Origin of the sequence: Curtobacterium phyllosphaerae, from assembly GCF_049341865.1 — a bacterium.
Lineage (GTDB): Bacteria > Actinomycetota > Actinomycetes > Actinomycetales > Microbacteriaceae > Curtobacterium > Curtobacterium phyllosphaerae.
This window is the reverse complement of record NZ_JBMPIU010000005.1, coordinates 230686-288356: the sequence shown is the minus strand read 5'-3', so window position 1 is coordinate 288356 and position 57671 is coordinate 230686. Positions and strand designations below refer to the sequence as shown.

The following is a 57671-nucleotide window of genomic DNA, read 5'->3' as shown; positions in this document are numbered from 1 at the left end:
GGCGTCGACGACGACCGCACCGTGCTCCGCCCATCGGGCCGAGACGGTGGACTTCCCCGCGGCGATGCCGCCCGTCAGACCGATGATGTGCACGCGGACAGACTACCGACCAACGCCGGGCGAGCCGGAAGCCCGGGCATGCCGGAAGGCCGGGCATGCCGGAAGCCCGGGCATGCCGGAAGCCCGGCCCTCCGCAGAGGACCGGGCTTCCGGTGTGTGCCGAGCGGGATCACTCCCGCGCGGCTCAGTTCTGGCTGAGCTTCTCGCGGAGCGCCGCGAGCGAGGCGTCGTCGGCGAGGGTACCCGCACCGGCGGTCTCACTCGAGAACGACGAACCAGCCGACGACGCGGCCGGAGCCTCGAACGCGGTGACGTCCTCCACGAGGGAAGCAGCGACCTGCTTCTTGTGGGCCTCCCAGCGAGCCTGGGCCGCCGCGTACTCCTTCTCCCAGGCGTCGCGCTGGGTGTCGTAGCCGTCGAGCCACTCGTTGGTCTCCGGGTCGAAGCCGTCCGGGTACTTGTAGTTGCCCTGGTCGTCGTACTCGGTCGGCATGCCGTAGAGCGCCGGGTCGAACTCGTCGCCTTCGGGGTCGACGCCTTCGTTGGCCTGCTTGAGGCTCAGCGAGATGCGACGACGGTCGAGGTCGATGTCGATGATCTTGACGAAGACCTCGTCACCGACGGAGACGACCTGCTCGGCGAGCTCGACGTGCTTGTTCGAGAGCTCCGAGATGTGCACGAGACCCTCGATTCCGTCGGCCACGCGGACGAACGCACCGAACGGCACGAGCTTCGTGACCTTGCCCGGGGCGACCTGACCGATCGCGTGGGTCCGGGCGAAGACCTGCCACGGGTCCTCCTGCGTCGCCTTGAGCGACAGCGAGACGCGCTCGCGGTCGAGGTCGACCTCGAGGATCTCGACGGTGACCTCCTGGCCCACCTCGACGACCTCCGACGCGTGCTCGATGTGCTTCCAGGACAGCTCGGAGACGTGGACGAGACCGTCGACGCCGCCGAGGTCGACGAACGCACCGAAGTTGACGATCGACGAGACGATGCCCTTGCGGACCTGACCCTTGTGCAGGTTGTTGAGGAACGTGGTCCGGGACTCGGACTGCGTCTGCTCGAGGAGCGCGCGGCGCGACAGGACCACGTTGTTGCGGTTCTTGTCGAGCTCGAGGATCTTCGCCTCGATCTCCTGGCCGAGGTACGGCGTGAGGTCGCGGACACGGCGGAGCTCGATGAGCGAGGCCGGGAGGAAGCCGCGGAGACCGATGTCGACGATCAGGCCACCCTTGACGACCTCGATCACGGTGCCGGTGACGACGCCGTCCGACTCCTTGATCTTCTCGACGTCGCCCCAGGCGCGCTCGTACTGTGCGCGCTTCTTGGAGAGGATCAGACGGCCTTCCTTGTCCTCCTTCTGGAGGACGAGGGCCTCGACGCTGTCGCCGACCTCGACGACGTCGTTGGGGTCGACGTCGTGCTTGATGGAGAGTTCGCGGGAGGGGATCACACCTTCCGTCTTGTACCCGACGTCGAGGAGGACCTCGTCGCGGTCGATCTTCACGACGGTGCCGGAGATGAGGTCTCCGTCGTTGAAGAACTTCAGGGTCTTCTCGACCTCGGCCAGGAAGTCATCAGCCGAACCGATGTCGTTGATGGCGACCTGCTTGGGTGCCTTGGTCGTGGTGGTTGTCATGTAGGAATTACTCCGATGGGCAGGAATCGGGCCGACGCGGTCGTGCGGGAGCCCTTGCCCCTGCACACGTGTGACCGTCGTGGCGGAATTGGATGTTCGACGCGGATTGCGCCGCACTAGTCTAGCGGCTTCGCTCGGGGGGTCACAAGGCGGACGGGCCACCCCCGCCGCTCAGCCGAGCACGGCCTTCCGGAGGGTGTCGAGCCCGATCGAGCCGAGCGCGAGCGTGTCGGCGTGGAACTGCTTGAGGTCGAACGAGCCGCCGGCACGCGCGGCGGCTTCGTCGCGGATGGACTCCCAGACCCGTTGGCCGACCTTGTACGACGGCGCCTGGCCCGGCCACCCGAAGTACCGGTCCACCTCGAAGCGGATGAAGGCGTCGTCCATGTTGACGTTCTCGCGCATGAACCCGAGCGCGTACTCGTGCGTCCAGCCACCCCCGTCCGGGTTCGTCTTCTGCAGGTGCACGCCGATGTCGAGGACGACACGCGCCGCACGCATCCGCTGTCCGTCGAGCATCCCGAGGCGGTCGCCGTCGTCGTCCAGGTACCCGAGCTGCTCCATCAACCGCTCGGCGTAGAGCGCCCACCCCTCGACGTGCCCGGAACTGCCGGACAGCTGCCGACGCCAGGTGTTCAGCTCGCCGCGGTTGTGGACCCCCTGGCTGATCTGCAGGTGGTGTCCGGCACGCCCTCGTGGAACACGGTGGTCTTCTCGCGCCAGGTGGAGAACTCGGTGACGCCCTCCGGCACCGACCACCACATCCGGCCCGGTCGCGAGAAGTCGTCGCTCGGCCCGGTGTAGTAGATCCCGCCGTCCTTCGTCGGGGCGATCCGGCACTCGAGTCGGCGGATCGGCTCCGCGATGTCGAAGTACGTGTCCGCGAGCCCGGCGACCGACGCGTCCGAGGTCTCCTGCATCCACGCCTGGAGCGCGTCCGCGCCGTGCAGCTTGCGTGCCGGGTCCGCGTCGAGCACCTCGATCGCCCGGGCGACGGACGCGCCGGACTCGATCCGGTCGGCGATGCGCTCCTGTTCCTCGCGCATCCGGGCCAGCTCGGCGAGACCCCACTCGTAGGTCTCGTCGAGGTCGACGACCGCACCGAGGAACCGACGGGAGTGCAGCTCGTACGCGTCGCGACCGACGGCGTCGACCGGCGTCGCGAGCGGGAGCAGTTCGTGGCGGAGGAACGCACCGAGCGACCGGTACGCCGCGGCGGCCTGTTCGGCGCCGCGGGACAGATCGGCGCGGAGGGCGTCCGGCAGCGCGGAGCCGTCCTCGAGCGTCGCGTCGGCCGCGAGCTCGGAGAAGAACCCGCCGTCGGCGGCGTTCCGGACGCACTGCTCGGCGACCGCCTCGACCTGACGGATCGCGGGCACCACGCCCTCGCGGGTGCCCTGCAGGAGCGTCTCGCGGTAGCCCTCGAGCGCGTCGCCCATGGTGGACAGCCGGGACGCGATGTCGGCCCAGTCGTCGACCGTCGCGGTCGGCATGAGGTCGAGCGTCATCCGGAGGTCCTGCGACGGACTCGCGATGACGTTGAGGTCACGGAGGTGGAGTCGACGCTCGTGCGAGAGGACGATGAGCTCGAGGTCGGCATCGAGGTCGGTCTTGGTGACCTCGTCCACCGCGTCCGCGGCCGGGGTCTCGGCCAGGGACGCCCTGGTGCGACGGGCGGCCTCGGCGAGGGCGTCGGCACCCGCGGGCGAGGTGTCCCCCCACTCGCCGGTCCGGCCCGGCACGCCGATGTAGGTGGCGATCGTCGGGTCGAGGTCGACGAGGGTGGCGACCCAGCCCTCGGCGATCGCGTCGACGGCGGACGGGGTGCGGTCTGGTCGTGCGTCGGTCATGGACCGACCCTACCCACTGGCACCGTGCCTCCAGTCCGGAAGCGGTCACCCTGTGGACGGACGGGAGGCGCGGAGCGGGTCCCGAGCATCGGGTCCCGGCCGGGCCGTGCCACGTCAGTGCGCAGCGACCTCCCAGTTCGGGCCGGTGCCGACGGAGACGTCCAGCGGGACCGTCAGCTCCGCCGCCGTGCCCATCCGGCGTCGGACGAGCTCCTCGACGGCGGACTCCTCGCCCGGGGCGACCTCGAGGATCAGTTCGTCGTGCACCTGCAGGAGCAGGTGCGACTCGTGCCCGCCCGCACGGAGGTCATCGGTCACGCCGAGCATCGCGATCTTGATGATGTCCGCGGCCGAGCCCTGGATCGGGGCGTTCAACGCGGCGCGTTCGGCGTTCTCGCGGAGGACGCGGTTCGGGCTCTTGAGGTCCCCGAACGGTCGGCGACGGCCGAAGATCGTCTCGGTGTAGCCGTCCTCACGGGCCTGCTCGACGACGTTCCGGAGGTAGTCGCGGACCGCCCCGAAGCGCTCGAAGTACCCCGTCATGAGGCCCCGGGCCTCGCTCTGGTCGATCCGGAGTTGCTTCGACAGCCCGAACGCACTGAGCCCGTACGCGAGGCCGTACGACATCGCCTTGACCTTCGTCCGCATCTCCGGGCTGACCTCGGCCGGCTCGACGCCGAAGACCCGCGCGCCGACGAACCGGTGCAGGTCCTCGCCCGCATTGAACGCCTCGATGAGCCCCGGGTCACCGGAGAGGTGGGCCATGATCCGCATCTCGATCTGCGAGTAGTCCGCGGTGAGCAGGGTCGTGTACGGAGCCTGGATGGTGAAGGCGCTCCGGACCCGGCGGCCGACGGCGGTCTTGACCGGGATGTTCTGCAGGTTCGGGTCGGTCGACGAGATCCGGCCGGTGCTCGACCCGGTCTGCTCGTAGGTGGTGTGCACGCGGCCGTCGACGACCGCGGTGTCGAGCGTGTCGACGATCTGCCGGAGCTTCGTGGCGTCGCGGTGCTGCAGGAGCAGGCCGAGGAACGGGTGCGGGTGCTGGTCCTGCAGGTCGGCGAGGCTCGCGGCGTCGGTGGAGAAGCCGGTCTTGGTCTTGCGGGTCTTCGGCATCGCGAGCTCGGTGAACAGGACTTCCTGCAGCTGCTTCGGGGAGCCGAGGTTGACCTCGTGGCCGATCTCGGTGAACGCCTGCTGGGCGAGGTCGGCCGCGCGGTCGCCGAGCTCGTGCGACAGGTCGGCGAGGACCTCGTGGTCCATCGTCACCCCGAGGTGCTCCATCCCCGCGAGCACCGGGACGAGCGGGAGCTCGATGTCGTCGAGGACCCGCAGCGAGCTCTCGTCGATCCGCGCGCGGAGGGCCGTGGTCACACGGAGGACGTACCAGGCCTGCGTGGCGATGGTCGTCGGCTCGGACTCCGGCACGAGCTGGTTCGGGTCGGCCGTCGGCATGGACTCGCCGAGCTCCTGGTAGACGAGGTCGTCGAGCGGCTGCCCCTGCTTGCCCGGGTTCGCGAGCCAGCCCATGATCCGGGCGTCGCCGGCGATCCCGCCGACGGTGAACCCGGCGCTGCCGAGCGCGTGGATGGCCGCCTTGGCGTCGTGGAAGTGCTTCGGGGCATCGGAGGCGAGCCACGCCTGCAGCTGCTCGTAGTCCTTCATCCCGCTGCCGCCCGGCACCATGACGGTGTCGTCGTGGGTGGCGATGCCGATCGCGCTGAGCCGTCCGTCGACGGTCTCGATCGCGACGCCGAAGGCGCCGTCGTCCGCGGTCTTGCGGTCGAGCCAGTAGCCGAGTTCCTCGTCGATGAGGGTCCGGACACCCGGTGCCGCGGGGCCGGTCGACTCGGCCGGTGCGCCGGTCACCTCGGACGACTCCCCCGGGCCGGCGATCTTGAACACGCGGTCGAGGAGGGTCCGGAACTGCAGCTTGGCGAAGAGCTCGCGGACCGCGTCCTCGTCGACCGGTCGGCGGGCGAGGTCGGCCGGACCGACGGGCAGCTCGACGTCGCGCACCAGGCGGTTCAGCCGGCGGTTGAGGACGGCCCGGTCCTTCTGCTCGCGGAGGTTGTTGCCGACGACGCCCTTGATCTCGTCGGCGTGCTCGAGGACGGCGTCGAGCGACCCGAACTGGTTGATCCACTTGACGGCGGTCTTCTCGCCGACCTTGTCGATGCCGATGAGGTTGTCGCTGGTCTCCCCGACCAGCGCGGCGACGTCGGGGTACTGGTGCGGCTCGATGCCGTAGCGCTCGAACACCTTGTCCCGGTCGTACCGGGTCAGCTCGGAGACACCGCGCACCGATGGGTAGAGGAGGGTCACGCGGTCGTCGACGAGCTGGATCGCGTCGCGGTCGCCGGAGACCACGAAGACCTGGAACCCCTGCTCGGCGCCCTGGAGTGAGAGCGTCGCGAGGATGTCGTCGGCCTCGTAGTCCTCCTTCGTCACGGTCGTGATGCCCATCGCGTGCAGGGCTTCCTGCAGGAGCGGGATCTGGCCCTTGAACTCCGGCGGGGTCTCGTTCCGGGTGCCCTTGTACGCCTCGTACTCGCGGGTGCGGAACGAGAACCGGGAGATGTCGAACGCGACGGCGAGGTGCGTCGGCTTCTCGCGCTGGAGGAGCATGAGCAGCATCGAGATGAAGCCGTGGATGGCGTTCGTGTGCTGCCCCTCGCGGTTCACGAAGCTGTCGACCGGGAGCGCGTAGAACGCACGGAACGCCAGCGAGTGTCCGTCGATGACCAGGAGGGTAGGCTTTTCAGGATCCGACACCCCGCCACACTACAAGCGCCCGGTGACAACGCCCGACCGCCGAGGAGCCTCGTGACCGACACCCAGCCGACCGCCGCGACGACCGGTGCCGAGTCCCTGAGCGGCGCCGAACGGCTCGAGCTCCGTGGGGTCGGACCGCTCGCCGAGAAGATGGGCATCGTCGTCACCGAGATGAGTGCCGAACGCGCCGTCGGGACCATGCCCGTCGAGGGCAACACCCAGCCGGTCGGCATCCTGCACGGGGGCGCGTACGTGGTCCTGGCGGAGAGCCTCGGCTCGATGGCTGCGACGGTGCACGCGGGGCCGGGCCGGATCGCGGTCGGCATCGAGTTGAACGCGTCGCACTCGCGGAGTGCCACCACGGGGACCGTCACGGGGACCTGCACGGCGCTGCACCTCGGCCGGACCCTCGCCACGCACGAGATCGTCCTCACGGACGACCGTGGCCGACGACTGTCCACGGTGCGGATCACGAACTTCCTCCGCGACGCCTAGGCGGTGGGCGCCGGGCGTCACCGCCCGTCGGACGGGAGGCGCGGGGCGGGCCTGCACCGCGCCTCCCGTCCGACCGTGGTCGCGTCCGGATCGCGGAACGTCCTGCGTGCGTGCGTGCGTGCGGCCCGGATCGCAGGACACGCCGCATGCGTGCCGTCGGGATCGCAGAACACGCCGGCACCCTCACTGGGCACACGGCGCGTCCTGCGATCTCGCTTCGGTCAGACGGGCGCGCCGGGCGACACCGTCAGACGGACGGGTGAGTCGGGCGGGCCCGGGGCGCTACTTCTTGGCGCTGAGCTGCTCGATGATCGCCTTCGCGACGTCGTGCATCGTCAGTCGGCGGTCCATGCTCGCCTTCTGGATCCAGCGGAATGCCTCGGGCTCGGTGAGGCCCATCTTCTCGTTGAGGAGGCCCTTGGCGCGGTCGACGAGCTTCCGGGTCTCGAACCGCTCCACCAGGTCGGCGACCTCGGACTCGAGGGTGATGATCTGCTGGTACCGGGAGAGGGCGATCTCGATCGCGGGGAGCAAGTCGTTCGGCGTGAACGGCTTGACGACGTAGGCGAGGGCACCGGCCTCGGTCGCCCGTTCGACGAGCTCCTTCTGGCTGAACGCGGTGAGGAGCACGACGGGTGCGATGTGGTTCTTGGAGAGGCGCTCCGCGGCGGAGATGCCGTCGAGCTGGGGCATCTTGACGTCCATGATGACGAGGTCCGGGCGGAGGTCCGTGGCCAGGGCGACCGCGGTCTCGCCATCTCCGGCTTCCCCCACGACGTCGAAGCCGTTGTCCCGGAGGATCTCGACGATGTCGAGGCGGATGAGCGACTCGTCCTCCGCGACGACGACTCGGCGGGGGGCGGTGGCTGTTGCGTCTGTGTCACTCACACTGGAACCCTACTATGCGTCGGCCTGGTGGCTGCCGGGTGGGCTGGTGGATGCTGCCGGGCCGGACTGCCCCGCATGCCGCGCAGGTTCGGCACGACTGCAGTACGAGTGGCGGGACTCGAACCCGCATGCCGTGAGGCAGAGCATTTTGAGTGCCCCGTGTCTGCCGATTCCACCACACTCGCGCGGCTGCCAGAGTACCGCACCTCCTCCCGGCCGCTCTCCGGCTCCTTCCCCGCCGAGGATGCAGTAATTCGGAGTGGGTCGGCATCGGCACCCGGGGATCCTGCATTCTCGTCGGGACCGGGACGGGCGCCGGCGGGCCCGGGGCCGGTCAGTCCCGGTGGTGGTCGTCGGTGTCGTCGACGAGCAGCTCGTCCGCCCGGTAGTCGCCGTCGCGGACGCCCGCCCTGGCGATCATGTGCGTCGACACCGGCACGAGGAACAGCTGGAACGCCATGACCGGGACGACCACCCAGAACGCCGTCCAGGTCCCCACCGCCACGACGATCGCCGCGAGCGCACATGCGAGCCCGAGCACCTGCGGCTTCGCCATCGCGTGCAGGCGCGCGAGCGGGTCGAGGAACCGGACGATCCCGATCCCGGCGGACAGCGACAGCAGTGCCGCGACGAGGAGCAGCCCGAGGGCGATCCACGCACGCACGCCGATCGCGTCGAGATGTGCGGTCAGGTCGGTCACTGGTCCTCGCTCCCCTCGGGGTCGGACGTCGGGGTGATGACCCGGGCGACGGCCACGGTCGCGAACACGCTCGTCGCGCTGATCACGACGAGCACCGGGATGACCGTCAGCTCGCCGCGGACCACCTCGACCGCGGCGAGCACGACGAGCACCGTGGTGAGCACGATGTCGGACCCGATCATCCGGTCGATCAGGGTCGGGCCGCGGAGGATGCGGAACACCGCCAGGGCGAGTGCCGCCGTCAGGAGCACCCCGACGGTCACGAGCAGCGCGGTCATCGGATCGCCTCCAGGTCCTCCGTCGAGCCGAGCGCGCGGATCACTCGCGCCTCGAGTGCGAGCGCGGACCGCCGGGCCGCAGTCACCGCGGCTTCGTCCGGGGTGTCCAGCACGTGCAGCAGGATCCGGCGGCGGGCGAGGTCGACCTCGACCACGTACGACCCGGGCACCAGCGAGATCGCCAGCACCGAGATGGTGAACGTCATGTCGGAGTGCGTCCGGAGCGGCACGAGCACCATCGAGCTCCGCGGGGCCCCTCGGCGTCGAACGGCGATCCACGACACCTGGAACGACGCGACCACGACCTGCACGACGAACACCGCGAGGAGCACGACCAGCCGGAACGGGTCGAGTCTGGACGACAACGGGATGGGTGGCAGCGGCAGGAGCTGCGTCACGAGCACGGCCAGCACGACCCCGGTCAGCAGGGTCAGGGGTGTCCACGATCCCCAGAGCATCGCCCAGAGGACGACGAGCCCGAGGACGAGCGGCACCTCGTAGCGCCACGAGAACGCGGGACGTCGTCGGCCAGTCCCGGAGGTGCGGTCCGTGTCGGGGCGGTCCGTGTCGGGGCGGTCCGTCATCGCGCACCCCCGTCCGTCCCGAGCACCGCGGTGACGTACGCGACCGGCGACTCGAGACCCTCCGCCGCCCGGGTCGCGTACCCCATCAGCGGCCCGGCGAAGACCGTCAGCGCGAGTGTCGCGCCGACCATGGTGACCGTCACACCGACGAGCATCCGCGGCAGCCGGACGTGCTCCGGCGCCGCCAGTCCCTCCGACGCCGTGGTCGTGGCGGCCGTCGCGGTCGCGACCGACGTCGCACCGACGTCGCCCACCGACTCCGGACTGGAGGCCCGCCCCGAGTCCGCCCCGCCGCGCTCGGCCGCGAACGCGGCGGTGTCCGGCACCAGGTCGGCGTGCGGCGCGGACGGCAGCGCCGACCGACGAGGCCGCCAGAACGCTGCGTCCCACACCCGCATGAGCGCGTACAGCGTCAGGAGCGAGGTGAGCGACCCGACGCCGATCAGCACGGAGGCCAGCACGCCGCCCTGCTCGGCCGCGGCCCGGAACAGCGCGACCTTCCCGATGAACCCGGAGAACGGCGGGATCCCACCGAGGTTGAGCGCCGGGATGAAGTACAGGAAGCCGAGGAGCGGAGACGCCTTGAGGAGTCCGGCGAGCCGCCGGGTGGAGGTCGACCCGCCGGTGCGCTCGATGAGCCCCGAGGCGAGGAACAGCGTGGTCTGGACGAGGATGTGGTGCACCGTGTAGAACACCGCGGCAGCCGTCCCCGCGACGGTCCCGAGGCCGATGCCCATGATCATGTAGCCGATGTGGCTGACGAGCGTGAACGACAGCAGTCGCTTGACGTCTGTCTGGGACACCGCCCCGAGCACCCCGACGAACATCGTCAGCGCCGCGACGACCATGAGCACCGGGTTCAGCGTGTCCGACGGGAACACGACAGTCTCGAGCCGGATGATCGCGTACACGCCCACCTTGGTGAGGAGGCCCGCGAAGACCGCGGTGACCGGTGCCGGCGCGGTCGGGTACGAGTCCGGGAGCCAGAACGCGAGCGGGAACACCGCCGCCTTGATCCCGAACCCGATCAGGAGCATCGAGTGCAGGAGGAGCTGCGTGCCGAGCGGGAGCTCCGCGACGCGCTGGCTGATCTGCGCGAGGTTCACCGTCCCGGTGGCGCCGTAGACGAGCCCGATCGCGGTGAGGAAGATCGCGGAGGACACCAGGCTCGTGATGATGTACGTGGTCCCGGCGCGGACCCGTGTCGCGCTCCCGCCGACCGTGATCAGCACGAAGCTCGCGACCAGGAGCATCTCGAACCCGACGTACAGGTTGAAGAGGTCGCCCGCGATGAAGCTGTTCAGCACCCCGGCCGCGAGCACGAGGTAGGTCGGGTAGTAGATCGTCACCGGGGCATCGGCGTCGTCGTCCGCGAGGCCCTGCCCGACGGAGTACAGCAGGACTGCGAGGAGCACCGCGGCCGACACCAGCAGGAGCAGGGCGCTCAGTCGGTCGACGACGAGCGAGATGCCGTACGGGGCCGCCCACCCGCCGACCTGCATGACGAGCGTCCCGTCGCGGTCGACGACCACGAGCAGCACGGCGGCGATCACCACGACGAGTGCGAGCACCGACACGGTGACGACACGCTGGACGCCGCGGTGTCGGACGAGCCCGAGGGCGACCGCAGCGCCGAGCAGCGGCAGGAGGACGAGCAGCGGGACGAGGACGGTCATCGAGCGGCTCCGTTCGTCGCGTCGGCCTCGTCGACCCCGTCGGCCTCGTCCAGGTCGTCCACCTCGTCGGGGCGGAGTCGCCCGATCGCGACGTCCTCCTCGTCGAGGTCGACCTCGTCACGGCGGGACAGGCTCCACGACCGGTAGATGAGCGCGAGGAGGAACGCGCTCACCGCGAAGGTGATGACGATCGCGGTGAGCCCGAACGCCTGCGGCAGCGGGTCGGTCATGCCGTCCGGGCCGTCGCCGATCGGCGGACCGCCGGCGGCACCGGTCATGACGAGGAGCAGGAGGTTCACGGCGTTCCCGAGGAGCAGGAACCCGAGCAGCATGCGCGTCAGACTCCGCTCGAGGAGCAGGTAGACGCCGCACGAGAACAGCACGGCCATCGCGATGACGAGGATCAGGCTGATGGTCACGGTGCGCTCCGTTCCGTCGCCGGAGCCCCGGCGCCGCGGCGCTCCGCACGACCCTGCCGGTCGACCTCGGCGCCGAGGCTCCGCAGCACGTCGAGCACGAGGCCGACCACGATGAGGTACACGCCGACGTCGAAGAACGTCGCCGTCACGAACTCGACGTGTCCGAGGACCGGCACCGTGGCCTCGAGGAAGGTGCTCTCGAGCGCGTCCTGTCCGGCGAACAGCGGCACGACCGCGGTCGTCGCCGCCGTGGCGAGCCCGAGTCCGAGCAGCCGACCCGCGCGGACCGGCGCCGCGGCCCCGAGCTCCGCCGCGCCACCGGCGAGGTACCGGCCGACGAGGGCGATCCCCGCGACGAGCCCGCCGGCGAACCCGCCCCCGATCAGGTTGTGCCCCGCGAACAGCAGGTACACCGACAGGACGACCATCCCGTGGAACAGGAGCCGCACCACGACGTCGAGGAGCGCCGACCGTCCGGTCGGGAGCGCGTCGGACGTCGGCAGCCACACCCTCGGGCCGCCGCCGTCCCGGTCCCGCTCGCCGGCGGCGGTCGCACCGGCCTGGTCGCCGACCCGGGACCGGTTCCCGCGGAGCCGGGGCAGCGTGTCCTCACGCGACTTGACGAACACCAGGCTCGCGACGCCCGTGGCTGCAGCGACGACGACGCTCAGCTCTCCCATGGTGTCCCAGCCGCGGAGGTCGACGAGTGCGACGTTCACGACGTTCTGGCCGTGGCCGAACGAACTCGTCAGGGCCGGTATCTCCGTCCAGATCGGGTCAGCGGTCCGACTCGAGGCCACGACCACCACGACGACCGCCAGGACCAGACCGCACGCAGCCGCGAACAGCGCCCGACCGACCCGGAACCGCGACGGGTTGGCCTCCGCGATCCGCGGCGGCAGGCGCCGGAGCACGAGGACGAACGCGACGAGGGTCACCGTCTCCACCACGAGCTGCGTCAGCGCGAGGTCGTAGGCGCCCTGGACGACGAACAGCACGGACATGCCGTACCCGGTCACGCCGACCAGGAGCGCCGCGGCGAACCGGGTCCGGGCGGTGAGCACACCGATCGCCGCGACCGCCATCACGACGACGGTCGGGAGCTGTGCCCACGAGTCCTGGAACCGCAGGTGGACCGCCCACGGGCCGCCGAGCACGAGGTTGGCGACGGCCGCCGCCACCATCACGGACAGGATCACGGTCAGGTAGTACGGCAGCGATCCGCGCTGGACGTTGGCGGTGACGAGGGCGGCGCCCCGGTCAAGCCCGCGCATCGCCGCGCGGTAGGTGCCGGACGCGGTCGGCAGGCTCGGACGCGACGGGGCCGTCGCACGACCGGACATGACCGGGAGGCGCGGTACGACCCCGACGGTCGCCGCGCGGGTGCGCAGACGGGCGAGTCCGGCGACCAGCGCGGCCCCGCCGACGAGGGTCACCGCCGACAGGGCGAGCGCCGGTTCGAGTCCGTGCCAGAGCGCGAGGTGCGCGACCTCGCCGTCGGCCGACAGACCGTGTCCGACCGGCTCGAGGAACTGGCCGACGGCGGCGATCGCGGCGCCCAGCACGAGGCCCGCGACCGCGAGGAGCCCGGGCACGGGCAGCAGTGGGCGGAGGTCGTGCGGGTGGGTCGCGGGGACACCGGGCCGCGACCAGAACGCGCCCCAGAAGAACCGGACGCTGTAGGCGACGGTCAGCACGGAACCGATGACGACCCCGACCAGCGCGACCCAGGCCCAGGCCGACGACGGTCCGGCGGTGGCGTCGAGCAGTCCGGTGAGCAGGGCTTCCTTGCCGACGAACCCGATGGTCGGCGGGAGTCCGGACATCGAGGCGAGTGCCAGCAGCGCGATGACCGCGAGGACCGGGGCGCGTCGGCCGAGACCGCTCAGCCTCCGGAGGTCGCGTGTCCCGGTGGCGTGGTCGATCGCGCCCACCGTGAGGAACAGCGTCGCCTTGAAGCACGCATGGCCGAGGAGCAGCACGATCGCACCGATCGCGACGGCCTCGCTCCCCCACCCCGCGGCGGTGACCAGGAACCCGAGCTGCGCGACCGTCCCGTAGGCGAGGAGCAGCTTGAGGTCGGTCTGCCGGAGCGCGAGGACGCCACCGACGAGCATGCCGGTGATGCCGAGCACGACGATCGTGCCGCGCCACCCGGGGACCTCGGCGAACCCCGGCGCCAGCCGTGCGACGAGGTAGATCCCGGCCTTCACCATCGCCGCGGCGTGCAGGTACGCGCTCACCGGGGTGGGTGCCGCCATCGCGGACGGCAACCAGAAGTGGAACGGGACGATGGCGGACTTCGACAGCGCGCCGGCGAGGACGAGCAGCACCGCGACGGTCACGAGCGCTCCCGACAGGTGTCCGTCCTCCGCGGCGGCGACGATGCCGGAGAGCCGACCGGTCCCGGCCCGGACGGAGAGCAGGACGAGGCCGGCGAGCATCGCCAGGCCGCCGAAGGTCGTCACGACGAGCGCCTGCATCGCCGCGACGCGGGCTGCCCGTCGTGCGGGGTCGTGACCGATGAGCAGGTACGAGAAGACCGTCGTGCCCTCCCAGAACACGAACAGCAGGAAGACGTCGTCGGCCACGACCAGCCCGTACATCGACCCGGCGAACGCGACGAAGACCCCGGCGAACCGGGCGAGTGCCGGCTCGCCGTCGGCGAAGTACCGGACGCAGTAGAGCAGGACGAGGGCACCGACGCCGGTGACGACGAGGGTCAGCACCCACGACAACGGGTCGAGCCGGAACGCGAGGTCGATGCCGAGCTCGGGGATCCACGGCACGACGGTCGACACCCCGCCCGCGAACACGCGCGGGGTCTGCACCAGCGCGAGCACGAACGCCGCGGCCGGCACCAGGGCTGCGACGGCGAAGGCACGCGTCCCGAGCACGTGGACGAGCGTCGGCACGACGACGGCCGCCACGGCGAAGGACGCGAGGACGACGAGCAGGGGTGACCTCCGGGGGATCGGGTCGACGGGGTCGGCGAGAGCACGGGATCGTGGCTGAGCACACGGTGCGTGACGTGTGTGCCGGTTCTCAGGATACCGAACGGGCGTCGGCGCGTCCTGCGTGAACCTGGGAGCCGGAGCCCGGACCGACCTCAGGCGCCGTCCGCGAGCCGGTAGCCGGCGTCGTGCAGCGCGTGCTCGGTCACCAGCAGGCCCTCGTCCGGGAGCGCGCCGGTGATGTCGACCGTCCGGGCCGCGTAGACGTCCTCGCGCGCGGCACGGCCGTCCGCCAGCAGTCGTTCGACGACGATGACGGCGTCGCACTCGTTGCGGTAGGTCCCGAGTTCGAGCATGCGGTCACGTCCTCTCCGTCTGGTCGTCGTGGTCGTCGTCCGCCCATTCGTCGCGGAGCACGATCGCGCTTGGTACGTCTCCGGCGTCCGCGCGGAACCCGCCGGCCGGTCAGGACCCAGTGTGGGTCACGAGCGGTCCGTCGCCTCGTAGTGACGCGCACCCCCGCGGACACCCGCGAACCGGAACGGGCCCGTCGTCACGCGAGGCCGCTCGACGTCGCCGCTCCCGGTCCAGGTCGTCTCGTGCAGCTGGCGGTACGTCTCGACGTCGACTGCGACCCGCGCATCGAGCATCCGCGCGGTCCGTTCCCGCTCCGGGGCCCGCAGCGCGCGGTAGCCGGGTCGGACGACCCCGGTGAAGAACTCGCCGACGCTCCCGGAGCCGTAGCTGAACAGCCCGATGCGTCGGTCGGCGAGGTCGTCGTCGAGGTCGAGCAGGGCGGCCAGCGCGAAGTACAGCGACGCCGTGTAGGTGTTGCCCGCACGGCGGTTGTACGTGAACCCCGTCGCGAGGTCGGCGTCGGCGAACGACGACCCGGTGTGCTGCCCGAGCTTCCGGTGCGCCTTGAGCGCCATCTTCGTGAAGGGCTGGTGGTGCACGAACCGGTCGATGTCGCCGATCGCCGGGCCGCCACGCTGCTGCAGGTCCTCCCACGCGCCGAGGAACGCGTTGAGGTAGGCGCTCACCGAGAGCCGGCCGTCGACGAGCGCGGTGGTCCGGTCGTTCGGGCGCCAGAAGTCGTCGACGTCGCTCGAGAACAGGCCCGAGGTCGGTTCGATGACGACGAGCGACGGGTCCGCCGTGACGAGCATCGCGACCGCGCCGGCGCCCTGCGTGGCCTCGGCCGCCGTGTCGAGGTCGTACCGGGCGACGTCGGACGCGATCACGAGCACCCGCTCGCGTGGGTCGCGTGCCACCATGCCGAGCGCGGCCTGGAGCGCGGCCGTCCCCGAGTAGCAGGCTTGCTTGAGCTCGACGACGCGCGACGACTGCGGGAGACCGAGCAGCCCGTGCACGAACATCCCGGCGCTCTTCGACTGGTCGATCCCGGACTCCGTGGCGAGGAACACCGTCCGGATGCCCTCCGTGCCGGTCCGCGCGAGGAGCGCCCGCGCCGCCGCAGCCGCGAGCGTCACGACGTCCTCGTCCGCGGCCGGCAGGCTGAACGTGTCCTGCCCGAGCCCGACGTGGTACTTCGCCGGGTCGACGCCGCCGTGCCGCGCGAGGTCGTCGAGGTCGACCACGTGGTGCCCCGTCGCGATCGCCAGGTCGTCGATGCCGACGGTCAGCGACGCGACCGTCTGCGTGCCGGATCCGGTCTGCGTGCTCATGCGCGCCTCCCGTCCGCCCGTCGCTCGAGCCGGACGTGGGCCGCCATCAGCTCGCCGGGGTTCGTCTGCGCGGCGAGGAGCGAGAGCTCGCCGCACAGCACGGTCGCTGCGCCGAGCGCGGCGAGCCGCCGTGCGTTCGCACCGGGGTCCCGTGGCTCGCGGACGCCGAGCCGCTCGAGGGCGGCTTCCACGACGGGCAGGTCCTTGCCGTTCCCGACCGTGCCCACGATGAGGTGCGGCAGGGTGCAGGCGAAGTACAGGTCGCCTCCCCGGTCCTCCGCGGTCGTGATCCCCTGGGAGCCCTCGACGATGTTGGCGGCGTCCTGGCCGGTCGCGAGGTAGAAGCCGAGGAGCATGTTCGCGTAGTGGGCGTTCGCCGAGCGGAGCGCGCCCGCGATCGTCGACCCGATCAGGTTCTTGGCCGTGTTCAGCTCGACGATCCGCTCGGTGGTGGAACGGAGACGACGTTCGACGAGCTCGCCGGGGACGGTCAGCTCCGCGACGACGCTCCGCCCACGGCCGAGGATGCCGTTCACCGCGGTGGCCTTCTTGTCCGAGCAGTAGTTGCCGGAGATCGACAGGTACGACAGCTCCGGGTGCCACTCGAGGATGCGGTCGAGGAGTGCGTCGGACGCCTGGGTGACCATGTTGTGCCCGGAGGCGTCCCCGGTCGTGAACGCGAACCGGACGAAGAGCAACCCGCCGACGATCTCCGGGTGGATCTCGATGAGCGTCGCGAAGCGGCTCTGCCCGGCGACCACGGCGGCGAGCTCGTCGAACCGGGCGACGACGTCGCGCGACGCGGCGAGGGCGTCGGCGGCGCCGGTGGCGCGGAGCAGCACGGACCGGGTCATCCGCTCGTCGACGACGGTCGCGACGATGCCACCCTCGATCTGTCGGGAGAGCAGCGCACCACGGGCGACGGACGGCCACAGCGGGGTCTCGTACGTCGCGAGCGGGACCTCGTGCTCGCCCTCGACGGCGTTGCCGCTGATCCGGATCGGCCCGACCCACTTGGTCGGCATGGGTGTCTCGGTCACTGCGCTGCTCACCGGGTGGTCCTCTCGACGGGGTCGGCTTCCGCCGGGTGCACGGACACGCTGAGGTGCCGGATGTCATGGGCCTCCCACGCACGGAGGATGCGCTTCGGGTCGATCTCCTTCGGTACCAGCACGATGCCGCAGTCGCCACCGCCCGCGCCGGACGGCTTCGCCGCGGCGCCCTCGGCCTCGGCGACGTCGCAGAGCGTCGCGAGGCGCGGGGTCTCGATCGAGGACCCGACGGCCGTCCCGAGGCGCTGCAGGATGCCACGGGCGCGCGTGATCGCACCGGTCGCGCGGGTCGTGTCGCCGGACTGGAGGCCCGCGACCAGGTCGTCGACGCAGCTCCGGCTCGCGTCGAGGAACGCCGCGTACTGCGTCGCGTCGTCGTCCCGGTGGCGGTGCACGACGTCGACGAGCCGGGAGGTCGACGCGGGCGAACCGGTCCACCCGACGAGCAGCCGCAGGTGTTCGGGCGGCGCGAGCTGCGTGACCGAGAAGCCGTCCCAGTGGTCGCCGTCGAGGACCTCGGACACCGGCCGATCGGCGATCAGCCGGCTGAGGGCCGCGCGGTCCGGCGCGCTGTAGCGGATCCACCCGCCGTAGGTGCTCGCCGCGAGGTCGCCGCCGGACGCCGTCGGGTTCACCTGCACGGTCGCGAGCAGTGCGACGCCGAACCGCTCGCGACGGGTCAGGCCGAGCCGGTAGAAGGCGTCGAGGGCACCGACGGTCGCCACGACCACCGCGGCCGACGACCCGAGGCCGAACTTCCGACCGCTCGCGTCGTCGAGCTCGCTCGTGATCCGGAGGTCCGAGAACCGCGGCGCGACGCCTCGTTCCTCGCGGAGCCGCTCGACGAGGTCGACGACCGCCATCACGTAGTCGTAGGGGTGGTGTTCCCGGTCGATCGTCAGTCCGGACTCGTCGCGGGTCCAGACGAGGGGCAGCTGACCGTACTCGTCGGAGTGGACGCTGCCGGCGTGCTCCGCGGCGGTGAGCCGGACGGTGATGAACCGGTCGAGCGCGACGAGCACCGACGGCTGCCCGGGCTCCACGACGGCGTACTCCCCCGCGATGAACAGCTTGCCCGGGGCGCGGACCTCGATGGCGGCGGAGCTCGTCCCGGCGGTCACCGCGCCGCCGCCACGGTCTCGTCGACGATGTGTGCGCCCGGTCCGGTGCCGGACGCGATCACGCTGCCGTACGCGGCGAGTTCGTCGGCGACCCGGTCGCGGTCCTCCGGGCGACAGAGCACGACGACGTTCGGGCCGGCGTCGGCGGTCGCGTACGCCTCGACGCCGACGGCGCGCAACCCGATGACGGCGTCGAACACCGCGATGCTCGCCGCCGTGAGGTACCGGATGGGCGGCTCGGCGCCCTGGATCGTCGCGTGCATCCGGAGCGCGTTGCTCTCGGTGATCTCGCCGACGCGGGTGAAGTCGCCGGCGGCGCACGCTGCGAGCATCGCCGGCACGGTGGCGGTCGTCGACGTCACCCACGCCGGGTAGAACGGCGACGTCGCGGTCGTGCGGCGCATGGCCTCGCGGCTCGAGACGGCCTTCTCGGTGGCGTCGATCGTGACGACGACCATCGCCATCGGTGGCGCGGCCACGGGCTCGGCGAAGGACGACGCGTCGTCGTGGCCGGCGTGCCAGACCGCCACGCCACCGGGGATCGAGCGCGTCGCCGACCCGGAACCACGGCGCGCGAGCCGGCTGAGGGCCCGGGCGTCGAGGTCGAGCCCGTACGCACCGGCTGCGGCCGCGGCGAGAGCGGCGAACCCCGAGGCGCTCGAGGCCAACCCGGCCCCGGTCGGCACGGTGTTCTGCGAGACGACGCTCGCGCGGACCTCGCTGCCGGCGAGCTCGCGCACCAGGTCGAGGAAGCGGGTGACCCGCAGCAGCGATGCCCCGTCGTCGGCCGCACCGTTCAGGACGAACCGGTCACGCGCCTCCCGTCCGTCCGGAGCGCCGCCGTCCACCGTGACGGTCGTCGTGGTCGGGAACACGTCGAGCGTCATCGAGACGCTGCCGGTCGCGGGCAGCGCGAGCCGCTCGTCGGCCTTGCCCCAGTACTTCACCAGGGCGATGTTCGGGTGCGCGGTGGCGGTGGTCATGCGGAAGCTCCGATCCGGGTCGTCCAGGTGTCCGTCGCACCGGCGGCGCGGAGTGCGGCACCGACGGGCGCCACGGCCGCGTCGTCGGCCACGAGCACGAGCACGCACCCGCCACGACCACCGCCGGTGAGCTTCGCACCCAATGCACCCGCAGCGCGCGCCGCACCGACCAGTCGGTCGACGTCGGGGCTCGAGACGCCGAGCGTCGTGAGGAGGGTCTGCGCGTCGTCCATCGCGGCACCGAGGTGCTCGGCGCGGGTCAGGTGGACCTCGTCCACGTCGCCGAGCAACCGGGCGGCGGTCTCGGCGAGCCGGGTGATCCGTCCCACGACCTCCGCCACGAGGTCCGGCCGCCGGTCGGCGAGGGCGCGGACCGCGGCGACGGCCTCGCGGGTGTGGCCCGGGACACCGGTGTCCGCGACGACGAACGTGAACCGACCGTGCACGGGGAGGGCAGTCACGGTGCCGTGGTCGAACCACACCGGACCGTCGGCGACCACCGCGCGGGCGTCGAGGCCGCTCGCGGACCCGTGCGCGATCCGTTCGCACTCCTGCACGAGGGCGAACCGTTCGTCCGCGGTCAGCGTCGCGCCGAGGGCATCCGCGACCGCGCCGGCGACCGCCCCGGCGACGGCGGCGCTCGACCCGAGACCACGAGCGGTGGGCACGGCGCTGTCCACCCGGACGTGGAACCGTGGGGCGTCGGGGATGCCGGCGCCGTCTGCGCTGGCGGCGCCGGCGGCGTCTGCGTGGGCGGCGATGTCGGCGTCTGCGTGGGCGGCGACGTCGGCGGCGTCTGCGTCGGCGATGTCGGGGATGCCGAGGTGGCGGAGCGTCGCGCGGACGGCGGTCACCGTCGGCAGGACGGCGGACGGGGCCGTGTCGAGCGGGCCCGTGTGGACGCTCGACTGCAGCCGGTGGCCGTCCGTGACGGGATCGCTCGTCGGGATCGGGGTCGCGACGGCCTCGACGACGAGGTCCGTGACGGGCAGCGCCAACGCCGGGGCGCCGTAGAGCACGGTGTGCTCGCCGAACAGGATCGCCTTGCCGTGGGTCGACGAACGTCCGACGCTGGTCGGTGCCGGCCGGTCGTCGAGTGCCGGTGCGGCATCACTGGTGTGGAGGTCGTTCGTCATCAGGGGTTCGGCAACCCGGTCTTCTCCGTCGGTCCGGCAGGTGCCGTGCAGGGAGCGGGTCCCGGTCGACGATACCCGGGACGGAGGACAGCCGTTGCACGCTGGGACCTGCCTGGGGATCGGTTCCGGCCGATCGGTAGCGTCCCCCCATGGATTCCCGCGCCGTCCGCACGTTCCGGCTGTTCGTCATCGTCACGGCGGCGGTCGGGATCGTCCTCGGCGTCACGGCGATCGTGTGGCCCCGTCCGGCACTCGTCCTCGTCGCGATCGTCTTCGGCGTGTATCTCGTCGTCGCGGGCGTGCTCCGTGTCGTCGCCGCCCTGAACGGCCGCGGTGCATCCGGCACGTGGCGCTGGGTGTCCGGTGTCGTCGGCGTGCTCGTCGCGATCGGCGGACTCGTGTGCCTCCTCGACCCGGCTGCGCCCCTCCTCGTCCTCGCGCTGCTCGCGGGGATCGGGTTCATCGTCGAGGGGATCGCCGCCCTCGTCGGCGCGTTCGTCGGGCATCCGGGGTCGTCGCGTGTGCCGGCGGTCGTCAGCGGGGTGCTGTCGCTCGTCGTCGGGATCGCGGTGCTCGTCGCTCCGGGTGTCGCGCTGACCGTGTTCGTCGTCGTGGCCGGGATCGCGCTCGTCGTCGTCGGGATCGCGGCCCTGCTGCTCCTGCCCGCGCGGGCTGCGGCGCGGCGCTGACGCGAGGTCCCACCGCGGGTCGGTGCGGGGCGGGGCGGGGCGGTCGGCGCGGTGCGGTCGGCGCGGGGCGGGTGGCGCGGGGCGGGTGGGTGGCGCTGCCGCGGAAGCGACATCACGCCCGTTCCGCGACGTCGCTTCCCGCGGACAATGTCGCCTCATGCACGGTCATGAAGCGACATCACGCCCGTTCCACGACGCCGCCCGGTACGACCGACGTCGCCCGATGCACGGTCATGAAGCGACATCCCGCCCGTTCCGCGACACCGCCCGGCACGACCGATGTCGCCCGATGCACGGTCATGAAGCGACATCAGGCGGGTTTCGCGACGTCGCACATCCCGCGCAATGTCGCTCGATGCACCCGCAGACGATGCATGGTCATGAAGCGACATCACGCGGGTTCAGCGACGTCGCTTCCCGCGGATAATGTCGCCTGAGGGTCAGACGCCGGTGGTGCCGAACAACAGCCCGAGCACGTAGGTCACCGCAGCCGCACCGAACCCGATCGCGAGCTGCCGGAGCGCCCGCTTGCCGGGACTCGCGCCGGAGAGCACGCCGACCACCGAGCCGGAGACGAGCAACGCGATCCCGACGAGCACCGCGGCGATCGTCAGCGCCGTCCACCCGCCGAGGCCGAACAGGTACGGCACGATCGGGATGATCGCACCCGAGGCGAAGAACAGGAAGCTGGAGATCGCCGCGTTCATGCCGGTGCCGATCGCCTCGTGGTCGTCGGCGGCCTCGGGCTCGGCCACCTGCCGCAGGCCGGCGAGGACCTCCTGCGCGTGCGCCGCCGCGGCAGCCTCGTCCATCCCACGGGCGCGGTACACCAGGGCCAACTCGTTCGCGTCGACGTCGAGGTCGACCACCGCGCGACCGGCGTCCGGATGCGGTGCCGACGCCTCGAGGAGCTCACGCTGCGACCGCACCGAGACGTACTCCCCGGCGCCCATCGACAGCGCGCCCGCGAGGAGGCCGGCGATGCCGCTCAACAGGACGATGTTCCGGTCGGCACCCGATGCGCTGATGCCGATGATGAGCGCCAGGTTCGAGACGAGCCCGTCGTTCGCGCCGAAGATCGCCGCGCGGAACGTCCCCGAGAGTCGGAGTCGTCCACGGTTCGCCAGCCCCCGGACGACCTCGCCGTGGATGCGTTCGTCCGCCGCCATCGCGGCCGAGGCGTCGGCGTCGTCGGCGTAGGGCGAGCGGTCCTCGGCGCGCTGCATGAGCGCGAGGACGAACACCGACCCGAACCGCTTCGCGAGGCCCGCGAGGACACGGGTCCGGACGTCGCCGGCGAGCGGTCGACCGACGTCCTCGCCGAGGAGGTCGAGCCAGTGCTGCTGGTGCCGGCCCTCCGCGTCGGCGAGGGTCAAGAGGATGTCCCGCTCCTCGCCGACGCGGCGCCCGGCGAGGTTCCGGTACACCGACTCCTCGGCCCGCTCGTCGGCGAGGTACCGGCGCCACCGCCGGATGTCGGCGGGGTCCCGGTGACCTGCGGTCGTCGTGTTGGACATGCGCCGATCCTCCAGTCCGTGTCGGTCGGTCAGTTGCGGACGTAGGCCGGTGCGACCTCGGCGTGCGCGTCGCCGACGCGGTGTACCCGGAGGTCGTTCGTCGACCCGGGGATGCCGGGGGGCGAGCCGGCCGTGACGATCACCCGGTCGCCAGGGGCGGCGAGGCCGTTGCCGAGGAGGACGTCGTCCACCTGACCGAACAGCGCGTCGGTGTGCGTGACGGGGTCGACCAGGTACGAGCGGACGCCCCAGGTGAGCGCCATGCGACGGCGGGTGGACTCGTGCGGCGTGAGCGCGATGATCGGGAGGCCGTGGCGGAGCCGCGACATGCGTCGCGCGGAGTCGCCGGACTCGGTGAACACACAGAGGTAGGACGCCTCGGTGAACTCCGCGATCTCGACCGCGGCGAGGGTGATCGCACCACCGAGCGTGCGGGGCTTCGTGCCGAGCGGCGCGATCCGTTCCAGGCCGTGGTCCTCGGTCGACTCGACGATGCGAGCCATCGTCCGGACCGTCTGCACGGGGTACTCGCCGACGCTGGTCTCGCCGGAGAGCATCACGGCGTCCGCGCCGTCGAGGACCGCGTTCGCGACGTCCGATGTCTCGGCGCGCGTCGGGATCGGGCTGGAGATCATCGACTCGAGCATCTGCGTCGCGACGATGACCGGCTTCGCCATCCGGCGCGCGAGTTCGACGGCGCGCTTCTGGACGATCGGGACGGCCTCGAGCGGGAGCTCGACGCCGAGGTCGCCGCGGGCCACCATGATCGAGTCGAACGCGTCGATGATCTCCTCGAGCGCGTCCACCGCCTGGGGCTTCTCGATCTTGGCGATGACCGGGACCTTGATCCCCTCCTCGGCCATGATCTCGCGCGCACGGTCGACGTCGGCCGCGTTCCGCACGAACGACAGCGCGATGAGGTCGGCACCCTGACGGAGACCCCATCGGAGGTCGGCCTCGTCCTTCTCGGACAGCGCGGGCACGTTCACCGCGACGCCGGGCAGGTTGATGCCCTTGTTGTTCGAGACGGTCCCGCCGACGACGACCTCGGTGCGGACGCGCGTGCCGTCGGTGTCGAGGACGCGCAGGCGGACGCGGCCGTCGTCGATGAGCAGCGGGTCCCCGGGCTTGACGTCCTGCGGCAGCCCCTTGAACGTCGTCCCGCAGATCTCCTTGGACCCGGGGACGTCCTCGGTCGTGATGGTGAAGACGTCGCCGACCGCGAGGGTGTGCGGCCCGTCGGCGAACCGCGCGAGCCGGATCTTCGGGCCCTGGAGGTCGACGAGGATCGCGACGGGCTTGCCGAGGTCCGCTGCCGCGCGGCGGACGTTCTCGTAGTTGGCCTCGTGGACGCTGTAGTCACCGTGGCTGAGGTTCAGACGGGCGACGTCGACCCCGGCCTCGATGATCTGCTTGACGGTCTCGTAGTCCGAGGTGGCCGGTCCGAGCGTCGAAACGATCTTTGCGCGTCTCAATGGAATCCTTCGTGTGGTGGACATGGGTGCTCCTGCGGAAGGGGCCACCCGCAGCCTAGCGACTGCGAGTGGCCCCCCGGTGCACAGGACGGAGGAGCGCCGCGGATCAGGACGACCGCGCGGATCAGGACGGTCGCGCGGATCAGGACGACCGCAGGGATCAGATCGAGATCGCGCGGTCGGTCGCCTTGACCGGGGCGGGCAGGATCGTCGAGCCCTCGAGGTACGTGTCGACCTGCGCCGCGGCGGCCCGGCCCTCCGCGATCGCCCAGACGATGAGCGACTGCCCGCGCCCGGCGTCCCCCGCGACGAACACGCCGGGCTCGTTCGTGGTGTAGTCGGCACCCCGGTCGAGCGCCCCGCCGTCCGCGAACGGGAGCCCGAGCTGCGGCTCGATGGTGTCCCGTTCCGGCCCGGTGAACCCCATCGCGATGAGGACGAGGTCCGCCGGGATCTCCCGCTCGGTGCCGGCCTTCGGGACACGACGACCGTCGACGTACTCGGTCTCGGCCACACGGAGTGCCGTGACCTCGCCAGCGTCGTTCGACAGGAACTCCACGGTCGACGCGAGGAACGTGCGCTCCCCGCCCTCCTCGTGTGCGCTCGAGGTCTCGAACACCGTCGGGAACATCGGCCACGGCTGGTCGGCCGGACGCTCCGTGGGCGGCTGCTTGCCGATGGCCAGGTTCGTGACGCTGATCGCACCCTGCCGGTGGGCCGTACCGATGCAGTCGGCGCCGGTGTCGCCGCCACCGATGACGACGACGTGCTTGCCCTCGGCCGTGATCTGGTTGTCGACCGTGGTGCCGGCACCCGTCCGGTTCTGCTGGACGAGGTACTCCATCGCGAAGTGCACACCGGCCAGGTCGCGACCGGGGATCGCGAGGTCCCGCGGGACCGTCGCCCCGGTCGCGACCACGACGGCGTCGTACCGGCTCTTGAGGTCGTCCCACGTGATGTCGACGCCGATCTCGACGCCGGCGCGGAACCGGGTGCCCTCGGCCTGCATCTGCCCGAGCCGCATCTCGATCTGACGCTTCTCCATCTTGAAGTCCGGGATGCCGTACCGGAGCAGCCCGCCGATGCGGTCGTCGCGCTCGAAGACGGCGACGGTGTGGCCCGCCCGCGTCAGTTGCTGCGCGGCGGCGAGTCCGGCGGGTCCGGACCCGACGACGGCGACGGTCTTGCCGGTGAGGCGCTCCGGCGGGTGCGGGGTCACCCAGCCGTTCTGGAACGCCTGGTCGATGATCGACACCTCGACCTGCTTGATGGTCACCGGCGGCTGGTTGATGCCGAGCACGCAGGACGCCTCGCACGGCGCCGGGCAGAGCCGACCCGTGAACTCCGGGAAGTTGTTCGTGGCGTGGAGGCGCTCGATCGCCTGGCGTCCCTCGCCCCGCCACATCAGGTCGTTCCACTCCGGGATGAGGTTCCCGAGCGGGCAGCCCTGGTGGCAGAACGGCACGCCGCAGTCCATGCAGCGGCCGGCTTGGCGACGGAGCTGTCCGGACTCCTGCTGCTCGTAGACCTCTTTCCAGTCCATGAGCCGCACGGGGACGGGCCGTCGCTCCGGCAGTTCGCGTTCCTGGACCTTCAGGAACCCCTTCGGGTCAGCCATGGGCCGTCTCCGTTCCGTTGCGTGTCGAGGTGGCTGGCGTGGTGGGCCGGGAGGCGCGGGGGCGGCCCGCCCCGCGCGTCGCCTCAGCCACCGGTCACCTGCAGGATCCGGTTCCACACGACGTCGCCGTCGGGGTCGAGCCCCTCGTCGACTGCGTCCTGCCGGGTCTGCAGCACGGCCGCGTAGTCCCGCGGCAGCACCTTCACGAAGCCGTCGAGCTCCCGGTCGAGGTCCGCGAGGATCCCCGCGGCGAGCTCCGACCCGGTCTCCGCGGCGTGCCGCTCCAGCAGGTCGGTGACGATCGCGACGTCGGCGCTGTCGAGCGGGGACAGCTGCAGCTCCCCCGAGGCGAGTGCGTCGGCGTTGACGTCCTCGGACCGGAGCCCGCGGATGTACGCCGTCCCGCCGGACATGCCCGCGCCGAGGTTCCGGCCGGTCTCCCCGAGGATCACCGCGAGACCGCCCGTCATGTACTCGAGCGCATGGTCGCCGACCCCCTCGACCACGGCCGTCGCACCGGAGTTCCGGACGAGGAACCGTTCGCCGACGATGCCGCGGATGAACATCGAGCCCTGGGTCGCCCCGTACCCGATGACGTTCCCGGCGATCACGTTCTCCGCGGCGTCGAACCCGGCTCCCTCGGTCGGCGCGACGATGATCTCGCCGCCCGAGAGGCCCTTGCCGACGTAGTCGTTGCTGTCCCCGTACAACCGCAGCCGGATGCCGGCCGGGAGGAACGCGCCGAGCGACTGCCCGGCCGACCCGCGGAGCGTGATGTCGATCGCACCGGCCGGCAGCCCGTCCTCGCCGTACCGGACCGTGACCTCGTGGCCGAGCATCGTGCCGACGGCGCGCTCGGTGTTCCGGATCGGCAGGTCGAGCGAGACGGAACCACCGTGCTCCAGCACGTCCGCGGCCGCGCGGATGAGCTGGTTGTCGAAGTGCTCGTCGAGCTCGTGGTCCTGCGCGCGGGTGTTCCGCCGCGGCTCGTCCTCGGCGAACTCCGGGCCGTGGAGCACCGGTGCGAGGTCGAGCCCGGACGCCTTCCAGTGGTCGACGGCGCGGTCGACGTCGAGGACCTCGGTGTGACCGATCGCCTCTTCGAGGGACCGGAAGCCGAGCTCCGCGAGGTACTCCCGGACCTCCTGCGCGAGGAACTCGAAGAAGTTCACGACGAACTCGGGCTTGCCGGAGAACCGCGCGCGGAGCTCGGGGTTCTGCGTCGCGACCCCGACCGGGCAGGTGTCGAGGTGGCAGACGCGCATCAGGATGCAACCCTCGACCACGAGCGGCGCCGTGGCGAACCCGTACTCCTCGCCGCCGAGCAGCGCCGCGACGACGACGTCCCGCCCCGTCTTCATCTGGCCGTCGACCTGCACGACGACACGGTCGCGCATCTTGTTGAGCATCAGCGTCTGCTGGGTCTCGGCGAGGCCGATCTCCCACGGGGTCCCCGCGTGCTTCAGCGAGTTCAGCGGGCTCGCGCCGGTGCCACCGTCGTGGCCGGACACGAGCACGACGTCGGCGAGTGCCTTCGTCACGCCCGCGGCGACCGCGCCGATGCCGGACTGGCTGACGAGCTTGACGTGCACCCGAGCGGTCGGGTTCGCGCGCTTGACGTCGAAGATGAGCTGCTTGAGGTCCTCGATCGAGTAGATGTCGTGGTGCGGCGGGGGCGAGATGAGGCCGACGCCGGCCGTCGCGTGCCGGGTGCGGGCCACCCACGGGTAGACCTTCGTCGGCGGGAGCTGACCGCCCTCGCCGGGCTTCGCGCCCTGCGCCATCTTCAGCTGGATGTCGGTGGCGTGCGTCAGGTACATGCTCGTGACGCCGAACCGACCGGACGCGACCTGCTTGATCGCACTGCGGCGTTCGGGGTCGAGCAGTCGGTCGACGTCCTCCCCGCCCTCGCCCGTGTTCGAGCGCCCGCCGAGCCGGTTCATCGCGATCGCGAGCGTCTCGTGGGCTTCCTGCGAGATCGACCCGTAGCTCATCGCGCCGGTGTTGAACCGCTTGACGATCTCCTCGATCGGCTCGACCTCGTCGAGCGGCACCGCGGGGCGGAGGCCCGTGGTGAACCGGAACAGTCCGCGGAGGGTCATCAGCTGCTCGGCCTGGTCGTCGACCGCCTTCGAGTACTCGCGGAAGATGTCGTACCGCCGGGCGCGGGTGGCGTGCTGCAGCCGGAAGACCGTCTCCGGGTTGAACAGGTGCGGCGGACCCTCGCGGCGCCACTGGTACTCGCCGCCGGTCGCGAGGCGCTCGTGCACGACGACCGCGCCGTCCTGCGGGTAGGCGCTCGCGTGCCGGTCGGCGTTCTCCTTCGCGATGACGTCGATGTCGACACCGCCGAGGATCGACGACGTGCCCGTGAAGTACCGGTCGACGAACTCCTGGCGGAGCCCGACCGCCTCGAACGCCTGCGCGGCGGCGTAGCTCGACACCGTCGAGATGCCCATCTTGGACATGATCTTGAGCACGCCCTTGCCGAGTGCCCGGATCACGTTGCGGACCGCCTGCTCCGGGGTGATCCCGGTGATGACGCCGCTGCGGACGAGGATCTCGCAGGTCTCCATGGCGAGGTAGGGGTTGATCGCGGACGCGCCGTACCCAATCAGGGTCGCGACGTGGTGGACCTCGCGGACGTCGCCGGCCTCGAGGATCAGCCCGACCTTCATGCGCTGCTCGGTCCGGATGAGGTGGTGGTGCACGGCGGCGACCATGAGCAGGCTCGGCACCGGTGCGTACTCGGCGTTGCCGTCGCGGTCGGACAGCACGATGAACTGCTTCCCGGACTGGATCGCCTGGTCGACCTCGGCGAACATCTCGGTGATCCGCTGCTGCATGGACGCTTCGCCGTCGTCGACGCGGTAGAGCCCCCGGATGGTCACGGTGAGGTGTCGGCCGGACTCCGTCTCGAAGTGCTGGATCTTCGCGAGCTGGTCGTTGTCGATGACCGGGAAGTCGAGCACGATCTGCTTGGCGTGCTCGGGCGTCGCGTCGAGCAGGTTCCGTTCCGGGCCGAGTCCGAGCCCCATGCTCGTGACGACCTGCTCGCGGATCGAGTCGAGCGGCGGGTTCGTCACCTGGGCGAACTGCTGGGTGAAGTAGTCGAACAGGAGGCGCGGGCGTTCGGACAGGACGGCGATCGGCGTGTCGGACCCCATCGCACCGAGCGGCTCGGCGCCGGTCTGCGCCATCGGGCGCAGGAGGATGCGCACTTCCTCCTCCGTGTAGCCGAAGGCGCGCTGCCGACGCGTCACGGACGCCGGCGTGTGCACGATGTGCTCCCGCTCCGGCAGGTCCTTCAGGTTGATGCGGCCGGCCTCGAGCCACTCGGCCCACGGCCCGGAGCGGGCGAGGTCGCGCTTGACCTCGTCGTCCTCGATGATGCGTCCGGCCTCGGTGTCGACGAGGAACATCCGTCCGGGACGCAGCCGGCCCTTCCGCACGACCTTGGACGCCGGGACGTCGATGACCCCGGTCTCGCTCGCGAGGACGACGAGCCCCTCGTCGGTGACGAGGAAGCGTCCGGGTCGGAGGCCGTTGCGGTCGAGCGTGGCTCCGACGAACGAGCCGTCAGTGAACGTGATCGCGGCGGGGCCGTCCCACGGCTCCATGAGCATCGAGTGGTACTCGTAGAAGGCCCGGAGGTCCGGGTCCATGTCGGTGCGGTTCTCCCACGCCTCGGGCACCATCATCGACACGGCGTGCGGCAGGCTCCGTCCGCTCAGCGAGAGGAGCTCGACGACCTCGTCGAACGAGGCGGAGTCGCTCGCGGCGGGACTGACGATCGGCAGCAGCGGCCCGAGGTCGCCGAGGAGCTCGCTCTCGAGCTGCGACTGCCGCGCGCGCATCCAGTTGCGGTTCCCGCGGACGGTGTTGATCTCGCCGTTGTGCGCGATCATCCGGAACGGCTGCGCGAGCGGCCACGACGGGAACGTGTTCGTCGAGTACCGCGAGTGCACGATGGCGAGCTTCGACGCGAACCGCTCGTCGGACAGGTCGGGGTAGAACGGCTCGAGCTGGAGCGTCGTCACCATGCCCTTGTAGGTGACGGTCCGGCTCGACAGCGACATGAAGTAGACCTCGTTGTCGCGCTCGATCCGCTTGCGCGCGCGGTAGGTCTGCCGGTCGAGCGCGATGCCGTGCCAGGCGGCGCCGGTCTCGTCGTGCCGCTCGCTCGCGACGAAGAGCTGTTCGAACGCGGGCATCGCCGCACGGGCGAGCGTCCCGAGCTCCTCCGCGCGGACCGGGACCTCGCGCCAGCCGAGGACGCGGAGGCCCTCCTCGGCCACGACGGACTCGATGACCGACTTGACAGCGGCCCGGGTGGTCTCGTCGAGCGGCAGGTAGGCGGTGCCGACGGCGTACTCGCCCACCGCGGGCAGCGGGAAGTCGACGACCTCGCGGAGGAACGCGTCCGGGATCTGGCAGAGGATGCCCGCCCCGTCGCCGGTTCCCGCATCGGAGCCGACCGCACCGCGGTGCTCGAGGTTCCGCAGCGCTCCGAGCGCCGCGTCGACGATGTCGTGCCCGGCCGTGCCCCGGAGCGTCGCGACCATCGCGAGGCCGCAGGCGTCCTTCTCGTTCGCGGGGTCGTACATGCCGACCGCCGCCGGGACGGCACTGAAACGCTGGTGGGCGGGCAGGAGCCCGGGTGGCAGGAGCGCCATGGTGGGGAACCGTCCTCACGAGGAAGTGGAGCAGGGGCGTCGGTGCGGCGGTCTCGCTGCGGTCCGGTGCCGGTCCAGGGGTGCACCCCGTCCGGCCGGACGGAGCGGGTGCCCGTTCACGCCGACAGTGGAGGTGCGCTCTGACGGCATGCGTGGTGTCGGATCACTTGTGGTGACCCTACGACGGATGACCGACGTTCGGGGTGTCCCGACCGGGGTCGTCCGCAGACAGGGAGGTGCGGTGGGATCCCTGCCCGTGGTCGACGCGACTCACGCCGCGGTCCAGCAGATCCGTGCGGCTCCGATGGGCCGGACGGTGTCAGCTGCGGTCGGCGACGGTGGCGACCGGTTCCGGGTCCGCGGCGTCGACCGTGTCGTCGTCGTCGGAGTCCGTGTAGGTGTCCTGAGAGTCTACACCGGAGGATGCCCGCGGCTCGCGACCCGGCACGTACGCGCCGGGCTCCTTGCCCTTGTGCCGATGCGTCTGCACGATGAAGATCACGATCCCGAGCAGGACTGCCAGGAGCGCCGCGTACACGTTCGTCCGGATGCCGAAGAAGGTCTCGCTGGTGTCGACGCGGATCGATTCGAGGACCGAGCGTCCGATGCCGTACCAGATCAGGTACAGCGCGAGGACGCGGCCCCACTGGAGCCGGTACCGACGGTCGATGAGCACGATCACGACGAACCCGACGAGGTTCCAGATCATCTCGTACAGGAACGTCGGGTGGAAGAGCGTGCCGGCCGGCAGTCCGACCGGGTACGCGGGGTTGGTGCTCTCGATCTGCAGGCCCCACGGCAGGTTCGTCGGCATGCCGAACAGCTCGTGGTTGAAGTAGTTGCCGAGGCGGCCGAACGCCTGCGCGACGAGCATCGCCGGTGCCAGTGAGTCGAGGAACGTCGTGAACCGCAGCCCGACCTGACGACACCCGAACCAGGCGCCGACCGCGCCGAGGATGAGGGCGCCGAAGATCGCGAGCCCGCCCTCCCAGATGAAGAAGATCGAGAACGGGTTGATGCCCGGTCCGAAGTAGTCCCCGACGTGGGTGAACACGTGGAACAGCCGGCCCCCGATGATCCCGGCCGGGACCGTCCAGATCGCGATGTCGATGATGATCCACCGCTCGGCTCCGCGTCGGTTCAGGCGCATGTTCGTGATCACGACGGCCGCGACGATCCCGACGAGGATGCAGATGGCGTAGGCGTGGATCCGGAAATCGAGTCCGAGCGACCAGCCGAAGGTGGTGCGCAGCCAGTCCGTCAGGTCGAAGTACTGCCAGGCGGTGCTGGGGCTCGGGATGCTCAGGGGAAGCATGGAGATGCTCGCGCCTTTCGTTGCAGGGTGTTCGGCGGTGCCGGTCGGTGCTGGGGGATCAGACGGACGGGGTCGAGCGCGGCTGGACCGGCGCAGCGTCCCGGATCACTGTAGCGCCACGCGTCAGGTCGGCAGCTCGGCGTCCGACACCGGCGACGCCGTCGGTACCGAGGGCGCGGACGAACGCCGACCCGATGATCGCGCCGTCGGCGTAGGCGAGGATCTCCGAGACCTGCTCCGGCGTCGAGATGCCGAGCCCGACGCAGGTGCGGTCCACACCGGCGTCGCGGAGGCGGGACACGACGGTCGTGGCGGCGGCGTCGACGCCGACCCGTGCACCGGTGACGCCCATGGTCGACACCGCGTAGACGAAGCCCCTGCTCGTCGCGACCGCCTGGCGCATCCGTTCGTCCGAGGACGACGGCGCGGCCAGGAACACCCGGTCGAGCCCACTGCGGTCCGACGACGCGATCCACTCGGACGCCTCGTCCGGGATCAGGTCCGGGGTGATGAGGCCCGCGCCGCCCGCCGCGGCGAGGTCGTCCGCGAACCGGTCCACGCCGTAGCGGAGCACCGGGTTCCAGTACGTCATCACGAGCACGGGGACGTCGACCCGTGCTCGGATGGCCTGAACGGCTTCGAAGACCTGGCCGACCCGGAACCCGTTCGCGAGACTCGCCTCGGCGGCCTGCTGGATCACCGGTCCGTCCATCACGGGGTCGGAGTACGGCAGTCCGAACTCGATCGCGTCGACGCCGTTCTCGGCGAGGGCGACCGCGGCGTCGACGCTCGTCCGGACGTCCGGGAACCCGGCGGGCAGGTACCCGATCACGGCGCCGGCGCGCTCGGCGTTCGCAGTGTCGATGGCGTGCGCCACGGAACCGGACGGGAGGCCGTCGTTCACAGCTGCTGCGCTCCTTCGTCGAGGACCTCGAAGTACCGGCCGGCGGTCGCGACGTCCTTGTCACCGCGACCCGACAGGGACACCAGGATCAGCGCCTCCGATCCGAGACGCTGCCCGAGCTTGATCGCCCCGGCCAGCGCGTGCGCGGACTCGATCGCCGGGATGATCCCCTCGGTGCGGGTGAGGAGTCGGAACGCCTCCATCGCCTCGGTGTCGGTGATCGGCTCGTAGCTGGCGCGTCCGGTGGCGGCGAGGTACGCGTGCTCCGGCCCGACCGAGGGGTAGTCGAGGCCGGCACTGATCGAGTGGCTCTCGACGGTCTGGCCGTCCTCGTCCTGCATGAGGTAGCTCTTGGCGCCGTGCAGCACTCCGGACCGACCGAGCGTGATGCTCGCCGCGTGTCGCCCGGTCTCGACGCCGTCACCGCCGGCCTCGAAGCCCCAGAGCGCGACCGACTCGTCGTCGAGGAACGCCTCGAAGATGCCCATCGCGTTCGACCCGCCGCCGACGCAGGCGGTCACGGCGTCCGGGAGCCGGCCGGCGAGCTCGAGGACCTGCTGCCTCGCCTCGACCCCGATGACCTTGTGGAACTCGCGGACCATCTCGGGGAACGGGTGCGGACCGGCGACCGTGCCGAGCAGGTAGTGCGTCGAGTCGACGTTCGCCACCCAGTCACGGAGCGCCTCGTTGATGGCGTCCTTGAGCGTGCGGGAACCGGTCTCGACACTGACGACCTCGGCCCCGAGGAGCCGCATCCGGGCGACGTTCAGCGCCTGCCGCTCGGTGTCGACGGCACCCATGTAGACGACGCACTCCATGCCGAACAACGCGGCCGCCGTGGCCGTCGCGACCCCGTGTTGCCCCGCTCCGGTCTCCGCGATCAGCCGCGTCTTGCCGAGGCGCCGCGCGATGAGCGCCTGCCCGAGGACGTTGTTGATCTTGTGCGACCCCGTGTGGTTGAGGTCCTCGCGCTTCAGGACGACCCGCGCCCCGCCGGCGTGCTCGGCGAACCGAGGTACCTCCGTGATGATGGAGGGACGTCCGGTGTAGTCGCGCTGGAGGGCGTCGAACTCCGCGTGGAACGCCGGGTCGGCCCAGGCCTCGCGGAACGCGGTCTCGAGCTCGTCGAGGGCGTGCACGAGCGACTCGGGGACGAACCGCCCGCCGAAGTCGCCGTAGTAGGGGCCGTGCAGGTCGCGATAGGAGGTCACGTGGTGCTCCTGGGGTTCGGTCCGGCGAGCCGGGCGCTGGTGCGGGTTCGGACTGGAGGCGCGGCGTGCGTCGCGCGCATCGGCTTCAGTCCGCGGAACGGGGTGCGCTGGCGGCCGCGATCGCGTCTGCGGCACGGGCGGCGGCGGCGGGAGAGGTGCCGGCGTCGATGAAGGCGGCGACGGTGGTGGCGGGATCGGCACCGGTGACGAGGGCCTCACCGACGAGGACGACGTCCGCGCCGGCGGACCGGTAGTGCGCGACGTCCGGAGGACCGGACACCGCCGACTCGGCGACGCGGACGACGCCGTCCGGGATCCGGTCCGCCAGCGCACCGAACAGGTCCCGATCGAGCGAGAAGTCGGTGAGGTCGCGGGCGTTCACGCCGACGATCCGGGCACCGGCGTCGAGCGCGCGCGCGATCTCGTCCGCCGAGTGGGCCTCGACGAGGACGCGCATGCCGAGCTGGCCGGCGAGGTCGTGGAGCGCCACGAGCGAGGACTGGTCGAGCGCCGCGACGATGAGCAGGACGACGTCGGCGCCGGACGCCCGGGCCTCGAGCACCTGGTAGGGCTCGGTGATGAAGTCCTTGCGGAGCACCGGGACCCCGACACGCGCCTTGACCGACTCGAGGTCGGCGAGCGACCCGAGGAACCTGCGGCCCTCGGTCAGCACGCTGATCGTCGACGCCCCCCCGCGTTCGTAGTCCGCGGCGAGGGCGGCCGGGTCGGCGATGTCCGCCAGCGCCCCGCGGGACGGGCTGGCCCGCTTCACCTCGGCGATCACGCGCACCCGGTCGCCCGGTGCGAGGAACGTCAGGGCGTCGAGCGGCGACGCGACGCGGTCGAGGTCGCGTTCGACGTCCGCCGTCGGTCGGTCCAGACGACGCTGCGCAGCGTCCTCGCGCGCTCCGGCGACGAGGGTGTCGAGCAGGGTGCCCATCGCGAGCGCCTACTCGTCGTGCGTGCGGGCGACGTACTTCGCGCCGTTGACCCCGTAGCCGGCCTTCGCGAGCACACCGCCGAGCGCGAGCCCGACGACCGCGAGCGCTGCGGAGGCCCAGACGGCCCACGCGATGCTGAACCAGAAGCAGATCGTGCCGATGGCGAACGCCACCAGCATGATGATCACGGCCGTCCAGGCTGCGGGCGAGTGTCCTTCGCCGATCTCTTCAGGCTCAGAGTTGCTCACGGTGCTCCTCGTGGTTCGGTTGGTCGTCCAAGCCTACCGTGCCGGTCCGGCCGGTCCGGCCAGCGCCACCGGTCGCACCGGCCGGGTCGGCGGGGTCGGCGAGGTCCGGTTGCGTGGTCGGGTCGGTTCCGGCGCTCATGTCGTCCCAGTCCGTCACGGCGTCCCGCGGGACGTCGGCGGCCCGTGCGCGGGTCGGGGTCGCCGCGTACTTGCGGCTCGGCCCGGGCCACCGCCGCTGCACGACGAGCACCACCACGCCGAGCAGGGCCGCGAGCACCCCGCCCGCGATCCCGACGTACGGCCACGGTGTCGTGTCGATGCTCGTGACCGAGGCGCGGATCGACCCGGTGTCGCTGACGCCGGTGACGCTGCCGATCGCCCCGGACGCTGCCGCGATCGGGTCGCCGAGCGCGCTGATGCCGATGACCACCACCGCGATGCCGAGCAGGACCTCGATCGCCGCGAGGACGACCCGCACCACCGGGCCGGCGATCGTCATCGCGAGCAGGAGCGCGAGGCTTGCGATCGCGAGCGCCGAGTAGGGGGACGCCGCGACGGACCCGTCCGCGGTGACCGTCGTCGCGGTCGCGGAGGCTGCGTCGAGGTGGGCCGTGAACCAGGTCTGCGTCCACGAGAGCAGGACGACGCCCGCCACGAGGAGCCCGAGGAGCACGACGACCGGCCGCCTCACCGGCGCACCGCCGTCATGCCGTTCGCGGTGGCCACGGCCCGGAGCGGGGCGGCGGCCTTGTTCTGCGCCTCGATGTGCTCGGTCGATGCGTCCGAGTCCGCGACGAGGCCCGCGCCGGCCTGGACCCGGGCGACGCCGCCCTGGATGAGCGCCGTGCGGATCGCGATGGCGACGTCGGCGGACCCGGCGAAGTCGAAGTACCCGACGACGCCGCCGTAGACGCCCCGCTGGGCCGGTTCGAGCTCGTCGATGATCGCGAGCGCGCGGGGCTTCGGCGCTCCGGACAGGGTGCCGGCCGGGAACGTCGCCCGGAACACGTCGATGGCACTCGCACCGGCGCGGATGGTGCCCTCGACGCTCGACACGAGGTGCATGATGTGGCTGAACCGCTCGACCTGCATGAACTCGGTCACCGCGACGGTCCCGGGACGGCAGACCTTCTGCAGGTCGTTCCGCGCGAGGTCGACCAACATCAGGTGCTCGGCCCGTTCCTTCGGGTCCTGGAGGAGCTCCTCCGCGAACCGGACGTCCTCTTCCGGGGTGGCGCCGCGCGGCCGGGAGCCGGCGATCGGGTGGGTCAGGGCACGGCCGTCCTGGACGCGGACGAGGGCCTCCGGCGAAGCGCCGACGATCCAGTAGGGCTCCCCCGGGACGTCGCCGTCGCCGACGTCCTCGAGCGCGAGGAAATACATGTACGGACTCGGGTTGAGGGTCCGGAGCACCCGGTAGACGTCGAGCGGATCGGCCGTGACCTCGTGGTCGAACCGTTGCGAGATGACGACCTGGAACACATCGCCGTCGCGGATGAACCGCTTCGAGCGTTCGATCGCCGCCGCGTACTCCTCGGGCGTCGAGCGCGGTGTCGGTGTCGGCGCGACCGGGAGGAGCGGCTCGGCGACCGACGCCGGCGTGGGCTGCACGAGGTCGGCCTGCAGACGGTCGAGGCGCGCCTGCGCGTCGTCCCACAGCGCGTCCGGCGCGTCCGTGCCGTCGTTGAGGACGCTCGCGACGAGCAGGACCGTGCCGGTGCGGTGGTCGATCGCGGCGAGCTCGGACACGAACGCCATCGCCTGCCCCGGCACCGGGAACTCGGCGGGCGGGGCGTCCGGCAGGTGTTCGAGCTGCCGGACGGCCTCCCAGCCGATGAACCCGACCGTGCCGCCGACGAGCGGGGGCATCGCCGGGAGTCCCGGTGTCGCCCAGCGCTCGTGCAGCCGCGCGAGGACGTCGAGCGGTGCACCGTCGAGCGACCCCACGGCCCGCTCTGCGGAGATGCCGGTGTCGATCCACCGCGCGTCGGCACCGACCTGCGTCAGGACGCCGAAGCTCCGCACGCCGACGAACGACCAGCGGGACCACAGTCCGCCCTGGCCGGCCGACTCGAGCAGGAAGCTGCCCGGTCGACCGTCCGCGAGCTTGCGGTACACGCCGACCGGTGTCTCGCCGTCGGCGAAGAGCGCCCGCACCACCGGCACGACCCGGTGCTCGGCGACGCGCCCGTCGAACTCGTCGCGCGTCGTGGTGTGCGGCACCTGCTCAGCCACGGGACACCGCCGGGGCCGACGCCGTCGCCGGGGCGAGCGGGTCGACGTCGAAGCACCGGTGCGCACCGGTGTGGCAGGCTGCACCGACCTGCTCGACGGTCACGAGCAAGGTGTCGGCGTCGCAGTCGAACGCCGCACCGCGCACGTACTGCGCGTGCCCGGAGGTGTCGCCCTTCCGCCAGTACTCCTGCCGGGACCGTGACCAGAAGGTCACCCGGCCCTCGGTGAGCGTCCGGCGGAGGGCCTCGGCGTCCATGTAGCCGAGCATGAGGACGTCCTTGGTGGACTCCTCCTGGATCACGGCCGGGAGGAGGCCGTCCGCGGCGAACCGGGCACGGGACAGGACCGACTCGAGGTCGGCGGGCGATCGATCGGACATCGTGCTCCTCAGCGTACGGGCAGTGTCGTCATCGGACGGTGCGACCGGACGCGCGGAGCGCGTCCTTGACGTCGCCGATGGTCATCTCGGCGCGGTGGAAGACGCTCGCGGCGAGCACGGCGTCCGCGCCCGCGTCGACGGCGGGGGCGAAGTGCCGGGCCGCACCAGCGCCTCCCGACGCGATCACCGGCACCGTCGCCACCGCGCGGACCGCGCGGATCAGCGGGAGGTCGAACCCGGACTTGGTGCCGTCGGCGTCGATGGAGTTGACGAGCAACTCGCCCGCACCCCGCTCGACGGCCTCCCGCGCCCACGCGACGGCGTCGACGTCGGTCTCCCGGCGCCCGCCGTGGGTGGTGACGACGTACCCGGACGGGGTCCGGTCGGACCGGGTGACGTCGAGGGAGAGCACCACGGCCTGTGCGCCGAACCGGTCAGCGATCTCGCCGATGAGCGCCGGACGGGCGATCGCGGCGCTGTTCACGCCGATCTTGTCCGCCCCGCACTGCTGGAGCCGCGAGACGTCGTCGACGCTCCGCACCCCGCCGCCCACGGTGAGCGGGATGAAGACCTGCTCGGCCGTGCGTGTGACGGTCTCGTACATCGTCGCGCGGTCCTCGACCGTCGCCGCGACGTCCAGGAACGTCAGTTCGTCGGCGCCCTGCTCGTAGTAGGTCGCGGCGAGTTCGACCGGATCGCCGGCGTCCTGCAGGTCGAGGAAGTTCACGCCCTTGACGACCCGACCGGCCGCGACGTCGAGGCACGGGATCACGCGGACTGCGACGGACATCTCCCGGCCCCCGTCAGAGCCGCGCGGCGTGGATCGGGCTGACGAGGATCGCGCGGGCGCCGAGGTCGTACAGCGCGTCCATGATCAGGTTCGTGTCGGTGCGCGGGATCATCACCCGGACGGCCGACCAGTCCCGGTCGTGCAGCGGCGAGACGGTCGGGGACTCGATGCCGGACGCGATCGCGGTCGCCGCTCCGAGGAGCGACGAGGGGATGTCGTAGTCGAGCATGACGTACCCGCGGGCGACCAGCACGCCCTTGAGCCGACGCTGGAGCACGTCGATCCCCCGGATGGAGCTGTCGGTGGAGACGAGCACCGCGGTCGACTCGAGGATCACCGGCCCGAAGATCTCGAGCCCGGCCGCGCGGAGCGTGCTGCCGGTGGAGACCACGTCCGCCACCGCGTCGGCGACGCCGAGCCGGACGGCGCTCTCGACCGCACCGTCGAGCTGCACGAGGACCGCGGTGACCCCGTGCCGGGCGAGGAATTCGCCGACGAGCCCGGGGTAGCTCGTCGCGAGGCGCACCCCGTCGAGGTCGGCGAGCTCGCGGAACCGACCGGGCGCTCCGGCGAACCGGAACGTCGACGCGGCGAAGTCGAGCTCCTCGATCTCGTGCGCCGCCGACCCGGAGTCGAGCAGCAGGTCGCGGCCGGTGATGCCGACGTCGAGGGCGCCGGAACCGACGTAGGTCGCGATGTCGCGCGGCCGGAGGAAGAAGAACTCCACACCGTTGCGTTCGTCCACCAGGTGCAGTGCCTTCGGGTCGCGGCGCCCGGCGTAGCCGGCTTCGCGGAGCATCTCGGCGGCGGTCTCGGACAGGGAGCCCTTGTTGGGCACGGCGACGCGGAGCATCAGGGAGCTTCTTTCTGCAGGGTGGGCCGGGAGGGACGGGGTCGGGTGGATCTCGACGGTCACGGTGACGCGGTGGTCACCGAGGGGTGTCAGAGATGTCGCCAGACGTCCTCCGGGGTGAGCCCCTTGGCGATGAGCAGCACCTGCAGGTGGTAGACGAGCTGCGAGATCTCCTCCGCCGTCCGGACGTCGCCCTCGTACTCGGCGGCCATCCAGACCTCGGCGGCCTCCTCCACGATCTTCTTGCCGATCTGGTGCACACCGGCGTCCAGTTCGGCGACGGTGCCGGAGCCCTCGGGACGCGTGCGCGCCTTCTCGGAGAGCTCGGCGAACAGGTCGTCGAATGTCTTCACGGGCCTAGGCTACCCGTCCCCGGGACGTGGCCTGCGCCCGGTCGCGGAGTCCGGCGATGCGCTCCGCGGGGTCGCCGCCGAACACCGCGGACCCGGCGACGAGCGTGTCCGCGCCGTTCGTGACCGCCTGGTCGACGGTGTCGAGCGAGATCCCGCCGTCGACCTCGAGCAGGACGTCGAGACCGGACGCGTCGACGGCAGCGCGTGCCGCGGCGAGCTTCGGCATCGTCTCGGGCATGAACGACTGGCCGCCGAACCCCGGCTCGACGGTCATCACGAGGATCATGTCGTAGCTGTCGAGGGTCGCCAGGACCGGCCCGATGTCGGTACCGGGCTTCAGTGCGACGGCCGCGCGGGCGCCGTTGCTCCGGATCGCTGCGGCGGTCGCGACCGGGTCGGCCGCCGCCTCGAGGTGGAACGTCACGCTGGCTGCGCCGAGTTCCGCGTACGCCGGCGCGTTCCGGTCGGCGTCGGTGAGCATGAGGTGCACGTCGAGCGGCACCGGGGACACCTGCTGCAGCCGTTCGACCACCGGCAGCCCGAGCGTGAGGTTCGGCACGAAGTGGTTGTCCATGACGTCGACGTGCACCATGTCGGCGGTCGCGATGCGGTGCAGCTCGCGCTCGAGGTTCGCGAAGTCGGCGGACAGGATGCTCGGCGAGATGCGGATCGTCACCGTGCGATCCTACCGACCGCGCTCCGGCCGCGACCCGGCCCCCGGCCGCGACGCGGGCTCCGGCCCCGGCCCCGGCCCCGGGTCAGGTCGCCGAGGACGCGGAGCCGTCGAGCACGCCGGTCTCCGTGCTGCGCGGTGATGCGTCCTCGATCGGCGTGCGCCGTCGGAGGAGCGCCACGAACATCGCGTCGGTGCCGATGCGGTGCGGCCAGAGCTGCACGACCGGTCCGTCCGCCACCTGCGGGTCCCGGACGGCCACCGCACGGACGACCCCGGCGGTGTCGAGCTGCTCGAGCACGTCCCCGTGCCGCCGCAGCACCGCGTCGACCTGCCCGCGGGTCTCGGCGAGGTGCGGCGAGCACGTCACGTACGCCAGGGTGCCGCCCGGGGCGAGGGCGGCCACGGCGGCGTCGAGCAGCTCGGACTGCAGCGCCGCGAGCTCGACGACGTCCTCCGGGAGCTTGCGCCAGCGCGCCTCCGGACGACGGCGGAGTGCGCCGAGTCCGGTGCACGGCGCATCGAGGAGGATGCGGTCGAAGGTCCCGCCCGGTGCGTCGCCGTCGGCCCGGCCGAACCGTCGCCCGTCCCCCTGCACGACGGCGACGACGTCGTCGAAGTCCGCGAGCGCCTGCCGGACGAGCCCGACCCGTGCCGGGGCGAGCTCGTTCGCGACGAGGGTCGCGCCGGTCCGGCGGGCCTCCGCGGCGAGGAGGGCCGCCTTGCCGCCGGGGCCGGCGCACATGTCGAGCCACCGCTCCCCCGCCTGGACCTCGGACGACCGGCTCAGCGCCAGCGCGGCGAGCTGCGAGCCCTCGTCCTGGACACGCATCCGTCCGTCCGCGACGGCCGGGATCCTGGCCGGGTCCCCCGCGACCCCGCGGATCCCGACGGGTGACACCGGCAGGTCGGGCACGGATGCTCGGACGGGAGGCTCGGCCTCCTCCGGCGCGTCGTCGCGCGCGATCGGGTCGGTCGGCACCGCGAGGCCCGGCAGCGCGACGAGGCTCACCCGGGGAGCGGCGTTGTCCGCCGCGAGCAGCGCGACGAGCTCGTCCCGCGCCCGTTCGGCGGACAGGGCGTCCCGGAGCGCACCGACCACCCAGCGCGGGTGCGACCAACGCGTCGCGAGCAGGTCGTCGCCGGCGAGGCCCTCGGTGATCACGGCGTCCCAGGCTTCTCGGTCCTTGCCGGCGACCTTGCGGAGCACCGCGTTCACGAAGCCGCTCGCGCGCTGCGCACCGATCTGCCGGGTGAGTTCCACGGTCTCGGACACGGCCGCGTGCGACGGGATGCGCATCCCGACCAGCTGGTGCACGCCGAGCCGGAGGACGTCGAGCACGTCGGCCTCGACGTTCGCGACCCGACGACCGGACGCGGCCTCGACGATCGCGTCGTAGGTGCCGATCATCCGGATGGTGCCGTAGGTGAGCTCGGTCGCGAGTCCGGCGTCCTGGGGGCTGAGCCCGGCGCGGCGGATGCGGACCGGGAGCAGCAGGTTGGCGTAGGCGTCGTCGGCCTGCACGGCGCGGATGACGTCGAGCGCGACCCGTCGCGCCGTCGTCCCGGCACCGCGGTTCCCCCAACCGGAGCGCTGCGACCCGCGGGCACCGTACCCGTCGCTCATGAGAGCACCACCCCACCGAGGTCGCCGAGCCCCCGTGCCCAGGCGCTGCCGGGCATCGGCTTCCCGCCGGCGGGCTGCACCTCGACGAGCTCGACGGCACCGTCGGCGGTGCCGACGACGAGCCGCGCGTCGATGAGCCGCAGCGCACCGGGCGCGAGGTCCGCGGTGATGGAGGCCGTGCCTCCCGTCCGGGTCTCGACGGGCGGGAGCAGCGCGACCCGCAGGAGCTTGACGCGGGTCGGACCCGCGAACGCGAACGCGCCGGGCTCCGGCGTCACGCCGCGGACCTGCGCGTGCACGACCCTGGCGGGCCGCTCGAACCGGACGTGCCCGTCCTCGGTCGTGGTCTTCGGGGCGAGCGTCGGCGTGCCGACCTGTTCGATGCCGACCGCGGTGCCGTCAGCGATCGCGTCGACGACATCGACGACGGTCCGGGCGCCGATTCCGGCCATCGCGGCGAGGACCTCGCCCGCGGTGGCCTCCGGCTCGATCGGGAACGGCGTGGCCGCGAAGACCGGGCCGGCGTCGAGGGCCTCGACGAGCTGGAACACCGAGGCCGCAGTGGTCGTGTCCCCAGCGATCACGGCACGCTGCACGGGGGCGGCGCCGCGGTACGCCGGCAGGGCGGAGAAGTGCAGGTTGACCCAGCCGTGCCGCGGTGCGTCGAGGGCCCGACGGCGGAGCAGCGCCCCGTACGCGACGATGACCCCGAGGTCGACGCGCAGGGCCTCGATCCGGTCCGTGACCTCGTCGTCGACCCGGACCGCCTCGATGACGGGCAGACCGAGCTCCCCGGCGACGACGGCGACCGGCGTCGGCGTCAGCACGCGCTTCCGGCCCTGCGGCGTCGGCGGGCGGGTGAGCACCGCGGCGATCTCGTGCTCGGAGGCCGCGAGACGGCGGAGGGTGGGGACTGCGGCGGCGGGGCTGCCGGCGACGACGAGGCGCATGGACTCCGGTTCGGTGATAGTGATCGTGGTCGGTGGTGCGGGACGGACCCGCGAGCACTCGTGCCGGTCAGGTCCCGGCGAAGGGCTCGACGTCGTCGAGACGCACCCTGAGTGTAGGGGCCGAGCGGCGGCGGTCCCCGCCGGGCAGCACCCGCCGCGTGGACGAGCGACGGATGACCTCGGCCTTGAGCGTCGCCGCGACCTCGGCGCCGTGTGCGTACGGGAACCGCACGATCGCCCGGACCGCACCGGGCAGCGGGTTCGCGGTCGTGCCGGCGTCCGGGGCGGGGACCGGGCCGAGCACGGGTCCGACGGTGGTGTCGCCGAGGGCCTCCACGGCGGCCGAGACCGCGTCCTCGGTCCCGGTGAGCGTCGCGACCCGGACCGCCGGTGGGAAGTGCAGCACCCGACGGTCGGCGAGCTCCTCGTGCGCCGGGACGTCGAGCCGCCACGTCGCCATCGCCGTCGCGAGCCGGCCGCCGATGCCGACGAGGTACACCGTGCCGCCGCGCGACGCCAGCGCGGCCGCGTTCGCCCAGATCCGCAGGACGTCCTCGGCGACCCGGAGGCCCTCGCGCGCCAGCATCCGTTCGCCGTCGAGCAGGAGCACGCAGGCGTAGCCCCCGGGGGCCGCCGGTTCGGCGCCGCGCGTCGCGACGACGATCGCCGGTCCGTCACCGACGGTGTCGATCTGCCGCGCACCGTCGGCGACGACCACCCGGGTGCCGGGGAACGCCCGACCCAGTTCGTCTGCGGTCCGCTGCGCCCCGTTGCCGACCGGTGTGAGCCGACCGCCGCCGCAGGTCGGACACCGGTGGCCGACCGCGAGCGCGCCGCACCAGCGGCACTCGGGCGCACCGCCGGACGTCGCGCTCCCGAGCGGGCCGCCGCACCGCGGACACCGGGCGCGTTCCCCGCAGTCCGCGCACACCAGCCCGGTCGCGAAGCCGGGGCTCGCGACCTGCACGAGCACCGGCCCCTCCCGACTCGCCGCCCGCGCCGCCTGCCACGCCGACGACGGGATCCGCGCGTGCGCGGCGAAGCCCTCCGCCGACGTCTGGTTCGCGGTCGGCACGACGCGGGGTGTCACGGCGCGCTGCGGGCGGACGTCCTCGAGCCAGCCGAGTTGCACGAGCCGCTGGACGTCGGTGGTCCTGGCGTGCGCGGCGAGGACGAGCGCCGCCCCGGACTGCGCCGTCCGGAGGAGTGCGACGTCGCGGGTGTGCACGTACGGCGCCCGCTGCTCGACGTACGACTCGTCACCGTCGTCCCAGATCGCGACGAGGCCGAGGTCGGTCGCCGGGGCGTAGATCGCGCTGCGGTTCCCGATGACCACGACCGGTCCGCCCCTGGCCTGCAGCAGCGCCTTCGCCCGCTGGCCGTTCGTCTGCTTCGCGTCGAACCGGACGACGCGTTCCGCCGGGACGAAGCTCGTGACGGCGCGTTCCAACTCGGCCAGGTCGCGGAAGTCGGGCACGACGAGGATCGCGGTGCGCTCCGTGGCGATGGTCCGGGCGGCGGTCTGCGCGAACGTCGTGGCCCACCCGGACACCCAGGAGTCGTCGGCGAGCCGGACCGGGTGCGCGACGGCGGTGAGCGCAGCGCGGCCACCGGTCGCGACGACGCGTTCGACGACTCCGTCCGGGTAGGCGGTGACCGTCGGGGCCAGGACCGCCGGCGGGACCGCGTTCGTGTCGCGCGCCAGGAACGCCTTCTCGGCGCGGACCTGCCGCGGCGGGACGGCGAGCCGGAGGACGTCGCTCGCCACCCCGGCGGCACGGTCGGCGACGGCACGGGCGAGCCGCCAGACCTCGGGGGCGAGGACCGGGACCGGGCTGACGAGCTCCTCGACGGCGCTGAGTTCGCCGGGGAACGCGTTCTCGGACGTGGTCTCGACGACGAACGCGTCGGACATCCGTGCCCCGGTCCGGAGCGGCACCCGGACGCGGACGCCGGGGACGCAGGCGTCGACGAGCTCGTCCGGGATCCGGTAGTCGAACAGTCGGTCGAGCTGCGGCAAGGGCGAGTCGAGCACGACCCTGGCGACCACCGGCGCGGCACGGGGCACGTCCGGCGCGGCGCGGGGCACGTCCGGCACGGCGCGGGGCACGTCCGGCACGGCGCGGGGCACGTCCGGTCCGGGCGTGTCCTCGGCCACGGTGGTGCTCAGACGGCGGCGGGGACGAGGCCGGCGGCCTCACGGAGCTGGTCGACACGGTCGAGCGACTCCCACGTGAAGCCCGGGAGCTCCCGACCGAAGTGGCCGTACGTCGACGTCGCCGCGTACTTCGGTCGGAGGAGGTCGAGGTCGCGGATGATCGCGGCCGGCCGGAGGTCGAACACGCTCCGGATCGCCGTCGCGATGACGTCGTCGGACACATGGCCGGTCCCGAACGACTCGACGTACAGTCCCACCGGTGCGGCACGGCCGATCGCGTACGCGACCTGCACCTCGAGCCGGTCGGCGAGCCCTGCCGCGACCGCGTTCTTCGCCACCCAGCGCATCGCGTAGGCGGCCGAGCGGTCGACCTTCGACGGGTCCTTCCCGCTGAACGCGCCGCCGCCGTGGCGGGACGCACCGCCGTAGGTGTCGACGATGATCTTGCGCCCGGTGAGTCCGGCGTCGCCCTGTGGCCCGCCGATCTCGAACCGACCCGTGGGGTTGACGATGACGTCGACGTGCGAGGCGTCGAGGGTCGACTCCGCGAGCACCGGGAGGATGACGTGCTCGGTGACCTCGGCCGTCAGGTCCGCGAGGGAGATGCTCGGCGCATGCTGGGTCGACAGCACGACCGTCTCGACGGTCCGCGGCACGACGCCGTCGTACCCGACGGTCACCTGGGTCTTGCCGTCCGGGCGGAGGAACGGCAGCGCGCCGGACTTGCGGACCGCCGCGAGCCGCTCGGCGAGTCGGTGCGCCAGCCAGATCGCGACCGGCATGTACTCCGGCGTCTCGTTCGTGGCGAACCCGAACATGATGCCCTGGTCGCCGGCGCCCTGTCGGTCGAGCGGGTCGACCGCCAGCCCGGAGCGGGCATCGAGCGACTCGTCGACGCCCTGCGCGATGTCCGGCGACTGCGCCCCGATCGAGACCTCGACGCCGCAGGTGCGCCCGTCGAAGCTGACCTCGGACGAGTTGTACCCGATCCCGGTGATGACGTCGCGCACGATGGTCGGGATGTCGACGTACCCGGAGGTCGTGACCTCGCCCGCGACGTGCACGAGCCCGGTGGTCACGAGCGTCTCCACCGCGACGCGGCTCATCGGGTCGACCGCGAGGAGCGCGTCGAGGATGCGGTCCGAGATCTGGTCGCAGATCTTGTCGGGGTGACCTTCGGTCACGGACTCCGACGTGAACAGGCGCAGGGGACTCAGAGCGGTGCTCACCGGGTCAGACGGCGGGGGTCGCGGCCTGCGGCGTGGCGGTGAGCTTGTCCTCGTTGATCTCGTGCATCGCGACGGAGAGCGGCTTGTCGTCGATGGTCGAGTCGACGAGCGGGCCGACGTTGTCGAAGAGCGAACCCTCGTGCAGGTCGGCGTAGTAGTCGTTGATCTGCCGGGCGCGCTTCGACGCGAAGATCACGAGCGCGTACTTCGACTCGACCTTGGAGAGCAGGTCGTCGATGGGCGGGTCGATGATGCCCTTGGAACGGTCGGCCATGGTGACTCCTTCGGTTGCTGCGTGCGGCCGGGTGCGACCGACGTCGAGTGCTGCGTGCGGGCGCGCGGACGATCCCGTCTCAGCGCGCGAGGAACAAGTCTACGACGTCCTGCGCCGCGGTGCCGACATCGTTGTTCACGATCCGGACGTCGAACTCGTCCTGGGCGGCGAGCTCGACCTTGGCGGTGTCGAGTCGACGCTGCTGCTCGGCGGCGTCCTCGGTGCCCCGACCGATGAGCCGACGGACGAGTTCCTCCCACGTCGGCGGGAGGAGGAACACCAGGAGCGCCTCCGGCATCGCGGTGCGCACCTGGCGGGCACCCTGCAGGTCGATCTCGAGGAGCACCTTGCCGCCGTCGTCGAGCACCGCGTCGATCGGCGGTCGAGGCGTGCCGTAGCGGTACGAGTTGTGCACGGTCGCCCACTCGAGGAGCTCGCGGTCGGCGATCATCCGGTCGAACTCGGCGTCGTCGACGAAGTAGTAGTGGACGCCGTCCACCTCGCCCGGACGCGGCTTGCGCGTGGTGGCCGAGACGCTCAGCAGGACCTCGGGGTGGTGTTCACGGATGTACGCCGACACGGTGCCCTTGCCGACGGCGGTCGGTCCGGCGAGCACCACGAGCTTCGACGCGCCGCGGGTGCGCGACGACCGGGCCACGAACCAGTCGGCGAGCTCGCCGCGCTGGCGACTCCCGAGTCCGCCGAGACGCTTCGACGGCGCGATGCGGAGTGCGGCCATCACGGCCTCGGCGCGCGCCGGACCGATGCCGGGGATGCTCGTCAGCAGGTCGCGGACACGCATCGACCGCTCGGCGGCGGACGGGTCGACGCCGTCGTCCTCGGTCGGGAGGGGCGTCCAGGCCGCCCGGGCGACCTCGAGCGGCGTCCGTCGGCCCGCGGTCACGTCCGCCTTGACCGCCGCACGTGCACGTCGGGCGGCGACGGCGGCACGCGCTGCCGCAACGCGGTCGACCTCGGGGGGCGTCGAGCTGCTCACGCGAGCGCCGCCTGGATCCGGTCGACGCGGTCCGCCACGAGTCCACGGACCCCGTCGGGTCCGGCCGACAGCAGTCCGCGGGACTCGTTCACGAGCACCTGGTCGGCCATCGCGCCGAAGCGCGCCCGGAGGTCCTCGATGCGTGCGCCCTGAGCACCGAACCCCGGTGCGAGGACCGGGGATGTCCCGAGGGCCGCCGTGGTGATCCCGAAGTCGTCGAGGTCGAGCGTCGCGCCGAGCACGAGCCCGATCGACCCCGGGTCCTGCCCGTCGGAGCGTCGGTTGTCGTCTGCCACGTCCTCGACCATACCGGCGGCGAGGCTCGCTCCCGAACGCGGCCCCTCCTGCACCACCGCGGTCTGCACGGTGCGCCCCTCCGGGTTGCTCGTCGCCGCGAGCACGAACAGTCCGGCACCGTTCGCGCGGGCGGTCGCGATCGTCCCCGCGAGCGCACCGAACCCGAGGTACGGCGACACGGTCAGCGCGTCCGACGCGAGGGTCGAGCCCACCTCGAGCCATGCCTCGGCGTAGGCGTCGCCCGTCGACCCGATGTCGCCGCGCTTGGCGTCCGCGATCACGAGCAGCCCGGCGTCGCGGGCCCGTCGGATGGTCGTCTCGAGCGCGCGGTAGCCCGCGGCGCCGGCGGCCTCGAAGAACGCGACCTGCGGTTTCACCACGGCGGCGCGCTCCGCGGCGGCATCCACCAGGACCGTGCCGAACGCCGTGAGCCCGGCCTCGTCACGCGCGAGGCCCCACGCGTCGAGGACCGCGCCGTGCGGGTCGATGCCGACGCAGAGCGGCGACCGCGACCGCATGGCGGCCGCGAGTCGCACGCCGAAGGCGGCCGACGAGGCGCCGCCGGTCACCAGGTCGCGCGCTCGAGCGCGTAGTCCTGCAGGCTGCGGACCGAGTGCGGCGTCCCGATCGTCTCGATCGCCGCCACCGCGGCACCGACCTGGGCGATCGTGGTGAAGAGCGGCTTGTCCGCGGCGACCGTCGCCGCGCGGATCTCGTAGCCGTCGGCGCGGCCCGCGGCACCGGACGGCGTGTTGATCACGATGTCGACCTCGTCGCGGGCGAGCAGGTCGACGACGCTCTCGCCGCCGGCGCTGTACTTGCCGACGAGTCCGACCTCGATGCCGTTGCGACGGAGGATCTCGGCCGTGCCCTCCGTCGCGATGATGGTGAACCCGAGCTGCTGCAGGCGGTGCACCGGCAGGACGATCGCGCGCTTGTCGGTGTCGGCGACGCTCACGAACACGGTGCCGGACGTCGGGAGACCGCCGTACGCCGCGATCTGGCTCTTCAGGAACGCCCGCGGGAAGTCGCGGTCGATGCCCATCACCTCGCCGGTCGAGCGCATCTCGGGGCTCAGCACGCTGTCGACGACCTGCCCGTCCTTGGTGCGGAAGCGTCGGAAGGGCAGCACGGCCTCCTTCACGGCGACGGGGGCCTGCATCGGCACGACCGAGCCGTCGCGCTCCGGGAGCAGCCCCTCGGCGACCAGGGCGTCGATGCTCGTTCCGGTCATCACCCGGGCCGCGGCCTTCGCCAGGGCGATGCCGAGCGCCTTCGACACGAACGGCACGGTGCGGCTCGCGCGCGGGTTCGCCTCGATGACGTGGAGCACGCCCGCCGCGATCGCGAACTGCACGTTGAGCAGCCCGTTCACGCCGACCCCGCGGGCGATCTTCTCGGTCGCGATCCGGACGGCGTCGATCTCGCCGCGGCCGAGACCGACCGGCGGGAGCGTGCAGGCCGAGTCCCCGGAGTGGATGCCGGCCTCCTCGATGTGCTCCATGATCCCGCCGATGTACAGCCGATCGCCGTCGAACAGTGCGTCGACGTCGATCTCCACGGCGTCGTCGAGGAACCGGTCGACGAGCAAGGGCAGGTCCGGGCCGATGATCGCCTGGTCTGCGACCCGGTCGAAGTAGTCGCGGAGCGACGGGGTGTCGTAGACGATCTCCATGCCGCGCCCGCCGAGGACGAACGACGGGCGGACGAGGACCGGGTAGCCGATCTCCTCGGCGACGACCGTCGCGCTCGCGAGGTCGTGCGCGGTGCCGTTCCGCGGTGCCAGGAGTCCGGCCTCGTCGAGGATCGCCGAGAACTGCCCGCGCTCCTCGGCCGAGTCGATCGCGGTCGGCGTGGTGCCGAGGATCGGGACGCCGGCGGCCTCGAGCGGCTTCGCGAGCCCGAGTGCGGTCTGCCCGCCGAGCTGCACGACGACGCCGACGAGCTCGCCGGACGCCGACTCCGCCTCGATGACCTCGAGGACGTCCTCGGCGGTCAGCGGCTCGAAGTAGAGCCGGTCCGAGGTGTCGTAGTCCGTCGAGACCGTCTCCGGGTTGCAGTTGACCATGATCGTCTCGAATCCGGCATCGCTCAGCGCGAACGACGCGTGCACGCAGGAGTAGTCGAACTCGACCCCCTGTCCGATGCGGTTCGGCCCGGACCCCAGGATGACGACCTTCTTCCGGTCGCTCGGTGCGACCTCGGTCTCGGCGTCGTAGCTGGAGTAGTGGTACGGGGTCAGGGCCGGGAACTCCCCCGCGCACGTGTCGACGGTCTTGAACACCGGACGGACGCCGAGCTCGTGCCGGACGGCGCGCACGCTGCCCTCGTCGGTCCCGCGGAGCGCGGCGATCTGGACGTCGCTGAACCCGTGCTGCTTCGCCCAGCGGAGGGTGTCCGCGTCGAGCTCGGCGGCGTCCCGGACCTCGGCCGCGACCTCGTTGACGAGCACGATCTGGTCGATGAACCACGGGTCGATGCCGGTGGCGTCGAACACCTCGGCGCTCGTGGCGCCGGCGTACAGCGCCTGCTGGACGGTGACGATGCGCCCGTCGGTCGGGACCGAGCTGACCTCGAGCAGGTGCTGCCGGTCGAGCTGGTCCGCCGGGGTGTCCCAGGAGAAGCTCGAGCCGCGCTTCTCGAGGCTCCGGAGGGCCTTCTGGAGCGCGGTGGCGTAGTTCCGGCCGATGGCCATCGCCTCGCCCACGCTCTTCATCGTCGTGGTGAGCGTGGCGTCCGCCGCCGGGAACTTCTCGAACGCGAACCGCGGGACCTTGACGACGACGTAGTCGAGCGTCGGCTCGAAGCTCGCCGGGGTGACCCCGGTGATGTCGTTCTGGATCTCGTCGAGACGGTAGCCGATCGCGAGCTTGGCGGCGATCTTGGCGATCGGGAACCCGGTCGCCTTCGATGCGAGCGCACTCGACCGGGACACGCGCGGGTTCATCTCGATGACGATCACGCGGCCGTTCGCCGGGTCGATCGCGAACTGGATGTTGCAGCCGCCGGTGTCGACGCCGACCCGGCGGATGATGTCGATGCCGATGTCCCGGAGGTTCTGGTACTCGCGATCAGTGAGCGTCAGCGCGGGGGCGACCGTGATCGAGTCGCCCGTGTGCACGCCGACCGGGTCGACGTTCTCGATGGAACAGACCACGACGGTGTTGTCGGCGTTGTCCCGCATCAGCTCGAGCTCGTACTCCTTCCAGCCGAGGATCGACTCCTCCATGAGCACCTCGGTCGTCGGGCTGGCGTGCAGGCCGTCGCCGACCATCCGGACGAGCTCGGCCTCGGTGTAGACCAGTCCCGAGCCGAGCCCGCCCATCGTGAAGGACGGGCGGATGACGAGCGGGTACCCGAGGTCCTCGGCGAACGCCTTGGCCTCGTCGACGGTGTGCGCGATGTGACTCCGGGCGACGTCGGCCCCGGACTCCAGGACGAGGGTCTTGAACAGCTGCCGGTCCTCGCCGCGCTGGATCGCGTCGACCTTGGCGCCGATGAGCTCGACGCCGTGCGCGGCCAGGATGCCGGCCTCGTCGAGCGCGATCGCGGCGTTGAGGGCCGTCTGGCCGCCGAGCGTCGGGAGCACCGCGTCGGGCCGCTCGATCCGGATGATCTCCTCGAGCGACTCGTTCGAGATCGGCTCGATGTAGGTCGCGTCGGCGAAGTCCGGGTCGGTCATGATCGTCGCGGGGTTCGGGTTCACGAGGATGACCCGGATGCCCTCGCTGCGGAGGACGCGGCACGCCTGGGTCCCGGAGTAGTCGAACTCGGCGGCCTGGCCGATGACGATCGGGCCGGACCCGATGACGAGGACCGAGGAGATGTCTGCGCGCTTCGGCATCAGAGTGCATCCGTTTCGCTTGTGGAGGATGAGTCGTTCGTCGAGGAGTCGGTGCCGGCCGCGGCGGACCCGGCCCCGGGCCTCCCGGCCTTCCGGGCGACGACCATGTCCCGGAACCGGTCGAAGAGGTACATGCTGTCGTGCGGTCCGGCGGCGGCCTCCGGGTGGTACTGCACGCTGAACGCGGGGATGTCGAGGGCACGGAGCCCCTCGACCACGTCGTCGTTGAGGCTGAAGTGGCTCACCTCGACGCGGCCGAAGCCCGCCGGGGACTCGACGACCTCTCCGATCGGTGCGTCGACCGCGAAGCCGTGGTTCTGGCTCGTGATCTCGACCTTGCCGGTCGTGGTGTCGAGCACCGGCTGGTTGATGCCGCGGTGTCCGAACGGGAGCTTGTACGTGCCGAAGCCGAGTGCCCGGCCGAGCAGCTGGTTGCCGAAGCAGATGCCGAAGAACGGTCGGCCGTCGCGGAGGTTCTCCTGCAGCAGCGCGACGTGGACGTCGGAGGCGGACGGGTCGCCCGGGCCGTTCGAGTAGAACAGCGCGTCGGGGTCGAGCTCCCTGAGCCGCTCGACGGTGACGTCCTGCGGCAGCACGTGCACCTCGAACCCGCGCGTGGCGAGGTAGCGGACGGTGCTCGTCTTGACGCCGAGGTCGAGGACGCCGACGCTCCCGATGCGGTCGCCGTCCGGTTCGACGACGTACTCGTCGGCCGTCGAGACCTCGGCGGACAGGTTCCGTCCCGCCATGCCGTCCTGGTCCCGGACGATGCGGAGCAGCTCGTCGGCCGGCAGGTCGGCGTCCGGCCCGCTGAACACGCCGCCCTTCATCGCGCCCGTGTCCCGGATGCGGCGGGTCACCGCACGCGTGTCGACCCCGGCGATGCCGACGATGCCGTCCCGCTCCAGGTGGTCGTCGAGGCTCGCCGTCGCACGGTGGTTCGACACCACGCGGCTCGGGTCCCGGACGACGTACCCGGCGACCCAGATGCGGGCGGATTCCGTATCCTCGTCGTTCACGCCGGTGTTGCCGATGTGGGGTGCGGTCTGCACCACGATCTGGCCCGCGTACGACGGGTCGGTCAGCGTCTCCTGGTACCCGGTCATGCCGGTCGCGAACACGACCTCACCGAGCGATCGGCCGCGGGCGCCGTAGGCCTGTCCCTGGTAGCTGGTGCCGTCCTCGAGGACGAGCAGTGCCCGTTCGCGTGTCATCGTTCTCCTTCGTCGCCCGTCGCCGGGGGTGTCGCGTCGTTCCGAGGTCCCCCGAGCGCGGCGAGCACGTCGGTGTCGCCCTCCGGGAACCGGTAGTAGCTGTCGAGGTCGGTCGCACCGTCGGCGCCGGTCGCGGTCCACCGCAGACGGACGAGTCCGCCGGGTTCGACCACGCGGTCGATGGTCGACGTCGCGCGGTCCGCGCCGCGGAGGTCGCGCCAGGCGACGAACCGGTCCGGTGCGCCGGCGAGGGTCATCACGACGCCTCGATCGTGCACCGCGACGCCGCCGCGACCGCGGAAGCCCCACGGACCGGCCACGATCCGCTGGAGCGGCTCGTCGGCGCGGGTCGTCGCGACGTAGAAGCCGTCCCAGGAGCCGCGCTCCGGCCCGACGTCGGACGGGACGGGGACGGGAGGCGCGGCGGCGGCCTGCGTGCGGCCGCGCGTCCGCCAGGTCCGGACCATCGCCACGAACAGCGCTGCGACGGCGAGGAGGATGACGAGTCCGACGAGCCACCTCATGCGGTCGTCCCCCGTGCCGTCGGGTGCGCGGCGGCATGCTCCGCGCGCGCGGCGATCTCCGCAGGGTCCCGGACCCGGCCGTCGAGCACCGTCGGGTAGCCCTGGTGGAACGTCGCGACGACCCGGCCGGGGAGCCGCATGCCGAGGTACGGCGAGTTGCGCGACCGCCCGACGAGGTCCTGCACGCCGAAGTCACGGACCGCCGCGGGGTCGTACAGGGTGAACTCGGCGGGCGCTCCCACCCGCAGGCCGAGACCCTGTCCCGCGACCTGACCGATCTCCGCCGGCCGCTCGGACAGGACGCGGGCGATGTCGGTCCAGTCGAGCTGACCGGTCGAGACGACGGCCTCGTGCACGACGCTCAGCGCCGACTCGAGACCGACCATGCCGTTCGCGGCGGCGGGCCATGCGCAGCACTTCGCCGCGGCGGGGTGCGGCGCGTGGTCGGTGGCGACGATGTCGATGGTGCCGTCGGCGAGTGCCGCGCGGAGTGCGTCGACGTCCTCCCGGCGGCGGAGCGGCGGATTGACCTTGTACCGGCCGTCGGGGACCGCTCGGCCGACCCCGTCGTCCGTGTCCTGGCCTGTGATCAGGTCCTCGGTCAGGAGCAGGTGGTGGGGTGTGACCTCGGCCGTCACGGCGATCCCCCGGGACTTCGCCCAGCGGACCACCTCGACGCTCCCCGCCGTCGACACGTGGCAGACGTGCAGGCGCGCGCCGATGTGCTCGGCGAGGAGGACGTCACGGGCGATGATCGACTCCTCGGCCACGGCGGGCCAGCCGACGAGTCCGAGTTCGGCGGAGCGCGCACCCTCGTTCATCTGCGCGTCGATCGTCAGCCGTGGGTCCTGCGCGTGCTGGGCCAGGACGCCGTCGACGGCCGCGACCGACTCGAGGGCGCGGCGCATGAGGAGCGGATCGGCGACGCACGAGCCGTCGTCGGAGAACACCCGCACGCGCGCACGGCTCGTCGCCATCGCGCCGATGTCGGACAGGTGCGTGCCCCGCAGCCCCTGCGACACGGCGCCGATCGGGCGGACCGTGGCGAAGCCGGCTGCGGCGCCGAGCGCCTGGACCTGCTCGACGACGCGAGCGGTGTCGGCGACCGGCGACGAGTTCGCCATCGCGTTCACCGCGGTGAACCCGCCGGCAGCAGCCGCGCGGGTACCGCTCAGGACCGTCTCGGACTCCTCGTGCCCGGGTTCCCGGAGGTGCGTGTGGAGGTCGACGAGACCCGGCAGCGCGATGAGGCCGTCGGCGTCGACCACGGTCGCGCCGCTCCGCTCGAGCCCGGTCCCGACCGCGGTGATCACGTCCCCCACGACGAGGACGTCCGCCCGGGTGCCGTCGACGAGCTGTGCGCCGCGGATGAGGTGTGTGGTCGTCATGCGGTGGCCTCCCGGCCCGGGGTCCGGACGGCCGGTCGCTCGCCGCGCGCGGGACGGGTGTCCCGCCGGACGGTGTGCAGGTCCGGCATCAGACACCGTCCTCGATGACGACCTCGTCCATGCCGTCGGTCTCGACGAGGTGCAGCGAGATGCGTTCCGCGAGGGCGGTCGGCAGGTTCTTGCCGACGTGGTCGGCGCGGATCGGGAGCTCGCGGTGCCCGCGGTCGACGAGCACCGCGAGGCGCACGGCGCGAGGCCGGCCGATGTCCTGGATCGCGTCGAGCGCGGCGCGGACCGTCCGGCCGGAGAAGAGGACGTCGTCGACGAGGACGACCACCTTGCCGTCGACGCCGATCGGCGGGATCACGGTCCGCGCCGGGGGCCGGGCCGTGCCGTCCGCGAGGTCGTCGCGGTGCAGCGTGACGTCGAGGACGCCGACCCGGGACGATGCTGGGCCGAAGTCGTCCGGTTCGATGGCGGCGAGCACGTCGCCGAGCCGCTCCGCGAGGACCGCACCCCGCGTCGGGATGCCGAGGACCACGAGGTCCGAGGCGCCGGAGGCGGATTCGAGGATCTCGTGTGCGATGCGCGTCAGTGCCCGCGCGATGTCGGGTTGTCGGAGGACCGTCCTGCTGCCCACTCCGGACTCCTTCCCCGCCTCACAGGACGGATTTAAAGGATGCTGATGTCGGTGACAACCCTACCGGGCTTCGTCGTCCTCGGAGACCACGAGGTCCGCCGCGTCCGCAGGCGCGACACCCCGCGTACTCGTCCGGGACTCACCGGCGATCGCACCGAGGACACCGTTCACGAACCCGGCGGACTCGGCCGTCGACAGGGACTGCGCGAGCTCGACCGCCTCGGCGATCGCGACCGGGTTCGGGACCTCGTCGTTGAACCGGATCTCCCACACGCCGGCTCGCAGGATGCAGCGGTCGATGACCGGCATCCGGGCGATGGACCAGCCCTGGGCGTGGTCGACGATGATCTTGTCGATGTCCGGTTTCCAGTCGGCGACACCCGTGACGATCTGCCGGGCATAGTCCCAGCTCGATGCCCGCTCCGGGTTGTCGAGGTGCCGGACGGTCTCGGTGCTCAGCACCTCGCCGATCGGGAGCTCACGAACCTCGGCGACGTAGAGCATGTCGAGGGCACGCTTCCGCGCCTTGGAGCGAGCACTCACTCGTTGACCCGGCTGAGGTAGTCGCCCGTGCGGGTGTCGACCTTGACCTTGGCACCCGTCTCGAGGAACAGCGGGACCTGGATCTGGTGTCCGGTCTCGACGGTCGCGGGCTTCGTGCCACCCGTCGAGCGGTCGCCCTGCAGGCCAGGCTCGGTGTACGTGACCTCGAGCACGACGCTCGCCGGGAGCTCGACGTAGAGCGGGTTGCCCTCGTTCATCGCGATCGTCGCCATCGACGACTCGAGCATGAAGTTCTTGGCGTCGCCGACGATCTCGGCGGGGATGCTCACCTGGTCGTAGGTGTCGTTGTCCATGAACACGTAGAGGTCGCCGTCGGTGTACAGGTACTGGAAGTCACGGCGGTCGACGGTCGCGAACTCGAGCTTGGCGCCGGCGTTGAACGTGCGGTCGACGACCTTGCCGGACACGACGTTCTTCATCTTGGTCCGGACGAACGCGCCGCCCTTGCCCGGCTTGACGTGCTGGAAGTCGATGACCGACCAGAGGCCGCCGTCCATGTTGAGGACTGCGCCGTTCTTGATGTCCGTGGTGCTCGCCATGCGCTGTGTTCCGTTTCGTGTGGTGTGTGTCGTGCGCCGCCGTGGTGTCCGGGCGGTGCGGCTCGATCGGGGTCCTGCCCCGGGCCCGGCGGCGCTCCCGCGATGCGCCGAACGCCTCGGACGAGTGTAGCGGACGGCTCCTCCTGCCCAGATCGGCGGTCCGACGCACCATCCACAGGCGGTCGCCGCGTGGGCGGCGATCGTGGCGGGGGCTGATGGAGACGCGGAGCGATGAGCCGCCGGGAGGGGACGCACGCCGATGACCGAGCAGTTCAAGTACAGCGAGTCCGTCCGACGACAACTCCACATCACCTACCTCGGCGCGCTCCGGTCCCTCGGCCGGACCGAGGAGGAGGCACATCGGGTCTGGGCGGGCGAGCCCATCACGATCTCGCTGCGGCTGCGCTGGTGGCGGCGGCGGATGCGGGACCGGCTCCGCTGGAAGTGACCTCCCGGGGCGCGGCGATCGAAGGCTACGCGCCGACCTCCTGGTAGGCAGTGAACAGCATCGCGTCCTCCGGTCCTTCGAGCACGACGGGTTTGCCCACCGCGTCGAGGATGATGAACCGGAGCATGCCGGCGCGGGCCTTCTTGTCCCGACGCATGGTGGCGAGCAGCCCCTGCCACCGGCCGAGGGGGTAGCTCGTCGGCAGCGACAGCGAGTCGAGGATCGTCCGGTGCCGGTCGGCGGTCGCGTCGTCGAGATGCCCCGTGAGACGCGCGAGCTCTGCCGCGAACACCATGCCGACGGCGACCGCGGCGCCGTGCCGCCACTGGTACCGCTCTGCGTGCTCGATCGCGTGACCGAGTGTGTGCCCGTAGTTGAGGATCTCGCGGGTGCCCTGTTCGGTGAAGTCCTCGGACACGACCCGCGCCTTGAGGTCGATCGCCAGCTCGACGACCCGGCGGAACTCCGGCGACGTCGGATCGGTCGCGCGGTCGACGTCCGCCTCGACGATGTCGAGGATCTCGGGCACGGCGATGAACCCGGCCTTCACGATCTCGGCGAACCCCGTGAGGATCTCGTTCCTCGGCAGTGTGGTCGCCAGGTCGAGGTCGACGATGACCGCGGCCGGAGCGTGGAACGCACCGACGAGGTTCTTGCCCTCGTTCGTGTTGATGCCGGTCTTGCCGCCGACACTCGCGTCGACCATGCCGAGCACGCTCGTGGGGATCTGCACCACCGCGACGCCCCGGAGCCACGTCGCGGCCACGAACCCGGCGAGGTCGGTCACCGCGCCGCCACCG

Annotated in this window: 50 protein-coding genes, 1 tRNA gene and 1 pseudogene (2 of these 52 only partly in view); 3 read left to right on the top strand and 49 right to left on the bottom strand. The window is 71.9% G+C overall.

Features of this window, described 5'->3' with window-relative positions; genetic code table 11:
* The 4 genes and pseudogenes from coaE to polA all read right to left on the bottom strand — a co-directional run.
* On the bottom strand, positions 1 to 93 hold the beginning of the coding sequence (gene coaE / locus ACO0E0_RS11340) for a dephospho-CoA kinase (RefSeq protein WP_422871512.1). 513 nt of this gene lie to the left of the window's left edge; the window shows 93 of its 606 coding nt (coding positions 1-93); the start codon lies at positions 91 to 93; its stop codon lies beyond the left edge, outside the window.
* A gap of 151 nt (positions 94 to 244) precedes the next feature.
* Positions 245 to 1702 (bottom strand): 30S ribosomal protein S1, encoded by a 1458-nt coding sequence (gene rpsA / locus ACO0E0_RS11335; RefSeq protein WP_422871511.1) that lies wholly within the window; start codon positions 1700 to 1702, stop codon positions 245 to 247.
* Between the two features lie 171 nt (positions 1703 to 1873).
* Positions 1874 to 3552: pseudogene (locus tag ACO0E0_RS11330) on the bottom strand (DUF885 domain-containing protein).
* A 114-nt stretch (positions 3553 to 3666) separates the two neighbouring features.
* Complete coding sequence (gene polA / locus ACO0E0_RS11325) at positions 3667 to 6327, bottom strand: DNA polymerase I (RefSeq protein WP_422871510.1); 2661 nt, start codon at positions 6325 to 6327, stop codon at positions 3667 to 3669.
* 150 nt (positions 6328 to 6477) lie between these two features.
* Between polA and ACO0E0_RS11320 the strand changes: the two genes are divergently transcribed.
* On the top strand, positions 6478 to 6822 hold the full coding sequence (locus tag ACO0E0_RS11320) for a hotdog fold thioesterase (protein ID WP_422871621.1): 345 nt from the start codon (positions 6478 to 6480) through the stop codon (positions 6820 to 6822).
* 282 nt (positions 6823 to 7104) lie between these two features.
* Here the strand turns inward: ACO0E0_RS11320 and ACO0E0_RS11315 are convergent, their stop codons facing one another.
* The 14 genes from ACO0E0_RS11315 to mvk form a co-directional block, all read right to left on the bottom strand.
* A complete protein-coding gene (locus ACO0E0_RS11315; protein ID WP_422871509.1) occupies positions 7105 to 7710 on the bottom strand; it encodes an ANTAR domain-containing response regulator in 606 nt (201 codons plus the stop codon).
* Positions 7711 to 7813: 103 nt separating this feature from the next.
* Positions 7814 to 7895, bottom strand: a tRNA-Leu gene (locus tag ACO0E0_RS11310).
* Between the two features lie 149 nt (positions 7896 to 8044).
* Positions 8045 to 8410, bottom strand: coding sequence for a cation:proton antiporter (locus tag ACO0E0_RS11305; RefSeq protein ID WP_422871508.1), 366 nt, complete (start codon positions 8408 to 8410; stop codon positions 8045 to 8047).
* On the bottom strand, positions 8407 to 8688 hold the full coding sequence (locus ACO0E0_RS11300; protein ID WP_422871507.1) for an MrpF/PhaF family protein: 282 nt from the start codon (positions 8686 to 8688) through the stop codon (positions 8407 to 8409). Before ACO0E0_RS11300 ends, ACO0E0_RS11305 begins: the two co-directional genes overlap by 4 nt.
* Positions 8685 to 9272 (bottom strand): Na+/H+ antiporter subunit E, encoded by a 588-nt coding sequence (locus ACO0E0_RS11295; RefSeq protein ID WP_422871506.1) that lies wholly within the window; start codon positions 9270 to 9272, stop codon positions 8685 to 8687. The genes ACO0E0_RS11300 and ACO0E0_RS11295 overlap by 4 nt, the downstream gene beginning before the upstream one ends.
* Positions 9269 to 10948 carry a Na+/H+ antiporter subunit D gene (locus tag ACO0E0_RS11290; RefSeq protein WP_422871505.1) on the bottom strand — a complete coding sequence of 560 codons (1680 nt, stop codon included), beginning with the start codon at positions 10946 to 10948 and terminating at the stop codon, positions 9269 to 9271. The genes ACO0E0_RS11295 and ACO0E0_RS11290 overlap by 4 nt, the downstream gene beginning before the upstream one ends.
* Positions 10945 to 11367 carry a Na(+)/H(+) antiporter subunit C gene (locus ACO0E0_RS11285; RefSeq protein WP_422871504.1) on the bottom strand — a complete coding sequence of 141 codons (423 nt, stop codon included), beginning with the start codon at positions 11365 to 11367 and terminating at the stop codon, positions 10945 to 10947. Before ACO0E0_RS11285 ends, ACO0E0_RS11290 begins: the two co-directional genes overlap by 4 nt.
* Positions 11364 to 14324, bottom strand: a complete 2961-nt coding sequence (locus ACO0E0_RS11280) for a Na+/H+ antiporter subunit A (protein WP_422871620.1) — start codon at positions 14322 to 14324, stop codon at positions 11364 to 11366. The genes ACO0E0_RS11285 and ACO0E0_RS11280 overlap by 4 nt, the downstream gene beginning before the upstream one ends.
* A gap of 152 nt (positions 14325 to 14476) precedes the next feature.
* The gene (locus ACO0E0_RS11275) at positions 14477 to 14677 is read right to left on the bottom strand and encodes a hypothetical protein (protein ID WP_422871503.1); all 201 of its coding nucleotides are present in this window, start codon (positions 14675 to 14677) and stop codon (positions 14477 to 14479) included.
* Between the two features lie 126 nt (positions 14678 to 14803).
* Positions 14804 to 16009 carry a hydroxymethylglutaryl-CoA synthase gene (locus ACO0E0_RS11270; RefSeq protein ID WP_422871502.1) on the bottom strand — a complete coding sequence of 402 codons (1206 nt, stop codon included), beginning with the start codon at positions 16007 to 16009 and terminating at the stop codon, positions 14804 to 14806.
* A complete protein-coding gene (locus ACO0E0_RS11265) occupies positions 16006 to 17061 on the bottom strand; it encodes a hydroxymethylglutaryl-CoA reductase (RefSeq protein WP_422871501.1) in 1056 nt (351 codons plus the stop codon). Before ACO0E0_RS11265 ends, ACO0E0_RS11270 begins: the two co-directional genes overlap by 4 nt.
* Positions 17058 to 18182, bottom strand: a complete 1125-nt coding sequence (locus ACO0E0_RS11260) for a phosphomevalonate kinase (RefSeq protein ID WP_422871500.1) — start codon at positions 18180 to 18182, stop codon at positions 17058 to 17060. The genes ACO0E0_RS11265 and ACO0E0_RS11260 overlap by 4 nt, the downstream gene beginning before the upstream one ends.
* On the bottom strand, positions 18179 to 19165 hold the full coding sequence (gene mvaD, locus ACO0E0_RS11255; protein ID WP_422871499.1) for a diphosphomevalonate decarboxylase: 987 nt from the start codon (positions 19163 to 19165) through the stop codon (positions 18179 to 18181). Before mvaD ends, ACO0E0_RS11260 begins: the two co-directional genes overlap by 4 nt.
* Complete coding sequence (mvk, locus tag ACO0E0_RS11250) at positions 19162 to 20301, bottom strand: mevalonate kinase (protein ID WP_422871498.1); 1140 nt, start codon at positions 20299 to 20301, stop codon at positions 19162 to 19164. Before mvk ends, mvaD begins: the two co-directional genes overlap by 4 nt.
* A gap of 149 nt (positions 20302 to 20450) precedes the next feature.
* Here mvk and ACO0E0_RS11245 point away from each other — a divergent pair, with 149 nt between their 5' ends.
* On the top strand, positions 20451 to 20990 hold the full coding sequence (locus ACO0E0_RS11245) for an HdeD family acid-resistance protein (RefSeq protein WP_422871497.1): 540 nt from the start codon (positions 20451 to 20453) through the stop codon (positions 20988 to 20990).
* Positions 20991 to 21430: 440 nt separating this feature from the next.
* On the opposite strand, the gene ACO0E0_RS11240 is transcribed toward ACO0E0_RS11245, so the two are convergent.
* The 30 genes from ACO0E0_RS11240 to efp all read right to left on the bottom strand — a co-directional run bounded on the left by ACO0E0_RS11240 (position 21431) and on the right by efp (position 56423).
* Positions 21431 to 22507: a VIT1/CCC1 transporter family protein gene (locus ACO0E0_RS11240; protein WP_422871496.1), complete on the bottom strand. Its 1077-nt coding sequence runs from the start codon at positions 22505 to 22507 to the stop codon at positions 21431 to 21433.
* Positions 22508 to 22536: 29 nt separating this feature from the next.
* A complete protein-coding gene (gene pyk, locus ACO0E0_RS11235) occupies positions 22537 to 23982 on the bottom strand; it encodes a pyruvate kinase (protein ID WP_422871619.1) in 1446 nt (481 codons plus the stop codon).
* Between the two features lie 160 nt (positions 23983 to 24142).
* Positions 24143 to 25600 carry a glutamate synthase subunit beta gene (locus ACO0E0_RS11230; protein ID WP_422871495.1) on the bottom strand — a complete coding sequence of 486 codons (1458 nt, stop codon included), beginning with the start codon at positions 25598 to 25600 and terminating at the stop codon, positions 24143 to 24145.
* 83 nt (positions 25601 to 25683) lie between these two features.
* Positions 25684 to 30276 (bottom strand): glutamate synthase large subunit, encoded by a 4593-nt coding sequence (gene gltB / locus ACO0E0_RS11225; RefSeq protein ID WP_422871494.1) that lies wholly within the window; start codon positions 30274 to 30276, stop codon positions 25684 to 25686.
* Between the two features lie 319 nt (positions 30277 to 30595).
* Positions 30596 to 31591, bottom strand: a complete 996-nt coding sequence (lgt, locus tag ACO0E0_RS11220; RefSeq protein ID WP_422871493.1) for a prolipoprotein diacylglyceryl transferase — start codon at positions 31589 to 31591, stop codon at positions 30596 to 30598.
* Positions 31592 to 31649: 58 nt separating this feature from the next.
* A complete protein-coding gene (trpA, locus tag ACO0E0_RS11215; RefSeq protein ID WP_422871492.1) occupies positions 31650 to 32495 on the bottom strand; it encodes a tryptophan synthase subunit alpha in 846 nt (281 codons plus the stop codon).
* The gene (gene trpB, locus ACO0E0_RS11210) at positions 32492 to 33706 is read right to left on the bottom strand and encodes a tryptophan synthase subunit beta (RefSeq protein WP_422871491.1); all 1215 of its coding nucleotides are present in this window, start codon (positions 33704 to 33706) and stop codon (positions 32492 to 32494) included. The genes trpA and trpB overlap by 4 nt, the downstream gene beginning before the upstream one ends.
* Positions 33707 to 33791: 85 nt before the next feature.
* A complete protein-coding gene (gene trpC / locus ACO0E0_RS11205) occupies positions 33792 to 34637 on the bottom strand; it encodes an indole-3-glycerol phosphate synthase TrpC (RefSeq protein ID WP_422871618.1) in 846 nt (281 codons plus the stop codon).
* Positions 34638 to 34655: 18 nt separating this feature from the next.
* Entirely contained in the window at positions 34656 to 34895 is a 240-nt protein-coding gene (locus ACO0E0_RS11200) for a DUF6704 family protein (RefSeq protein ID WP_422871490.1), read from the bottom strand.
* The gene (locus ACO0E0_RS11195) at positions 34882 to 35586 is read right to left on the bottom strand and encodes a Trp biosynthesis-associated membrane protein (protein WP_422871489.1); all 705 of its coding nucleotides are present in this window, start codon (positions 35584 to 35586) and stop codon (positions 34882 to 34884) included. Before ACO0E0_RS11195 ends, ACO0E0_RS11200 begins: the two co-directional genes overlap by 14 nt.
* Positions 35583 to 37130 (bottom strand): anthranilate synthase component I, encoded by a 1548-nt coding sequence (locus ACO0E0_RS11190; RefSeq protein ID WP_422871488.1) that lies wholly within the window; start codon positions 37128 to 37130, stop codon positions 35583 to 35585. The genes ACO0E0_RS11195 and ACO0E0_RS11190 overlap by 4 nt, the downstream gene beginning before the upstream one ends.
* Complete coding sequence (gene hisI / locus ACO0E0_RS11185; protein ID WP_422871487.1) at positions 37123 to 37509, bottom strand: phosphoribosyl-AMP cyclohydrolase; 387 nt, start codon at positions 37507 to 37509, stop codon at positions 37123 to 37125. The genes ACO0E0_RS11190 and hisI overlap by 8 nt, the downstream gene beginning before the upstream one ends.
* A gap of 28 nt (positions 37510 to 37537) precedes the next feature.
* Positions 37538 to 38299, bottom strand: a complete 762-nt coding sequence (gene hisF, locus ACO0E0_RS11180) for an imidazole glycerol phosphate synthase subunit HisF (RefSeq protein ID WP_422871486.1) — start codon at positions 38297 to 38299, stop codon at positions 37538 to 37540.
* Positions 38300 to 38312: 13 nt separating this feature from the next.
* Positions 38313 to 39152, bottom strand: a complete 840-nt coding sequence (gene hisG / locus ACO0E0_RS11175) for an ATP phosphoribosyltransferase (protein WP_422871617.1) — start codon at positions 39150 to 39152, stop codon at positions 38313 to 38315.
* Positions 39153 to 39241: 89 nt separating this feature from the next.
* Positions 39242 to 39505: a phosphoribosyl-ATP diphosphatase gene (locus ACO0E0_RS11170; RefSeq protein WP_422871485.1), complete on the bottom strand. Its 264-nt coding sequence runs from the start codon at positions 39503 to 39505 to the stop codon at positions 39242 to 39244.
* Between the two features lie 4 nt (positions 39506 to 39509).
* A complete protein-coding gene (gene rpe, locus ACO0E0_RS11165; protein ID WP_422871484.1) occupies positions 39510 to 40181 on the bottom strand; it encodes a ribulose-phosphate 3-epimerase in 672 nt (223 codons plus the stop codon).
* A gap of 82 nt (positions 40182 to 40263) precedes the next feature.
* The gene (locus ACO0E0_RS11160) at positions 40264 to 41805 is read right to left on the bottom strand and encodes an RsmB/NOP family class I SAM-dependent RNA methyltransferase (RefSeq protein WP_422871483.1); all 1542 of its coding nucleotides are present in this window, start codon (positions 41803 to 41805) and stop codon (positions 40264 to 40266) included.
* Positions 41802 to 42755, bottom strand: coding sequence for a methionyl-tRNA formyltransferase (locus tag ACO0E0_RS11155; RefSeq protein WP_422871482.1), 954 nt, complete (start codon positions 42753 to 42755; stop codon positions 41802 to 41804). Before ACO0E0_RS11155 ends, ACO0E0_RS11160 begins: the two co-directional genes overlap by 4 nt.
* A gap of 67 nt (positions 42756 to 42822) precedes the next feature.
* Positions 42823 to 44913 carry a primosomal protein N' family DNA-binding protein gene (locus tag ACO0E0_RS11150; protein WP_422871481.1) on the bottom strand — a complete coding sequence of 697 codons (2091 nt, stop codon included), beginning with the start codon at positions 44911 to 44913 and terminating at the stop codon, positions 42823 to 42825.
* 8 nt (positions 44914 to 44921) lie between these two features.
* Complete coding sequence (metK, locus tag ACO0E0_RS11145) at positions 44922 to 46130, bottom strand: methionine adenosyltransferase (protein WP_422871616.1); 1209 nt, start codon at positions 46128 to 46130, stop codon at positions 44922 to 44924.
* 16 nt (positions 46131 to 46146) lie between these two features.
* Complete coding sequence (gene rpoZ, locus ACO0E0_RS11140) at positions 46147 to 46416, bottom strand: DNA-directed RNA polymerase subunit omega (RefSeq protein WP_422871480.1); 270 nt, start codon at positions 46414 to 46416, stop codon at positions 46147 to 46149.
* A gap of 79 nt (positions 46417 to 46495) precedes the next feature.
* On the bottom strand, positions 46496 to 47413 hold the full coding sequence (gene gmk, locus ACO0E0_RS11135) for a guanylate kinase (protein ID WP_422871479.1): 918 nt from the start codon (positions 47411 to 47413) through the stop codon (positions 46496 to 46498).
* Entirely contained in the window at positions 47410 to 48279 is an 870-nt protein-coding gene (pyrF, locus tag ACO0E0_RS11130) for an orotidine-5'-phosphate decarboxylase (protein ID WP_422871478.1), read from the bottom strand. Before pyrF ends, gmk begins: the two co-directional genes overlap by 4 nt.
* Positions 48276 to 51554 (bottom strand): carbamoyl-phosphate synthase large subunit, encoded by a 3279-nt coding sequence (gene carB / locus ACO0E0_RS11125; protein WP_422871477.1) that lies wholly within the window; start codon positions 51552 to 51554, stop codon positions 48276 to 48278. The genes pyrF and carB overlap by 4 nt, the downstream gene beginning before the upstream one ends.
* On the bottom strand, positions 51554 to 52768 hold the full coding sequence (gene carA / locus ACO0E0_RS11120) for a glutamine-hydrolyzing carbamoyl-phosphate synthase small subunit (RefSeq protein WP_422871476.1): 1215 nt from the start codon (positions 52766 to 52768) through the stop codon (positions 51554 to 51556). Before carA ends, carB begins: the two co-directional genes overlap by 1 nt.
* A complete protein-coding gene (locus tag ACO0E0_RS11115; RefSeq protein ID WP_422871475.1) occupies positions 52765 to 53292 on the bottom strand; it encodes a PH-like domain-containing protein in 528 nt (175 codons plus the stop codon). Before ACO0E0_RS11115 ends, carA begins: the two co-directional genes overlap by 4 nt.
* A complete protein-coding gene (locus ACO0E0_RS11110) occupies positions 53289 to 54680 on the bottom strand; it encodes a dihydroorotase (RefSeq protein ID WP_422871474.1) in 1392 nt (463 codons plus the stop codon). Before ACO0E0_RS11110 ends, ACO0E0_RS11115 begins: the two co-directional genes overlap by 4 nt.
* An 88-nt stretch (positions 54681 to 54768) precedes the next feature.
* Positions 54769 to 55320 (bottom strand): bifunctional pyr operon transcriptional regulator/uracil phosphoribosyltransferase PyrR, encoded by a 552-nt coding sequence (pyrR, locus tag ACO0E0_RS11105; protein ID WP_422871473.1) that lies wholly within the window; start codon positions 55318 to 55320, stop codon positions 54769 to 54771.
* 60 nt (positions 55321 to 55380) lie between these two features.
* Positions 55381 to 55863 (bottom strand): transcription antitermination factor NusB, encoded by a 483-nt coding sequence (nusB, locus tag ACO0E0_RS11100; protein WP_422871472.1) that lies wholly within the window; start codon positions 55861 to 55863, stop codon positions 55381 to 55383.
* Positions 55860 to 56423 (bottom strand): elongation factor P, encoded by a 564-nt coding sequence (gene efp, locus ACO0E0_RS11095; protein ID WP_422871471.1) that lies wholly within the window; start codon positions 56421 to 56423, stop codon positions 55860 to 55862. The genes nusB and efp overlap by 4 nt, the downstream gene beginning before the upstream one ends.
* A gap of 259 nt (positions 56424 to 56682) precedes the next feature.
* On the opposite strand from efp, the gene ACO0E0_RS11090 reads away from it, so the two are divergent.
* Positions 56683 to 56871 carry a hypothetical protein gene (locus ACO0E0_RS11090; RefSeq protein ID WP_422871470.1) on the top strand — a complete coding sequence of 63 codons (189 nt, stop codon included), beginning with the start codon at positions 56683 to 56685 and terminating at the stop codon, positions 56869 to 56871.
* Between the two features lie 25 nt (positions 56872 to 56896).
* On the opposite strand, the gene aroB is transcribed toward ACO0E0_RS11090, so the two are convergent.
* Positions 56897 to 57671, bottom strand: the 3' portion of a protein-coding gene (gene aroB, locus ACO0E0_RS11085; RefSeq protein WP_422871615.1) for a 3-dehydroquinate synthase. Its footprint extends 323 nt past the window's final position; only the last 775 of its 1098 coding nucleotides appear in the window; the start codon falls outside the window, past its right edge — the gene reads right to left on this strand; it ends in the stop codon at positions 56897 to 56899.

What these genes read in the sequence shown, in the direction of transcription:
- rpsA (WP_422871511.1), bottom strand. Translation starts at nt 1,702, where the DNA reads ATGACAACCACCACGACCAAGGCACCCAAGCAGGTCGCCATCAACGAC.
- ACO0E0_RS11320 (WP_422871621.1), top strand. Translation starts at nt 6,478, where the DNA reads ATGGGCATCGTCGTCACCGAGATGAGTGCCGAACGCGCCGTCGGGACC.
- ACO0E0_RS11300 (WP_422871507.1), bottom strand. Translation starts at nt 8,688, where the DNA reads ATGACCGCGCTGCTCGTGACCGTCGGGGTGCTCCTGACGGCGGCACTC.
- ACO0E0_RS11295 (WP_422871506.1), bottom strand. Translation starts at nt 9,272, where the DNA reads ATGACGGACCGCCCCGACACGGACCGCCCCGACACGGACCGCACCTCC.
- ACO0E0_RS11290 (WP_422871505.1), bottom strand. Translation starts at nt 10,948, where the DNA reads ATGACCGTCCTCGTCCCGCTGCTCGTCCTCCTGCCGCTGCTCGGCGCT.
- ACO0E0_RS11275 (WP_422871503.1), bottom strand. Translation starts at nt 14,677, where the DNA reads ATGCTCGAACTCGGGACCTACCGCAACGAGTGCGACGCCGTCATCGTC.
- ACO0E0_RS11270 (WP_422871502.1), bottom strand. Translation starts at nt 16,009, where the DNA reads ATGAGCACGCAGACCGGATCCGGCACGCAGACGGTCGCGTCGCTGACC.
- mvaD (WP_422871499.1), bottom strand. Translation starts at nt 19,165, where the DNA reads ATGACCACCGCCACCGCGCACCCGAACATCGCCCTGGTGAAGTACTGG.
- mvk (WP_422871498.1), bottom strand. Translation starts at nt 20,301, where the DNA reads ATGACGAACGACCTCCACACCAGTGATGCCGCACCGGCACTCGACGAC.
- ACO0E0_RS11245 (WP_422871497.1), top strand. Translation starts at nt 20,451, where the DNA reads ATGGATTCCCGCGCCGTCCGCACGTTCCGGCTGTTCGTCATCGTCACG.
- ACO0E0_RS11240 (WP_422871496.1), bottom strand. Translation starts at nt 22,507, where the DNA reads ATGTCCAACACGACGACCGCAGGTCACCGGGACCCCGCCGACATCCGG.
- ACO0E0_RS11230 (WP_422871495.1), bottom strand. Translation starts at nt 25,600, where the DNA reads ATGGCTGACCCGAAGGGGTTCCTGAAGGTCCAGGAACGCGAACTGCCG.
- gltB (WP_422871494.1), bottom strand. Translation starts at nt 30,276, where the DNA reads ATGGCGCTCCTGCCACCCGGGCTCCTGCCCGCCCACCAGCGTTTCAGT.
- lgt (WP_422871493.1), bottom strand. Translation starts at nt 31,591, where the DNA reads ATGCTTCCCCTGAGCATCCCGAGCCCCAGCACCGCCTGGCAGTACTTC.
- hisI (WP_422871487.1), bottom strand. Translation starts at nt 37,509, where the DNA reads ATGTCCGATCGATCGCCCGCCGACCTCGAGTCGGTCCTGTCCCGTGCC.
- hisF (WP_422871486.1), bottom strand. Translation starts at nt 38,299, where the DNA reads ATGTCCGTCGCAGTCCGCGTGATCCCGTGCCTCGACGTCGCGGCCGGT.
- hisG (WP_422871617.1), bottom strand. Translation starts at nt 39,152, where the DNA reads ATGCTCCGCGTCGCCGTGCCCAACAAGGGCTCCCTGTCCGAGACCGCC.
- ACO0E0_RS11160 (WP_422871483.1), bottom strand. Translation starts at nt 41,805, where the DNA reads ATGAGCGACGGGTACGGTGCCCGCGGGTCGCAGCGCTCCGGTTGGGGG.
- ACO0E0_RS11155 (WP_422871482.1), bottom strand. Translation starts at nt 42,755, where the DNA reads ATGCGCCTCGTCGTCGCCGGCAGCCCCGCCGCCGCAGTCCCCACCCTC.
- rpoZ (WP_422871480.1), bottom strand. Translation starts at nt 46,416, where the DNA reads ATGGCCGACCGTTCCAAGGGCATCATCGACCCGCCCATCGACGACCTG.
- carB (WP_422871477.1), bottom strand. Translation starts at nt 51,554, where the DNA reads ATGCCGAAGCGCGCAGACATCTCCTCGGTCCTCGTCATCGGGTCCGGC.
- carA (WP_422871476.1), bottom strand. Translation starts at nt 52,768, where the DNA reads ATGACACGCGAACGGGCACTGCTCGTCCTCGAGGACGGCACCAGCTAC.
- ACO0E0_RS11115 (WP_422871475.1), bottom strand. Translation starts at nt 53,292, where the DNA reads ATGAGGTGGCTCGTCGGACTCGTCATCCTCCTCGCCGTCGCAGCGCTG.
- ACO0E0_RS11110 (WP_422871474.1), bottom strand. Translation starts at nt 54,680, where the DNA reads ATGACGACCACACACCTCATCCGCGGCGCACAGCTCGTCGACGGCACC.
- efp (WP_422871471.1), bottom strand. Translation starts at nt 56,423, where the DNA reads ATGGCGAGCACCACGGACATCAAGAACGGCGCAGTCCTCAACATGGAC.
- ACO0E0_RS11090 (WP_422871470.1), top strand. Translation starts at nt 56,683, where the DNA reads ATGACCGAGCAGTTCAAGTACAGCGAGTCCGTCCGACGACAACTCCAC.